This window comes from Sphingomonadaceae bacterium OTU29LAMAA1, from assembly GCA_024072375.1.
Taxonomy (GTDB): domain Bacteria; phylum Pseudomonadota; class Alphaproteobacteria; order Sphingomonadales; family Sphingomonadaceae; genus Sphingomonas.
Map to the genome: position 1 here is coordinate 564,039 of CP099617.1, position 57,671 is coordinate 621,709.

Genomic DNA, 57,671 nt, shown 5'->3' on the forward strand with positions numbered 1-57,671 from the left:
CCTGTGTCACCGCCATGCCGGGTGTGAGGCCGAGCGACGCCGCGGCAGGACAGGCGGACGTGATCACGTGCCGCTGCCCGGTCTGCTCCGCAAGGATCAGCGGCACTACGTTCTCGATCGGTGCCGGGATGTGTGCTGCTATGCGCGCACCAGTAATAGCTGGCGACTGCTTGAACGGATGCTCTGCTGCTTCCGAACGCCGGCCGAGTTCCCGCATGGTCGGCTGCTGGTGTAGCGGTAGCCCCGCTGCCTGCTCCTCGATCGCAGCGCGTGCGCCGTTGTCTTGCGCCCAGCGCGCGCCAGGACGCCAACCGCCGCCCCGCGGCACCGAGCAGGCGCCTGGGTCGTCATCGACCGGAAGCTGTGGTGCCCGCTGCGGTTCAGGCAGCGCGCGCGGTCGCTCTAACCGGCGCAATCGCTCGATGGCGAGGTGCGGCAGGTAGAGCGAGGCGACCCGTGTCATCACACGCCTCCAGTTCCAGGGTGAAAGGGGGTCCGCCGCGTTGACGCGCGAGCTCGACGGTCCAGCGCGCCCGGCCGACACCCGGTGCGGGCAGCCGATCGGACGGCGCGCAGGCGATGCGCCACCGCGTCATCGCAGCGGAGAGTTCATTGAGCGGGCTGACGCCCGCCTTGCGCCAGCGGCGCGCCAGCAGGGCAGGGGTGCCGCCGCTCATCGCGGCAAGTTGCAGACGGCGGGTTGCGACCATGTCGGCGCGCTTCACCTCGCCGACCACTGCGGCGAGCCCACCATGACGTAGCCCGTCCTCCATGACCGCGAGGACGTCTTTGTCGTCCTTGGCCTCGACGAAAAGCAGCGTGGCGGGATCGAGACCCGCCTGCTCCAGTCCCGGCGCATAGAGGTCGAAGCGGGTAAGGGCCCACAGCACACGGTGGCCGCTGCCCGCTGCTGCCCGGGCAGCGATGCCGACGGAGAAGAGCGTGGCTGCGGCATCATCGGTCAGTGTCGGCGTCGCAGCGGAGACCTCGTGTAGTCCGCCAAGCACCAAACCACCCTCTGCGAGTCGATCGTCCAGAGCATCGATCCCGAACGGGAGGACGGCCGTCTCACCCCCACGCACCTCGCCCATGCTCTCGCGAAGGAGGGCCAGGGCATCGTGGCGCTGGAGGTTAGTGGACATGGTTGCTGCGACTCATCTGTTCGCTATATGTTCCAGAATTGTTGACGAACGGTCAAGGCGTTGTGGAGCGGAGTCGATGAACCGAAACGGGATCGAAGCCGCCAACGACACGGGGCAGGCGATGTCAGCGAGCGCCGAGTACGACCACGTCGGACGGCGGCTTCGTTCGCTCGAACACTGCGCGCTTCACAAGCGGACGCTGCGGCTGACCTGCCCGCGATGCAGTCACGTGCGGGTGCTCGACGCGGTATGCCTTTGGTGGATGTTCACGCGACGAGGCTGGGACGGAAACCTTCCCGCGGCTTCATCCCGTCTGTGTTGCACCGTATGCAAGGCTCAGGGCACCACTATCCGCCCGCGCATCATAGTCGGTCGGGAAGCGCCGACGGGCGAGCCGCTGCCGTACCCTGACGAGGCGACATGGAAGAGGCTTGTCTCCCGCTATCGCTCGTGATCGAAGACGGGGATGTGCAATCTCTACAATCTCAAGGTCGACCCGCGCGGCTACTTCGATGCGCTCGCCGCGGTTGACGATGCCGCCAATGTACTTGCTGTCGAGAAGGATTATGCCGCACCCGGCAAGCCCGGGTACGTCGTACGATACGAGGACGACCAGCGGGTGCTCAGCACCATGCGCTGGGGGTTCCCGACACGGAAGCCCCGCAAGCGACCGGCGCGTGAGGGCGAACTGCCGTTCCTCTACGACTGGTGGACCAACGCGCGGAACATGCAGAGCAACATGTGGAAGCCGTGGCTGCTGCGTGCCGAGCATCGCTGCCTGGTGCCGTTCACCCGCTTTTCCGAACCCAAGGCGGTCGCGGACAGGCAGGGACCGGGCGACACCAACTGGTGGTTCACTGTCGAGGATCAGTCGGTGCCGTGCTTCGCGGGGCTTTGGAAGGTCGATGCTGATCACGACCGGGTCTACGCCTTCTGCACCACCGAGCCCAATCCGCTGGTCGCGCCAAAGCACCCGAAGGCGATGCCGGTGATCTTGCTGGCGGAGGATCAGGAACGCTGGCTGACAGCGCCGGTCGAAGAGGCGGTGACGCTGCTCACCACCTACCCGTCACAGCTGATGAGCGTCGCCTGATCATGGCATCCAACCGCTACTACGATGGCCCGCCGAGCGACCATTACGACGGCACCCGCTTCTTCAATCCGGGCCAGGAGAGCACGGATAGGGGCCTCCGCGCCATGCTGCGCTGGAAGCTCGCGGGAGCGGCCGCCAAATGGCCGAAGTCGGTGGCGGTCGTGTCGGCCAAGCCGGAGGCTCGGGTCGATGAGCTCTGCATCACCATGATCGGCCATGCCTCGCTGCTGATCCAGGCCGCGGGCATGAACATCCTTACCGATCCAGTCTGGTCGGAGCGGGCAAGCCCCTTCCGGCGCGTTGGACCGAAGCGGGTGACCGCGCCAGGCATTGCGTTCGACGACCTGCCGCCGATTGACGTCGTGTTGCTGAGCCACGGACACTATGACCATCTCGATGTCGATACGCTGCGGCGACTGCACGCTGTCCACGACCCGCTCATGGCGATGCCACATGGTAATGACGCCATCGTTCGTGCTGCGGTGCCGGCGGCACGTTGCGTCACGGGTGACTGGTGGGATCGGCTGCCGCTTGGATCGGAGATCGCGACGACGCTGACACCGGCCTATCATTGGTCGAACCGCTGGCCGAGCGATACGCGGATGATGCTGTGGAGCGGTCACTATCTGGACACGCGCGCGGGTTCGATCTGGTTCGTCGGCGACACCGGCTATGGTGACGGGCAGATCTTCGCCGACGTGCGGAGCCGCCTGGGAGCGCCCGGCGTCGCGTTGATCCCGATCGGCGCCTATGAGCCGCGCTGGTTCATGGCCGCGCAGCACGTCGATCCAGCAGAGGCGGTACGCATCTTCACCGACGTCGACGCGACGAGGGCGCTCGGTATCCATTGGGGCACGTTTCAGCTGACTGATGAGGCGCTCAGTGCGCCGGCGGAAGGGCTGGCGAAGGCATTGCTGGCGGCTGGTATCGCACCTGACCGCTTCGTCGCCGCGGAAGCGGGCGGCGTCTACAGCTTCGGCTAGAGCATCTCGAGCGGCATGCGACCTCTCGCACGCGGGTACAGTCCGTCGAGCCGCGCGAGTGTGTCCGGAGCGAGTGTAAGATCGGCAGCGGCACGATTGTCGTGGACGTGCGCGCTGCGGCCAGCTTTGGGAATGGCGATGACATTGTCCTGCGCGAGCAGCCATGCCAGCGCGACCTGCGCCGGTGTTGCGCCGAGATCGGCGGCAAGCGAACTTAGCTCTGCATCCGCGACGAGACGTCCTTGTTCGACCGGGCTGTACGCCATCACCGGGATGGTGTGCGTGGCGAGCCACGGCAGCAGGTCGTGCTCGGGTCCGCGTCGCGTCAAATTGTAGAGGATCTGGTCGGTCGCGCATGCCCTGCCGCCTGCGGCGATCAGCTCCTCCATATCGTCCGTGTCGAGGTTGCTGACGCCCCATCGCAGGATCTTGCCCGCATCGACCAGCCGTTCCATCGCCTCGACGGTCTCGGTGAGCGGAACGCCACCGCGCCAGTGTAGTAGGTAGAGATCTAGCCGGTCCGTACCCATGCGACGCAGGCTCGCCTCGCATGCCTGCGGCAGGCGCGTGCGTGAGGCATTCTGCGGATAGGCCTTGCTGACGAGGAACACGCTTTCCCGTCGCCCAGTGATCGCCTCACCGACGAGACGCTCGGACTCACCGTCGACATACATTTCTGCCGTGTCGATCAGCGTCATGCCAAGGTCGATCCCGGTGCGCAGCGCCGCGATCTCATCAGCGTGGCGATCGGCGTCCTCCGCCATCATCCATGTGCCTTGGCCGAGCGCGGGAACGGTCGTGCCGTCGGGTAGAGCGATCGTTTTCATGCTGCTGCAACGCGCAGCCTGAAGTTTGGGTCGCCGAACACGTGCTTGTGCTGCGGCGAACGCTACGAGATGATGCGTTGCTGGAGACCGCCATGACTGACGAAACGCCGCCCGACAGCAAGCTGACCCGCTCCAAGCAGCGTTGGGCAAGCGAGCACAAGTTCATTACCGGGGAGGCTAATCGAAGCGCGCATGAGCGCCTGCCGCCAGGACAGCATCTGGTGCGTGACTGGCCGGTGCTCGATCTCGGCCGCCAGCCCGATGTCGCGCCGGAACGCTGGGAACTGAAGATCGGTGGCCTCGTCGACAATCCGGTGACGCTCGACTGGACGGCGTTCATGGCGCTGCCGCAAACGCGGACGCGTTCGGACATGCACTGCGTGACGACCTGGTCGCGCTACGACAACGACTGGAAGGGGGTGGCGACACACGATCTGCTCGACCTCGTTCAACCCAAGGGCGAAGCGGCGTACGTCCTGCTCCATGGCTATGACGGCTACACGACAAACGTGCCGTTCGCAGACTTCGCGGCGGAGGCGGCGATGATCGTTCAGGCCTGGGACGGCAAGCCGCTGACACGTGCGCACGGAGGCCCGGCACGCGCACTGATCCCGCACCTCTACCTCTGGAAGAGCGCCAAATGGCTCAAGGGGATCGACTTTCTCGCCGCCGATCAGGCTGGTTTCTGGGAGGTCAACGGCTACCACATGCGCGGCGACCCTTGGGCGGAGGAGCGATACTCTTAGGCACTTCAGAGAACGTCGTCATCATGACGCACCGACCGGTGCGCCCTCATTACTGGGTAAACTTCGTGAGACGGCCTCCCAGTTCCGACAGACTCCGCAGTGTGATAGACCAGCGAGTCTGGGTCATGGCCGCGATGCTGTGCTCCCATCCGTGGCGGACCTCACCGGTGAGATGGTAGATGCCGCACGGAGACAAAGGCCATTCGAACCGTTCAAAACGATCGCCGATGCGACGGCGGAAGCGCAGCGTGGCCGGTGCGCCCAGCGAGATACCAACAACATGCTCGAAATGCGGCCGGTCGCGATGCCAGCCTATTCCTGCGCCGGTATCGTACCGGGTCAGCAGTGCCTGTATGAGTGTGCCGGGCTCCAGCGCTGCAAACGCCTCCGCTCGATCGCGGAACGGTGTCAGCCATTCAGGTAACGGCGTGGTGGTCGCCAGTGCGCCCCGATCAAAGTCGTAGTGCATGCCGTAGCTATGGGTCAGCCGCTTGCCCAGCCACCCCTGAAAGCGGAACGGCGCCAGATCCAACTCATCGATATGGCCGATGAGCATCCGCTCCTCGTCCGCCGAGACAAAGCCGTCAGCACCGTGCAGGCCCGAGATGGTAGGGCACCCAAACAGGTCACGCATGCTAGATTGCATAGCAGGACTCTATCGCACCCACGAAGCAGTCTCTGCCCGCCTCGTTGAGCTGTTAAGTATGCCATCCATGTTCGTCGGATCTGCCGCCTGGCGCCAGGAGATCTAGCGGCCATGGGCAAGCCATGCACGGCGTAGTTGTACCGCCAGCTTCGTCTCCCGCACTCGCTGTCTGACCTACTCCATGCACGCAATGAGATTATCGACAGACAGAGAGCCAAAGGCCGAGAAGCTGTCGGCGACGGCATAAGGCAGCAGCAGGGTACGGCCGCTGAGAAGCCCTCCGCAGCTGTAGACAACATTTGGCACGTACCCGTCCCGCTCATGCGGACTGGGAGCGAGCACCGGTCGCGGCGTCCGCGCCAGGAGCTTGGAGGGATCCTGCTTGTCGAGGAGGCAGGCGCCGATGCAGTAGTTGCGGACCGTCCCGACACCGTGGGTAAGAACCAGCCAGCCTTCGTTGATTTCGAGCGGTGAGCCGCAGTTGCCCATCTGCACGAACTCCCACGGGTATCGCGGTTCGACCAGCTTGGAACCGCTGTCCCAGTGAAGGAGGTCATCTGAGACGTTCAGCCAAATGTTCTTGTTGTCTTGGCGGCCGAGGGTCACGTAGCGGCCGTCGATCCGGCGTGGGAAGAGCGCCATACCCTTTGCGCTGGCGACCTCACCGGAAAGAGCCCGCATCTCGAACGACTTGAAGTCTCTCGTCGAGAGCAGTTCGGACCGAGCTTCGGCGCCACTAAATGCAGTGTAGGTGCCGTGATAGGTGACCTGTCCGTCATCTTCGATAAAGCGCACAAGGCGCATGTCTTCGATGCCCTGACGCTGGCTTGGGAGGGTCGGGAAGAGCACGGTCTCCGATATGCTTCTCGATCCGCCGCAGTCGAGATGGACCGCGCCATCGTCATCGTCGCGAGGCACGATGATCGGCGGCACCGACGTCGAGCCCGGATCGTCGATCGTGAGATCGCCACCCAGCGTCCAGACGCCCGTGCGGAAGGTAACCGAAGACACGTGGCCTTCACCGACACCGCGGAGAGAGAGGACGAGCCGCACGGCTCCGTCGGCAAGTCCCGACTGGTCGGGGTGCAGAACGGCGCTGGGGTTGAAGAGTGCTGCAGCCTCGTAGGCGTATTCCTGGCTGAAGTAGGCGCCGATGAGGCGCTGCTGCTCAGGTAAAAGGCTTGGCGCAGAAGGAATGCGGTCGGCCAGTTCGCCGAAGCGACGCATAAGCGTCGCATCCACGTCGCGGTGGTTCTCATCGAGAGATGCCGTGACCCCGGTGAGTTGGCGCTGAAGCTCCTCTTCATCAAGACTCACGATTAACTCGACGGTCTCGTCCGTCCGCGTTCGACCGCCGTCAAACCCGTTGGGGTAACCTGGCTCAAACGGTCGCACGACGGTGCGCGAGGGGTTGGGTTTGAGAAACGACGTCGTAGAAATCAACCTGAGCGCGCTCTGTCATTCGTCATCCTTGTTGCGCCGTGGAGACCGGCTTCGCTTCTTGGACGGCTGCTCGGCCGCAAGCCGTATCCAAGTCGGCGCATGATCGCTGGTCTTCTCCCAGCCACGCACGTGTCTGTCCACCTGCGCGTCTATCAGCCGTTCGGCGAGCGAGGGACTGAGCAGCAGATGATCGATGCGGAGACCCGCGTCCCGCCCATAGGCGTTGCGGAAATAGTCCCAGAAGGTGTAGATTGTATCCTCCGGGTGGAGCGTGCGGAGCGAGTCCGTCCATCCCTGGTCGACGAGCCGCGCATAGAGCGCCCGGACCTCGGGTGCGAAAAGAGCATCTTTGGTCCAGCGTTCCGGTTTGTAGACGTCGGCATCTGTCGGCATGACGTTGAAGTCGCCGGCGAGCACCACCGGTAGGCTGCTCTCCAGCAGTGTCGCCGCGTGCGCGATGAGCGTCTCGAACTAGGCGAGCTTGTAGTCGAACTTCGGACCGGGGCGCGGATTGCCGTTCGGCAGATAAAGGCCGGCGATGATTACGCCGTTCACAGCGGCCTCAATGTAGCGGCTCTGCGTCGGATCGGGGTCGTCCGGCAGGCCGCGCCGCGTCTCGTGGATCTCTCCGACACGGCTGAGGATGGCGACGCCGTTCCAGCTTTTTTGTCCGTGCCAGATCGCGCCATAGCCAAGGTCGCGAATGGCGGTCGCCGGAAACTTCTCCCGCGGCGCCTTCAGCTCCTGCAGGCATACGATTTCCGGCTGCTCCTCCTCCAGCCAGCGCAGCAGCACGGGCAGGCGACCGTTGACGCCGTTTACGTTGTAAGTGGCGATCTTCATGGGCGCTCCCGCTCATCCCTGGCCAGCCTGTCAGCTTTTCGGCATTGGCTGCCTGCCGGACTGTAGCGAGGCCAATAGAATCAAACAGGCGTAAGCTCAATCCGGTAGCGGTCAAGTAAGCTCAAAAATTCGAGGAGCGACCAGGCGCTCATTATCGCCTCCGTTCTGCTATGAACAACGTCAGAAAGCGCTCCAGATTAGAACTTAAAGCTCACCCCGGCGGTAAGGCGCCGGTCGGTTAGCCCTTGAAAGCACAACACCGCTCCATCGTTCACGCAGTAAAGTTTCTGATCGGATCGCGTTAGGTTGATGCCCTCTATGCCGATGTTGATGTTCTCACTGATGTCGTAGTTGATGCTGCCGTTCAGCTGGCCGCGCGCGCCTGCGATAATCGGCAAATTCCAGCGGAACGCCTGATCGCTCGCGCTCATCGCGTAGCTTGATCGCCACGTGTAGCGCAGACGGGCGTTCAGCCCGTACTTATCGTAGAACAAGGTGGCGTTGTAGGAAACCTTGGACAGGTTGGTGAGCGGCACAAGGTTAAGCAGTGACCCGCGCGCAAATCCGAGGCCGATGTCTGTCCGCCGGCCGACATCAAGTGCGCCGGCGTTGTACGACTTCGCGCCGCCCACACGCTGATGGGTGAAGTTGCCAATGAACCCGAAACCGGAAGCAAATCCCAGCGCGCTCTCATAGGCGGAAAGATCGTGCTGGAAGGCGATCTCGATACCCGTTTGCGTGGTCGAGCCGGGAACGTTGAAGGTGGACGACAATCCTTGGCAGATGCCGTTGCCAGCCGGCGTTGCGTAAAGATTCCGATCCGGCAGCGGGTTGTAGATGCCTCCGCCAGGACAGGTCGGATCTATCGAATATTGAGGGTTGCCGACGGCGCTGGTTCCGATTTGCGGTGCGGTCTGCACCGTGTCGGCAAACAGGTTGGTCCGGCTCTTGTGGAACACGCCAACGCTGAACAGACTGGACGGCGTGAAGTAGTATTCGCCGGAGAGATCGTATGACCACACGACCTCGGGCACCAGGTTCGGGTTACCACCCGACACCACGCCCGTCGCGGCATTGCCGTAAGAATAGGATGTCGATAGCGCATCGAAATCCGGGCGGCGGATATCGCGGGCGAAGCCCGTGCGGACGAGCACATTGCGCGCAGGCTCGAGTACCATGCTGACGCGGGGCAGAAGGAAATCGTAGCTGCTGCTCTTCACGACAGTGGTTACACCGCCACCATTGACCACGTTGTTGCCGGTCGAGGTCAGCTTCGTCTTGAGCCAACGTAGGCCGGCGTTACCGCGTGCATGGATGCCGAAGATGTCGGTCTCGCCGTTCATCTGGAAATAGGCCGCGTTGGTGGTCTCGCGGATCCGAAAAAAGCCGGAGGCCGACTCCGTCGGTGCGGAGAGGCGAGCGACCGCCGGATATTGCGGATTGGCGGCGTTGCTCGCCGTGATCGCGCCATTCAACGTGCTGAGCACCGCTGCCGGGTCATCGAAGGCTTTACCGCCATCGATGATGAGAAAGTCCGGGAAGTAGAGCGTCCGGCCGTCGGCCGCGTTGAAATTGCTTGGCGCAGCGACGAGCAGGTCCACGAAGCGGTCGCCACTCGGCCGGTTGAACGTATTACTGGCGAACCCCGCGCCGGTTGCGTTGCTGTTGAGGGTGATGTTGTTGACGACGTCTCCGTTGATCGCGGTATTCTGGTTCCAACGATAGCCGAAGTCGAACGAGTAGAAGATCGGGACGAAGTCGGACGTGTCGTACGTGAAGTCGAGACGTGCGGCCTTTTCCTTGTTGTCAGCCCGATTGGCGCTCTGCTGGACCTGATACAGACGGTAGTTGGCGGGATTGAGCAATTGCGCCGTCGTCGGCGCCAGCGGGTTGGAAGTGTCGATACCCGACTGCAGCCGCCCGCCGGTCAGGTCGAAGCGCACGGGTGTGCTGTTCCCGAGCGATCCGCGGCCGAACACAGGCTGGACCCCATTCGGGTTGATGAAGTCGAGCGTCGTGGAGAAGTTGGGATTGGTCGTCTTCGCGGTGGACAAGGCCGCTTCCGCCCGCGCCTTCAGCCTGCCGACCTCCCATTCCGCGCCGGCATCAAAGACCCGATTGTGCGTCAGCCGCGATCCCGTATCGCTCGACAGGCGCAGATTGGGAACGAGCGTCGATTTCGCGGCGCCGACCGCCCCGATCGTTCCGCCGAGCGTCGTCTGGATCGTCCCGAGGTCGATGGTTCCCGTCGGCGTCTTCAGCGACCCAAGGTCGACCGTTCCGAAGGAACTGTGGTTGGCGGCGTCGGCGGCGCCCGAGACGCCGGATACCTGCACCCGGTTGCCGGCCTGCGCCCGCTGCTGGTTGTTGAGCGTGACGTCCCCATAAAGGCGCAGGTTGCTTGCCGGCTTCCATTCCAGCGTGCCGGTCGCCGTCTTCGTCTCGTAGTTGAAGCGGTTCACTTCCTGCTGAAGGAATTGCACCTGCAGGTAGTTGAAGCCCTGGTTGGCGTTGCTGCCCGGAAGGTTCGGCGCCGTCGAAGCGAGGCGGACGTTGTCGCGGTCGATGCGCGGTGCAAAGTTCGCTACGTCGGTGCGGCTGTAGCTGCCGCTGACCACAACGCCGATTTCGCCGATGCCGGTGCTCCAGCTGTTGCCGAGAGTCGCGGAGATGCGTGGCAGAGTGGTGCGCGCTAGGTCGCTGCGTTCATATTGGACGCGGGCCGCGATCAGCGGCTTAGTAAGGCTGAGCGGACGCAGCGTGCGTAGATTGATCGTGCCGCCAACCGATCCCTCGATCGTCTTGGCCTCCGAAACCTTGGTCACCTCGACCGAAGCGATAATCGATGCCGGTATGTCTTCGAAGCTGATGCCGGACCGGCCAGCGCCCGACCCCACCGTGGAGACGCCGTTAATCTCGGTCCTGTTCGCATCAGTACCGCGGATCTGTACCGCAGTGCCGACCCCCGCCTGACGCGTGATCTGGACGCCCGATACGTTCTCCAGCACCTCGGCAAGGTTCTGGTCGGGTAGCTTTCCGATGTCCTGAGCCTGGATCACCTCCACCAAGTTGTCGGAACGACGCTTTTCGCCGAGCGCGCTCTGCAGAGAGGCGCGGATGCCGGTGACTACGATGTCTGCGTCCGTGTCGGGGTTGCCCCCCGCAACCGTCTCCTGCGGTTCCGTAGAGGACTCCTGCGCGACCGCAGGACTTGCGATCGCCACCCACGCCGTGCCTGCCAGCAATGCAGCGGTCGCACTGATCCTGCTACGAAAAGCCATATCGGCCACGTCCCTCTCCCATTTATTTTTGTTGCTTGGTTTTGCTTTGGGTTGACCAGTGTGTCAAGCCAAACCAGAAGACCAGTTGTTCAGTCAGGTTAGCGTCGAACGCCATCGTTGCGTGCCTGAGGAACAAGCATATTGGTTGACATAATGGTATGCGCAGCCGCATTACAACCGAACGGAACGGGCATTTCGCGGTGAATGCGGAAGCGGTTTCTGGAGGGATATACGTGCGTCCATCGATCATGCTGCTCGCAACGGCCGCGCTGGTGCAGGCAGGTCCCGCGTCCGCCCGGCGAACGCTGGTGCATAATCTGGCCGAGTTGATGGCAGCGACCGCGAAGCCTGCGCCGGGCGACTCGATAATCCTCGCCGACGGCGAGTGGCGCGATGCCGACATCGTGCTGCGCGGCGCGGCCGAAGCGACTGCGCCGATCACTCTCACCGCCGAACATCCGGGCAAGGCGATCCTCGTTGGCGCGTCACGCATCCGCATGGCGGGCCGCTATCTGGTCGTGTCCAATCTGGTGTTTCGTGACGGTCACGCACCGGGCGATGCGGTGATCGCGTTTCGCACCGACACGAAGCATTGGGCCGACCATAGCCGGGTGACGGGCGTGGTGATTGACCGCTTCAACAATCCCGACCGGCGTGCCGAAGACCATTGGGTGTCCATCTACGGCAGTGACAACCGCATCGATAATTCGCATTTCGAGGGCAAGGCGAACGCCGGCGCGATGATGATCGTAGTGCGGCAGAAGGGCATGCCGCTCGATAATCGCGCGCGGATAGACCATAATTATTTCGGCCCTCGTCCGCCGCTCGGCTCCAACGGCGGCGAAACCATCCGCATCGGGACGAGCGAGGAATCGGGCAGCGATTCTCACACGATCGTCGAGGACAATGTCTTCGAGCATTGCGATGGTGAGGTGGAGATCGTCTCGGTCAAATCGGGCGGCAACAGCGTGCGGCGCAACCTGTTCCGGCAATCCCAAGGCTCGGTGGTCCTGCGCCACGGCAACGGCAACATAGTCGAGGACAACGTCTTCCTAGGAGGCGGGCAGCCGCACACCGGTGGCATCCGCGTGATCAACGAACGCCAGGTGATCAGGAACAACTATCTGGAAGGGATGGGCGGAGTCGACTTCACGAGCGCGCTCGCGGTGATGAACGGCGTCCCCAATTCGCCGGTCAACCGCTACATGCCAGTCCGCCAGGCGTTGATCGAGCGGAACAGCTTTCTCGCGGTGACGCAGGTCACGATCGGCGCAGGAGCCGGTGGCGAACGGTCTCAGCCGCCGCAGGACACCCGGATCATCGGCAACCTTATCACGTCCGCCAAGGACGCGACCAACGTCCTGCGCTTCGATGCGGATGCAAGCGGCGTCACCTTCGCCGGGAACGTACTGGCTGGATCAGGTGCCGCTCGCGACGGTATCGAAATGCGGGAGGTTCCGCTCCGCCGGGCGAAGAACGGCTTGCTCTACCCGGTTGACCCGACACTGGCGGCCTTGGGTGTGTCCCGTACGTTGACGCCGACACGGCGCGAGGATGTGGGCGTTCGCTGGTATGGCACGCGGGCGGCGATCGCCCGAGCATCGGGCAAGATCGTGCGGATCGATCCGGGTAAGGCGATCAGTAGCCTGCCCCGGGCCGCAGTCATCGAACTGGCCCGCGGCACGTATGACGTCGCAGCGCCGCTGATCGTCGTCAGCCCGATGACGATCCGGTCGGTGCCGACGGGCGCTGCGACGCTGCGGATGCGTTCATCGACGCTGTTCCAGCTAGAGGACGGGGGATCGCTGACACTCGAAGGCGTGCGGATCGATGGACACGCGGCGGCGGGCGATGGTGTGGCGGTCATCCGCACGAGTGCACGCCCGACCCTCGGGAATTATCGGCTGCGGCTCGCCGGAGTCTCGGTGGTGGGCGTCGCCGGCGACGTGATCGCGACCACGCCCGGCACGCTCGCCGGGGCGATCACCGTAACCGACGGCCGCTATTCCGATGTGAAGGGCGCGGTGCTCGCGCTGGCGGCAGAGAAGGGCAAGCAGGGTTGGTATCCCGCCGAACAGGTTACGATAGCCGGCACGGACTTCGACCGGGTCGGCATGGTCGTCGACCTGCTTCGCGGCGGGACCGACGAGAGCACATTCGGTCCGCGCTTCAGCCTGACTGGCGCGACGATCCGCAACAGCGGGCCGGTGCGCCTGTCGGGGGTGCAGGAGGTGGCGATCACCGGCAACCACTTCGTCGACAGCGCAGGGGTGACGGTGGAGCACACCGTCGGCAGCCCGCATACGCGGATCTCCGGAAACCGGCTCCGCAACACGCCTGTGCCGCAGGTGCGCGAGACGAACTACACGGGGGCGCCGCGCGCGATCCTCAGCGACAATCGGGAAGGTTTGTGATGCGGATGCTGTCCATACTGCTCGGCGCCACCTTGCTCGCCGTACCAGTTCCGCTGCTGGGCAGGCCCCAGCAGCCGATAGGCGGCGCAGTGACGCCGGCGCTGTTCGATGGCGCGGGTTTGCAGGCGATGGCTGCCGACGCCGCACGCTATCCGCTGTTCGCCGCCGAACTGAAGCGGACGCGCGCCACTGTCGACAAGGCGATCCGCGCGGGTGTGAACGTCCCCGTTCCAAAAGATCCCGGCGGCGGCTTCACGCACGAACAGCACAAGCGCAACTATGTGGCGCTGTACGGTGCGGGGATGCTCTACCGGATCACCGGAGAGCGACAGTATCTCGATTTCGCACGGGCGCTGCTGCTGGACTACGCCAAGCTGTACCCGGCACTGGGGCCACATCCCGCCAAGGCGAACGAGTCCGCCGGGCGTCTGTTCTGGCAGAGCCTGAACGACAGCGTCTGGCTGGTCTATGGCATCCAGGGGTATGACGCGATCCGCGAGGCGCTGACCCCGACCGATCGCGCGACGATCGATGCGAACGTGTTTCATAAGATGGCGGATTTCCTGTCCGTGGGGAATGCGGCGAGCTTCAACCGCATCCATAACCACGCGACCTGGGCAGCGGCCGGCGTCGGCATGACAGGCTATGTGTTGCGCGACCCCGAACTGGTCGCCCGCGCGCTGAAGGGTACCGACAAGACCGGCAGATCAGGGTTCTTGGCGCAGGTCGACCAGCTGTTCTCTCCGGACGGCTATTATACCGAGGGACCCTATTACCAGCGGTACGCGCTGCAGCCCTTCGTCGTCTTCGCCGAGGCGATCGCTCGGAACGAGCCGAAGCTGGAGATCTGGCAACGCCGTGACGGCGTACTGTTGAAGGCGATACGCTCCACCATCCAGCTCACGTATGACGGCTATTTCTTCCCGCTCAACGATGCCATGCGCGACAAGAGCCTGCGCACCGCCGAACTCTACGACGCGGTGGCGATCGGGTACGGCGTGACGCGGGACCCCAGCTTTCTGTCGATCGCTCGCGAACAGGAGCGGGTGACGCTGTCACCCGGCGGGCTGGCGGTGGCGCGTGACGTGGCGGCGGGCAAGGCGACCCCGTTCGCCTTCACCTCGCAGCTGTTCCGTGACGGACCGAACGGCGACCAGGGCGCGCTTGCCGTCCTGAGATCGGGGGCGCAGGCGGATGCGCAGGTGCTGGTCGCCAAGAACAGCGCGATGGGCATGGGACACGGCCACTTCGATAAGCTGAACTGGATCCTCTACGACGGCGGACAGCCGATCGTCACCGATTATGGCGCCGCTCGCTTCCTCAACATCGAGAGCAAGGACGGTGGCCGCTACCTGCCGGAAAACGAAAGCTGGGCGAAGCATACGGTCGCACACAACACGCTGGTGGTGAACGAGACATCTGATTTCGGTGGCAAGTGGCGCGTCGGCGAAGAGCATGCACCGCGGCAGTTGTTCTTCTCCGGCGAGGGACCGATCCGGGCGAGCACAGCCGAAATGGTAGGGGCGTGGCCTGGCGTCACCTTTCGCCGTACATTGTTGCAATTGCCGTTCGGCAAAGGCAGCCCGCTCGTCGTCGATCTGTTGCGCGTCACCGGTGACAAGCCCGCGACCTATGACCTGCCGCTGCACTATAGCGGCCACATCACCGATGTCGGCTTTCCGCTCCGTGCGAACGTCGCGGCGCGGCCCGTTCTCGGCACCGCGAACGGATATCAGCACATCTGGGTGGACGGCACCGGCGCACCGACGGGTGATACGGGGACACTCACTTGGATCAACGGCGAACGCTTCTACACCTATCGCATGGTGGCGCCGCCCGGCACGCAGGTGATCCTGGGCGAGAGTGGCGCCAATGATCCGCGCTTCAATCTGCGCCGCGAGCCGCTGCTGCTCGAGCGGGTGACGGGTCAGAAGGACGCGACCTTCGTCAACCTGCTCGAACCGCACGGCGCCTACGACCCGTCTGCCGAGACGACGGTGGCGAGCGCCAGCCAGATCCGGTCATTACGTCATCTGCGCAGCCGCGACGCCGACATCGTCGTCATCACGCCCGTAACGGGAGCGGCGATCGTGCTTGGCATCGCCGACGACGTGACGGCGGGCAAGCCGCACAGTGCAACATTGGACGGGCGCAGCCTGACGTGGACAGGGCATCTCGCTCGGCTCGATGGGGCGGAGAGCAAGTGATGGACGGCACGCCCAAACGGACGGTCGGCGGTCTGCGCTGGTTCGTCGTCGGCCTCATCGGTCTGGCGACCGTCATCAACTACATCGATCGCAACGCGCTCGCCGTGATGTGGCCGGCAGTGTCGAAAGACATCGGCGCGGACAAGTCGGATTATGCGCTGCTCGTAACGGTCTTCATGATCGCCTATGCGCTCGGTCAGTCGCTGTTCGGTCGTATCCTCGACGTGATCGGCACGCGGTTGGGGTTCGTGGTGTCGATCGCGATCTGGTCGTTGTCCATCGCCGGGCACGCGGCTGTGCGCTCGCTTGGCATGCTGAGCCTGTTGCGTGTCACGCTCGGCCTGAGCGAAGCAGGCAATTGGCCGGGCGCGGTGAAGGCCAACGCCACCTGGTTTCCGGCGCCCGAGCGGGCGCTCGCGCAGGGCATCTTCAACTCGGGCGCGGCGATCGGGGCGATCATATCGGCGCCCCTGGTGGCGCTGCTCTACGAGGCGCTGGGATGGCGCGCGACGTTCCTGCTGGTCGGCGTGCTCGGCTTCCTCTGGCTGGTGCCGTGGCTGCTCGTCTATCGCGGCGATCCGGATTCCCATCCCTGGCTGAGCGCTGCCGAACGCGCACATATCGCGGGCGAGACTGCGGAGGGAGCGCCTCGGCATGAGACCGGCTACGCGCCCGGAATGGCGCAGCTGCTGCGCCATAAGGAAAGCTGGGCGATCCTCGTCAGCCGCTTCTTCCTTGATCCGGTCTGGTGGCTGTTCGTGTCCTGGCTGCCGATCTACCTCTCCGAAACCTTCGGGTTCGACGTGAAGCAGATTGGACTGTTCGCCTGGGTTCCGTTTGTCGGGGCGATGCTGGGCAGTCTGTCGGGTGGCTGGGTATCGGGCCTGCTGATCGGCCGCGGCTGGAGCGCGTTGCGGGCGCGGCAGGTGATCGTCACCATCGGCGGCGCGATCATGCTGCCTTCGCTGCTGATGACCGCGACCGCGTCCGATCCGTTGACCGCGGTGCTGCTGATTGCGGTCATCCTGTTCGGCTTTCAGGTCGCGATCAACAACATCCAGACCCTGCCCTCGGACTATTTCGCCGGCGGCGCGGTCGGATCGCTGGCTGGAATCGGCGGCACCGCCGCGGTTGCGGGAACCTTGGTCACCACCTGGCTGGTGCCTGCGATGACCACGCACGGCTACGCGCCGATCTTCATCCTCGCCGCGGTGATCGTGCCGCTCGGCGTCGCTGCCATCTGGCTGCTCGGCGGGCGCAGCGCGCCGGTCGCGCCGCCACAACCATCTTCCACTAAAGGGGCATAACATGCGTTTCGAGAACAAGGTCGCCATCGTCACTGGCGGCGGACGCGACATCGGCAAGTCGATTTCCGAGCGGCTTGCGCGAGAAGGCGCAAACGTCATCATCAACTATCGTAGCGACGAGGCCGCGGCACAGGCGACGGCAGACGCCATCACGGCGGCAGGCGGCACGGCGCTGCTTCACCGTGCCGACGTCACCAACGCTGACGAGGTGGCTGCGATGGTCGCGGTGACGGTGGAACGATTCGGGCAGCGTATCGACTTTCTCGTCAACTGCGCCGGCGGCATGGTCGCTCGCAAGACGCTCGCCGATATGGACGCGGACTTCTTCGACCATGTCATGGCGCTGAACTTCCGCTCCGCGTTCCTCGTCACCAAAGCGGTGCTGCCGCATCTGGGGCAGGGCAGCGCCATCGTGAACCTGTCCTCGCTCGCCGCACGCGACGGCGGCGGACCGGGTGCCACCGTCTATGCAGCGGCAAAGGGCGCGCTGACGACGCTGACCCGAGGCTGGGCAAAGGAATTCGGACCGCAAGGCATCCGCGTCAATGCTCTGTGTCCTGGCCTGATCGGCACCAGCTTCCACGACACCTTCTCCAAGCCCGAAGGCCGCGCCGCGACTGCCGGCAATACGCCGCTGCGCCGTGAAGGTCATCCGGACGAGGTGGCCGCGACGGTCGCGTACCTGCTGTCGGACGACGCTGCGTTCCTTACCGGCGTGAACCTCGACATCAACGGCGGCCTGTTCTTCTCGTAAGGAGTTATCCCATGCTGGACTTCATCGCTGCGCTCGCCCTCGCGAGCGCACCCGTCCTCGTGCAGGACTCGCCCGCGCATCCGCGGGCCGTCGGTGAAGTCCCAAAGCAGCGCACCGACGCGCCGCCGATCAAGGCGATCAAGCTCATCCTGGTGGGCGACAGCACGATGGCGCCCGGCAGCGGCTGGGCGTCGCTGTTCTGTGCCGAGCACGTGAAATCCACAGTCGCGTGCCTCAACATGGGGCGCGGCGGTCGGTCGACCCGCAGCTACCGCCAGGAAGGGTCGTGGGGGATCGTCCAGAACGAGATCAAGGTGACCGGCTACGGTGCAACCTATGTCCTGATCCAGTTCGGGCATAACGACCAATCCTCCGGACCGGAACGCTGGACGGATATGACGACCGAGTTTCCGGCGAATCTCACCCGCTACGTCGCCGAAGTCCGCGCGGCGGGTGCCGTCCCGGTGCTGCTGACCCCGCTCGCCCGGCGCGAATTCAAAGGCGGTAAGATCGATAATACGCTGGAGCCGTGGTCCGCACAGGTGCGGCGGGTCGCCGCTGCCACCAAGACGGCGCTGGTCGACCTCAATGCGGAAAGCGCGCGGCTGATCCAGCGGCTCGGTGCCGCCGAGGCGACCAAACTGGCGCAGGCCGAACCGCTTCCGGAAGAGCTCGCTGCGGCGAAAGCCGGTAACACGCTGAAGCCGCGACCAGCCGAACAGGCGCGGCTGCCCGACCTGCCGACCTCCCCTGACGGTCCGCGCGGCCAGAATGTCCGTAAATTCGACTATACGCATGTTGGCGATGCCGGAGCGCGAGTGTTCGCCAAGCAGGTTGCCGATGGTCTGGCACGCGCGCTGCCAGCGCTGAGGGGGCAGCTGGTCCCCTGATCAAACCAATCACTATACCAATTGGAATGCGTATCCGTCTTGACAGGATAGGTCGTCCGGAACAGTAAAGCGGCATAATAAACTAGGGGAGGAAGGCCATGAGCCTGCACAGCATCGATCATCGTCCGTCCGTCCTGCGCCTGCTTGCCGGTGGAGTCGCTTTATGGTGTCTCACGCTTGCGCAGGGTGCTGCGGCTCAGACCGCCGATCCGGCGGCACGTCCTGCGCCCGCCACGCCCGCGCCGGGTCAGCCTTCGACTCCGATCACGCCGGACAATCCGACCAGCAGCGGTCCGACCAGCGAAGTCCCGCAGAGCAGTGCTGCCGAGCCGGTCGACCAGACGTCGTCGGTGCAGGCCGCGGCAACGCCAGCCGTAGACGACGACATCGTCGTGACGGGTATCCGCCAGACGATCGAAACTTCGCTGGCGGTGAAGCGGCAGGAGAACGCCATCGTCGACGCCCTGTCCTCGCAGGATATCGGGGATCTGCCAGCGCTATCGATCGGCGAGGCGATCCAGACCATCACCGGTGCGACCAGTCATCAGGAGAAGGGCGGCGCGACGGAGATCTCGCTACGCGGTCTGGGCTCGTTCCTGGCAGCCACTACCTTCAACGGTCGCGAAGCCTCGAACGGTTCCGGCGACCGTGCCGTGAACTTCAATCAGTTCCCGTCCGAACTGATCAACGACATCAAGATCTACAAGTCGCAGCAGGCCAGCCTGATCGAGGGCGGCGTCGCGGGCACGATCGAGCTCGGCACCCTGCGTCCGCTCGATTACAAGAAGCGTTCGATCCAGGTAGAGGTGAAGGCCAACTTCAATCCCTATCAGGACAGGATCCGCGGGCAGGGCGCCTGGGGCTGGCGCGGTACCGCCAGCTATGTCGATCAGTTCGACCTCGGCAGCCTGGGGGACGTCGGCATCGCGCTCGGTTTCCAGCGCAATCAGGTCAACAACCCCGAGGAAACCTTCGCAGGAAGCAGTACGTACTACGCCTGCAACCCGGCGATCGTCACCAACGGCAATTGTACCGAGGTCACGCGCCAGCAGGGTGCGGCCGGCACGCCGTTCGTGCTGGTCCCCGGCTCCGTGACGTTCCGGCAGATCACCGAAGAGGACAAGCGCGACGCGTTCATCGGCTCCGTACAGTGGAAGCCGAGCAGCCGCGTCGATATCAACCTCGATCTCCAATATTCGAAGCGCAACTACACCGAGGATCGTCACGACCTGACACTGGCTGAAACGCGTTATGCACTGCGCAACCTCCAGTATGACGACCAGCATCGGCTGCTGTACGCGACCGGGGTCAGCTCGATCGATGCGATCGGCAACGTGCTCAATCGCAGCGAGGAATACCTCGGCGGTGGTGCTGCGATCAGCTGGAAGGCGACGGATCGGCTGACGATCAGCTCCGACGTGTCCTATTCGCAGACCAAGCGTTCGACGCTCCAGCGCAACACGCGCCTGCGCACCGATCCGTTCGATATCAACAACGTGCGCACCGCGATCAACAACCAGCGCATTCCCTACACCTACGATGCGCGCGACAGCTATGCGGTGGGCATCACGCTCGATCCGCGCTTCAACGCGAACGACTGGTCGCTGTTCAGCGACGACGCGCGCCTCCGCCGCGACGACGAATACAAGGAAGACAAGATCTTCGCCGCGCGAGTCGATGCAGGCTACGAGCTCGACGGGTTCCTGAAGAGGATCGATGCCGGCGGTCGCTACTCGCACCGCCGCTACCGGAACATCAACAGCCTGGTGGAAATCACGCAGGACAGCCAGGCAGTCGATCGGCGCGTCAATCAGGCCTGCCGCCAAGCCTTTCCACAAACGGATTACTTGAAGGACGCGCCCAATCGCTCGATCACCAGCTGGGCGACGTTCGACACGTTGTGTCAATTCCGCGAATACCTCGGCACCGAGGATCCCGGCGCCCCGGCTGACACTCGCTCGGTCGACAATGCCGACGTCACCGAGAAGGTTTGGGCGGGCTACGTCATGGGGTCGTACGAGAGCGATCTCGGCAACCTGCCGGTGCGCGGCAACTTCGGCGTGCGCGTCGTGCAGACCGACCTCACGTCGGTGGGCCTCAGGTCGGCGCTGAACGTCGTCAACAATCCCGACGGCACGATCCGGCTGGTCGCCGCCCCTGGTGCGTTCGAGACGCAGACGCTGGGCAACCGCTACTTCCGCGCGCTGCCGAGCGTGAACGCCAATTTCGAACTGTCTAGCGATGTCGTCGCGCGCGTTGCCGCCTATCGCGGCATGTCACGCCCCGCCCCGAGTGACCTTGCCGCGGGACGGACGATAACGCTGGAGGACGGCACCGCCTTCGCCAATGTCGCCGACGCGATCGGGCAGATCGTCGCCGACGGTTCTCCGCAGCTCAAGCCCATCATGTCGTGGAACGGTGACCTCGCTCTGGAATGGTATCCGAACAAGGACACGATCGTCGCCGGAACGATCTACTATAAGAGCTTCGGCGGCGGCTTCGTGCCGGTGCTGCTCAACGAACAGTTCACGATCGGCGGGCAGGACGTGACGGTGCCGGTCACGGCGCGACAGAATAGCGACGAGAAGAGCCGCATCTATGGCCTCGAGATGACGCTATCCAACCGCTTCTCGTGGTTGCCCGCACCGTTCGATGGCTTGGGCGCCAAGGTTGGCTACAATTACGCCAACTCGAACTTTCGCAATTACGACATACGGCTGGGAGACGTCGTCGATCCCGCAACCGGCGGCGTGACTCCAGGGATCATCCCGCCAGCGAACCTGTCCGGATCGTCGAAGCATACCGCGTCGGGGCAGCTCTACTATCAGTATAAGGGTCTGTCTCTGGAGGCGATCTATACCTATCGTTCGGCCTATTATCAGGATTTCGTCGGTGGCAACACGCAACTGCGGTTCGTCCGTCCGTCGGAGATCGTCAATCTGCGGGCGTCGTACAACATCAATCGTAACGTCTCGCTCCGGTTCGAGGCGCTGAACGTGCTCAACAACCCGAAGATCACCGACATGCCGGTTTACGGCAGCAGCCGGCAGTATCACTTCTATGGATCGAAATACTTCGTCGGTGCGCGCGTGCGTTTCTGATCAGGCTGGTCCTCGCACCGCTTGTGCGTCGTGCCGACCGGGTGGTAGGACAATCAACACGCAGATCGAGGGGATTGTTAGGCCAATGGCGGATCGTCGTCTTTTCCAGGATGTAGCGGACCAGATCGTCGCGCTGATCGAAGAGGGTGCGTTTCCGCCCGGCTCGCGCCTGCCCGGCGAGCGCGAACTGTCCGATCGGTTCGGCGTCAGCCGAGTGACGATTCGCGAGGCGGAGATCGCGTTGCAGGCGACCGGCAGGATTCGGATCAAGACCGGGTCCGGCGTCTATGTCGCAGACCCTGCCGACATGGCGCCGCCGTCGCGTCTGCCCGACGTTAGCGCTTTCGAGCTGACCGAAGCGCGCTCGTTGTTCGAATCTGAGGCCGCGGCATTGGCGGCGCCTATCATCTCGGCGGGCGATCTGGCGGCGCTCCGCGATCTGCTCGACCAGATGGCGCAAGACAGCCTCCCAGATGACGAAGTCACCGCCATAGATCGCCTGTTTCACCTGACGATCGCCGGGGCATCGGGCAACAAGGCGATTATTCACGTTATCGAAAACCTGTGGCGGCTGCGGACCGAACTGCCCGAGGTGCGCCGCACCCATGCGTCGGTATGCCATAGCGACGGCGCGGCGCGGCAGATGGAGCATGCCGCAATCGTGGAGGCGCTGGAACAGCACAATCCGCAGGCGGCGCGTGTGGCGATGCGCCAGCATTTCAGCCGCTTGTTGGGGGCGATGCTAGACGCGACCGAGCAGCGCGAAATTGAGGAGCTTCAACGTCGCACCGCTGAGAGTCGCGCCCGTTTTTTGATGAGTGCGCAACTCGGCTGATGGGGCGAGCGCCGCCTCGCCATCGCGCAATAGAGTAAGATGTAAGGGGTGTATGGGCAAGGTTCTGGCGTTCGGCGAAATCATGCTCCGGCTATCTTCTCCCGGCCGGGAGCAGCTTCTGCAAACCCCACGCTTCGATGTCTGGGTCGCGGGCGCGGAAGCCAATGTCTCCACGCAACTCGCCCGGCTGGGCCACGATGTCGCTATCGCCACGCGCGTTCCGGACAACGACCTTGGCCAGGCGGCGATCACCACTCTGCGTGGACACGGTGTCGATACCCGCAACATCCAGCGGGCAGGCGATAGGATGGGCCTGTATTTCGTTGCCTCTGGCGCCGGCCTGCGGGCGACCGAAGTCGTCTACGACCGTGCGCACTCCGCCTTCGCCGAGGCACCGTTGGATGCTTGGGACTGGGATGCTCTGTTGGTTGATGTCGATCGACTGCATCTGTCCGGTATCACGCCTGCTTTGGGTCCCGTACCGGCGCAAAGTGCGCTAGCTGCGGTCGAGGCCGCCGCCGCACGTGGCATTGCCATTTCGTTCGACGGCAACTGGCGTGGCAAGCTTTGGGAGCGGTGGGATAGCGATCCGCGCGAAATCCTTTCCGCTATCGTCGCCCATGCGGATCTGGTTTTCGGTAATCATCAGGACGTGGCACTGCTGCTCGGTCGCACCTTCACCAGCAGTGGCGAGACGCGTCGTCGTGAGGCCGCTGCCGCCGCGTTCGATAAATTTCCTAAGCTCCAGATGCTGGCTTCGACCTCGCGCCATGTAGAGCATGTTGATCTTAACCGCCTTTCCGCCCGGGTCGAAACGAGATTTGCGGTTGCGCAAACCGAAGTGGTGGAGATAGCCGGCATCGTTGATCGGATCGGTGGTGGCGACGCTTTTGCTGCGGGCGTGCTCCACGCGTTGCGCGCGGAGCAAAATATCGACGCCGTTGCTTGTGCCGGTCTTGCCGTAGCCGTTCTGAAGCATTCTCTTCCCGGTGACGCGGCACTTTTCAACCAAGCAGATATAGATGGCTTTTTGACCGGTGGGTTAGACGTACGCCGATAGTTCGTCGGTCCAGAGTGATGATGATCGACGCGGGCTCTGTCAGACCAAATGCACCGATCGTTAGGGGAGGATGCATAGGTGCGGCGAATGCCTCGCCCGCGTAAACCCACCAGCCCTTTTCGCTACTTCAACTCGTCGCCTGAGGTGATCCGACTGGTGGTGCTGATGTACGTTCGCTTCCCACTTTCGTTGCGGAACGTGGAGGATCTGCTGTTCGAGCGCGGCATCGACATTTGCCACGAGACGGTGCGGATGTGGTGGAACAGGTTCGGTCCGATGTTCGCAGGCGACATCCGTCGTCAGCGAGTCAACCGTATGGGAGGCTTCCGCCACTGGCGCTGGCACATGGACGAGGTGTACGTGAAGCTGAATGGCGAGATGGTGTACCTGTGGCGTGCTGTCGATCACGAGGGCGAGATACTTGAAAGCTACATCACCAAGACGCGCGACAAGGACGCAGCGCTCACCTTCATGAAGAAGGCGCTCAAGCGCCATGGCTCGCCTGACAAGATCACCACCGATGGGCTTCGCTCGTACCGCGCAGCGATGAAAGACCTGGGCAACGCCAACAAGCAGGAGGTGGGGCGCTGGGCGAACAACCGGGTGGAGAACAGCCACCTGCCGTTCCGACGACGAGAACGTGCGATGCAACGTTTCCGCCGGATGAAGACGCTACAAAAGTTCGCTTCCGTCCACGCCAACGTCCACAACCATTTCAGCCTCGAACGCCATCTCGTCGATCGACAGACCTACAAGGAACGCCGCTCATCCGCACTGGCCGAGTGGCGGATCCTTGCGAGCTAGGCCGCGCAACTCAAAGACCGAGGTGCATCGTGTGGAGAGCGGTTCGCATTAGACTGACAGCACCTTCCTGTGGCATGAAGTGAATACCTCGGCCTGTCTCGGACTTTCGCGAAAGGCGTTGATCGAGTTCAGAGAGATCGGACATGTCGCATCCCTCCTAGGTAGACCAGCGTCATTGGGAGGCTGGCCCTGGCGGCGAAATTGTCGTGTCGTTGCCCACTACGGACTTGTAGGTGCCGGTCTAAGGTGCTTTGCAAAGAAGTCACATGCCATTTTCCTCTCCCATGAGATTCCCATCCTCGGCCGTTCCTGTGGGTTTCGGCCAGGCGGTGGCGGAGCGGCGGGCGCAGATGGGCTGGTCGCAGGCGCGGTTGGCCCGTGAGACGGGACTGAGCCGCGAGACGATCGCACGCCTTGAGACGGGTCGCCGGACGCCGACGGCCGACAGCGTCTTCAGACTCCAGTCCGCGATGGACATGGAACCTGGCGAACTGGTGCCCGCGTGGCCGGAATGGAACCCGATCGGCCTCCCGACCTATGGCGCCCGGACCCGTCAGCGCAGGCGAGAGTTGAGACTTTCCCTGACCACCGTCGCCGCTGCCGCCGGGATCAGCGTGGCGACGCTCTCGCGCTTTGAACGTGAGCAGGGTCACCTGCACACCACGCTTCAGGAAGCTCACGCGCCTACGGGCGCGAAGGCTCATTTGGTGGAGCGCGGGCTTGCCCTTGCGCTGCACTTCGCAGACGCCGGATGCTATAGGAGGTACTGCCTCAGTGCCTTGGGACGATCGGGCGCGGGTCCGGTGCTTTAGGCGGGTTCCCAGTCGACCGTCGGACCGACGAGGCGTCCTTTCCCGGCAAGGACTTGGAAGAAGGAGGAGATCGATCCGGTGCCATCCTCGGAGACGTTAGGCATCGGGCAACGGTCAGCCTATAAAGACGAACGACATGTCCGCGCCTGAAGCTCTTCCGTCACCGTACCTCGCTGAGGACCCGCCAACCTCAAGCGGTCGGACCCTTCTCGCCACGGCGTTTGCTCATTACTGCGCATTGATGTGGGGGTATTCGCCGGAGGAGGTGGCACGGGCATTGTCCGACGAGATCGATGGTTCGTTGCGTGAGAGCAGGGAGATCAGGCTTGCGGCCCGGCTGATCGGAAGGGTCGTAGCTGATGGCAGCCTGCGGACCTTCGCGCGGCCGATCGGCGGGGGTGAGCCGATCTCGCTCAAGCCTTCCGTGTGGGAGCTCGACGACTTCACCGACCGTTTCGCGAGCAGCGCGATGGCTGTTTCGAAGCCCTTCGATCGGAGTGCCGAAACCACCCACTGGATCTTCGTCGAAACGGCTGACTTCGACGTCATGATCGACGCTGCGACGGCAGATCTACCCCGCAACGGGAGTAGGCGGATCCCGGTATCTGAAGCATCGATCAAGGGGGAGGAGCCATCCTCGGGACCGGACCGCCTGATCCGGTTGCCAGAGGTCATGCATCTCACCGGCATGTCGCGCAGTACGGTCTACGCACGGATGGGGCAGGGCCGCTTCCCTAATACGGTTTCCATGGTGGGCATCGCGGCATGGCGGGAGAGCGATGTCCGGGAGTGGCTGAACGGCCCGAGGTGATGTGATGATCCGCCGAGGGGCGGGGGCCTCCGGCGGACGAGATTCGCTAGGCCTTTCCTCGACGAGGACCATCCAGCAGCGTCGAAGCCGGATCCGCGTCCAGTAGAATGAGGTCAGCCCATTCGCAGGCGATCTCCCGGCGTCGGTCCATGTACGCGTGCCTGTTGTAGCGGAATTCGGTCTCGGACATTCCCGAGGGGCGATGGGCAAGCATCATGTCGATGATCAGCCGATCGATGACCAGCCGGTCGGCTCCGTGATAGAGACGTTCCACTCGTCCATTCATGATCGTGCTGAAGCTCGACCGCCATCCGTGCGGAACGTGTCGCCCCTTCCAGCCCTGTCGATTGTAGAGATAGCCGAGCGCGTTCTCGCTCTGCGGCTGTCGGGCGTCTCGGCCGCCGGGAAAGACGAGTGCCAGCTGCCCGCTTATCGAGCGCACGGCACGCAGTACCTCCACGGCCTGCGGCGCAAGGGGAACGGTATGCTCGAACGCGTCGTCCTCCCGCAGCGCGAGTTCCTGCTTCATCTTGTCGGCGGGCACGCACCAAAGCGCCCCCGAGACGTCACTGGAGGCATCGGACCAGTCGACCCCTTCGATCTCGCGCCACCTCATGTTGCGGACCATCCCCGGCCGTTGCGCCGTGAGGGCTAGAAACCGGGATGACAGCCGATTGACGGGCGAGGCGCCCGCTCGGTCGATGTCTCGGATCAGCGCCTTGATCTGCTCCACCTGCACCAAGGCCGGCCAGCGTCGCTTTGGCGGGACCTCGAGCAGGGCGTCCTTGACGTTCACGGCCGGGTTGGAGTTCGGAGATCCGGCACCGGCTGCAAACCTGAAGATCCGTTCGGCACGCTGACGCAGCCGATGGGCCGTCTCGATCGCGCCCCGCTTCTCGACCGGGCGGAGGGCGGCCAACATGAGACCTTCGTCGATTTGGCTCACCGGATACCCGCCGATCACCGGAAAGAGATCGCGCTCCATCGACGTGATCACATCGCTGGTGTGGACATCCCTCCACCTCGACTTCTGCGCCTCGTGCCATTCCCGGGCGAACTTCTCGAAGGTGTCCTCGTGTCCCGTCTTGCGCACTTGGGCGGCCCGTCGGCGTTCGAGCGCGGGATCTCGACCGATCCGCAACGCCGCCTTCGCCTCTTCGCGCATTTCGCGAGCCGTCCGCAGGCTGACGTCGGGATAGCTCCCGAGGATGAGTCGGCGCTCCTTGCCGCCGAACCGGTACTTCAGGCGCCACGACTTGTGGCCTTTGGTCGTCACGTAGAGGCTGAGACCACCTCCGTCCGCGACCTTGTAGTCCTTGTCCCGGGGCGCCGCGTTTCGCGCCTTCACGTCCGTTAGCATCGATGCCCCCACGGACCGTGCGCGGATGCCCCCATCATGCCCCCAGGACATGTCGGATGGATTAGGATGTTCTCGGACGTCATTGGACGGTCAGCTATATGCTGAGAGGCGTTTCTAAAACCCTGCCGGATAAGCCCGGACGCTCTCGGATAGCCGCTTGGCGGAGAGAGTGGGATTCGAACCCACGGTAGGCTTCCACCTACGGCGGTTTTCAAGACCGCTGCCTTAAACCACTCGGCCATCTCTCCGTGGTCGGCTCCGAATAGTCGCACCGCGGCTGCCCGTGCAAGCCCCGCGACGATAAGAGGTTCACGCCGCGGCCGCCCTGTGGCACCAACGATGGCATGTGGGGGCAACGACTGACACGCGGGCTGAAGGCCGGCATTCTCGCGACGACACTGACACTGGCGTCCGCCGGTCCGGCCGCGGCGCAGGACGAATCGGGTTTTCAGGCCTATCTTGCGACCCTGCGTCAGCAGGCGCAGGCAGAAGGCGTAACGCAGCGGACGATCGACGCGGTGTTCCCGACGCTGACGCTCAGCGAACGCACGATTCAGCTCGATCGCGCACAGCCCGGCAATCCCGGCAGCACCGCGACACCCCCTTTCGCGCCGTACAAGGCGAGCCATGTCGACGCCGCACGGATCGGCCGCGGACGCGCGACCTATCAGGCGCAGCGCGCACGTCTGTCGCGGGTCGAGCGGGAAACCGGCGTGCCCGAATCGATCATGGTCGCTATCTGGGGGCATGAGACCAACTACGGCGCCTACACTGGCAATTTCGATCTGCTCCGCAGCCTCGCCAGTCTTGCCTACGAGGGCCGCCGTCGCAGCCTGTTTGCCGGTGAATTTATCGCCGGCCTCAAGATCCTCGATCGCGGCATCCCGCGCGAACGTCTGGTCGGCAGTTGGGCGGGGGCGACCGGTAACCCTCAATTTTTGCCCTCGGTTTACCTCCGGCTGGCGCGCGATGGCGACGGCGACGGCCGCGCCGACATCTGGACCAGCCCGGCCGATACGCTGGCATCGATCGGCAATTACTTCGCCAACGCCGGCTGGCGACCGGGTCAGCCGTGGGGCATCGCGGTCAGCGTTCCCGCCGGCCTGAACCGTTCGGCCGTGACCAACCGGCTCGTGTCGCCCCGCTGCCCGCGCGTGTTCGAGCGGCACAGCCGCTGGCGGACGATGGCGGAATGGCGGAGCATGGGGCTGGTGCCACAGGGCAGGGGATGGCCCTCCGACACCGTGCAAGCGACGCTGATCGAACCTGACGGCCCAGGCGCCACCGCTTATCTGCTGACCAGCAATTACCGCGTCATCCTCGATTACAATTGCTCCAATTTCTATGCGCTGTCGGTCGGTTTGCTCGCGGATGCCGTAGAGGGCTGACGCAGCGACGGACTGCCGCTATGCCGTCATCCATTCCCGTTCCAAGTCCCGGAAAGTCAAAGACGCCGTCATGAAAACGCTGATCGCCGCTCCGCTTGCCATCGTCGCGCTTGCGATGCCTTCCGTTGCCGCGGCTCCGCAGTTTCAGGGCACCGCCCCGATCGCGTACATGGTGGACCTGTCCTCGGGCGCGGTGCTGTACCAGCGCGATGCCGATCGCCGGATGCCGCCGGCATCCATGGCGAAGATGATGACCGTCTATGTCGCGTTCGACATGATCAGGAAGGGCGAACTGAAGCTCGACCAGAATTTCACCGTCCGGCCCGAGACGTGGCAGCGATGGCACGGCCCGCAGGCCGGATCGACGATGTTCCTGTCGACCGGTGAGAACGTGAGCGTCGAAAACCTGCTGAAGGGCATCGTCACGCTGTCGGGCAACGACGCCTGCGTCGTGCTGGCGGAAGGAATTTCGGGGACCGAACAGACCTTTACCGACCGGATGAACCAGCAGGCAAAGAAGCTGGGGCTGACCAACAGCCACTTCGGCACATCGAACGGCTGGCCCGACAATGGCGTCACTTACGTCACCGCGCGCGATCTGGCGCATCTGGCGACCGCGACGATCAAGGACTTCCCGGATCTTTACAAGCGCTTCTACTCGCTGCGCAGCTTCACCTGGGGCAAGACGCTGGGCGCCGGTGCCGACATCACGCAGGCGAATCGCGATCCGCTGCTGGGCCGCGTCGCCGGTGCCGACGGGCTGAAGACCGGCCATACCGAAGAGGCCGGCTACGGCTTCACCGGATCGGCGGAGCAGAACAACCGCCGCCTCGTCATGGTCGTCGCCGGCCTGACCTCGTCCGGCGGCCGCGCCGAGGAATCGGTGCGCTTCATGGATTGGGGCTTTCGCGCATGGCAGGCGAAGCCGGTCGTGGCGCAGGGCAAGCAGGTGTCGACCGCCGAGGTGCAGATGGGGAGCTCCGGCAGCGTCGGCCTCGTCGCGCCGAAGCAGTTGACCGTCACGCTTCCTGCCGGTGCGGTGCCCCAGATGAGCGCAAAGGTCGTCTACGAAGGTCCGATCCGCGCTCCGATCAAGGCGGGTCAGCATATCGCCGATCTGGTCGTGAAATCGCCAGAGATGCCCGAACAGCGCCTGCCGCTCGTCGCCGCCGAGGATGTCGGTGAAGCCGGCTTTTTCGGGCGCGCATGGGCCGGGCTGACCTCGCTCTTCGGGTGATGCCAGCGGACAAGTCCGACTTGTTCTTGCACGCTGTCCCATGACCGAATTGTTTGGTCAGGCCGATGCGCAGGCAGCCTTCATCGCCGCCCTGCGCAGCGGCGCATTGCATCACGCCTGGTTGCTCGTCGGCCCGCAGGGCGTCGGCAAAGCGAGCTTCGCGCATACCGCCGCCCTGCGCATGCTTGCCGAGGCGAGCGCCACCGGCGTCACCGCACCCGCTCTCGTCGTACCGGATAGCCACCCCACGCGGTCGCTGATCGACGCCGGATCGCACCCCGACCTGCGCATTCTCCAGCGTCTGCCCAAAGACGCTGAAAAGCCGGATCAGGACCTCGCCCGCAGCATCACGATCGCGCAGGTCCGCTCGCTGCAGCCGATGTTCGCAACGACCCCGTCGATGGGCGCGCGCCGCGTCGTCATCATCGACGCGGCCGACGATCTTGAGCGTAACGGCGCCAACGCGCTGCTCAAAAATCTGGAGGAGCCGCCCGTCGGCACGATCTTCCTGCTTGTCAGTCATGCACCGGGCCGGCTGCTGCCGACGATCCGCTCGCGCTGCCGCGTCTTGCGCTTCGCCACGCTCGACGAGGGCGACATGGCGAGGGCCTTGCGCGGTGCGCTGCCGGATGCCGACGACCATGAGCTCGCAGCGCTCATCCGGACCGGGGAGGGCGCACCCGGGCGTGCGATCCGTTACGCCGGGCTCGACATCGACGGACTCGACAGCGCCATCACCGGCATCGCGAGCGACGGAGACCCGATAAACGCCCGCCGCGCAGCACTGGCCAAGGCGCTCGCGGGGAAGGGCAATGCCGCGCGCTACGAAGCCTTCCTCGACCGCGTGCCTGCGATGATCGCGCGAGAGGCGCGCACCCGTTCCGGCCCACGGCTGAAGGCAGCGCTGGATGCGCAGGTCGCCGCGCGCGATCTCGCCGGTGCGGCGCTGGGCCTGTCGCTCGATGCGCAGGCGACGGTGTTCGAGATGGCGGCGATCGTCGCGACGCTGCGCTGACCCCGCTTCACCTCGCGGGATCGATCGACTAGGACGCGGCCATGGCCGATCCTTATTACATCACGACCGCGATCCACTACCCGAACGGGCGCCCGCATATCGGCCACGCCTATGAGATGATCGCCGCCGACGCGATCGCGCGTTTTCAGCGGCAGGCGGGCCGCGACGTACGCTTCCAGACCGGCACCGACGAGCACGGGCTGAAGATGGCACAGACGGCTCGTGCCCGCGGGATCGATGTCCGCGAATTCGCCGACGAAATGTCCGCCCATTTCAGTGGAATGGCCGACACACTCAACATCTCGTATGATCGTTTCATCCGCACCGTGGAGCCGGCGCATTACGCCGCCAGTCAAGCCATATGGCAGGCGATGCGCGACAAGGGCGACCTGTATCTCGATCGGTACGAGGGCTGGTATTCGGTTCGCGACGAAGCCTTTTACGACGAAAAGGAACTGGTCGACGGGGAAGGGGGGCAGCGCCTTTCGCCGCAGGGAACGCCGGTGGAATGGACCGCGGAGGAAACGTGGTTCTTCCGCCTGTCGAAATACCAGCAGCCGCTCCTCGATCTATACGCCGCCAACCCCGACTTCATCCGACCCGAGACGCGCCGGAACGAGGTGATGCGCTTCGTCGAGGGAGGACTGTCCGACCTGTCGGTCTCGCGCACCAGTTTCGATTGGGGTGTTCCGGTGCCGGACAGCCCCGGCCATGTCATGTACGTCTGGGTCGACGCGCTCACCAATTACCTCACCGGCGCGGGCTATCCCGACGATGCGGAAGCGATGGCGCGTTTCTGGCCGGCTGATCTGCACCTGATCGGCAAGGACATTACCCGGTTCCACACGGTCTACTGGCCGGCGTTCCTGATGTCGGCGAACCTGCCGCTGCCGAAGCAGGTGTTCGCACACGGTTTCGTGCTCCATCGCGGCGAGAAGATGTCGAAGTCGGTCGGCAATGTCGTCAGCCCTGACGAATTGACCGACGCATTCGGCGTCGACGCGGTACGCTATTTCCTGCTCCGCGACGTCAGCTTCGGACAGGACGGCAGCTATTCGGCCGAGGCGATCGTGACGCGCGTCAACGCCGAACTCGCCAACAGCTTCGGCAATCTGGCACAGCGGACCCTGTCGTTCATCGCCAAAAATCTGGGCGGGGCATTTCCGGAGGGCGGCAGGTCCGACCCCGCCGACGCCATGCTGATCGAGGAGATCGTCGTCGCCTGCGCCGGCTTCAAATCGGCGTTCGGAGACCTGATGCTCAATCAGGGGATCGAGGCCTGGATGCGCGGCGTCTTCGCCTGCAACCAGTATATCGATGCGCAGGCGCCATGGGCGTTGCGCAAGACCGATCCCGACCGGATGAACGCAGTGCTGAACACGCTTGTTCGCGCAATCCGTATGCTGGCGATTGCGATTATCCCGGTGGTGCCGGATTCGGCGGCCAAGGTTCTCGACCAGATCGGTGCACAAGAACGCGATCACGCCGCGATCGACGATGACGACTGGTATGCCCGTCAGGCAGCATCCGGTTTCGTCATCGCTCCGCCGTCGCCCGTGTTCCCGCGGCTCGACATGCCGGCGGTGGTGGAGGCGTGATGTTCGCCGACAGCCACTGCCACCTGAACTACAAGGGTGTGTTCGAACAGCAGGCCGACGTGCTTGCGCGCGCACGAGCCCGTGGGGTGGGGGCCATGCTCAACATCTCGACCCGCGAGAGCGAATGGGACGCGGTGGTGGCCACGGCGGAGCGTGAACCCGACGTCTGGGCCTCGATCGGTATTCACCCGCACGAGGCGGACCAGCACCAGGATGTCGACAAGGCCAAGCTCGTCGAACGGGCCGCGCACCCGCGGGTCGTCGGGATCGGCGAGTCCGGCCTCGATTATTATTACGATCATTCGGACCGGGCGCGCCAGCAGGCAAGTTTCCGTACCCATATCGCTGCCTGCCGCGAAACCGGACTACCGCTGATCGTTCACACGCGCGATGCGGAAGACGATACGTTGGCGATCCTGCGCGATGAAATGGAGAAGGGGGCCTACAAAGGGGTAATCCATTGCTTCACTGCCAGTGGTGTCTTCGCCGATGCCGCCCTTGCGCTGGGGTTCTACATCTCCATCTCGGGCATCGTAACGTTCAGGAACGCACGTGATCTGCAGGATACCGCGGCGCGATTGCCGATCGATCGCCTGTTGATCGAAACGGATGCGCCATTCCTTGCGCCGGTGCCAAACCGCGGCAAACAGGGGGAACCGGCTTTCGTCGCCGACACCGCTGCCTTCCTCGCCGATCTACGGGGCGAGTCGATCGAGCAACTCGCTGCAAAGACCAGGGATAACTTCTTTACCTTGTTCGACAAAGCGTCCAAGACCGCGGCGCGAGATACGGCACGGTGAAGGTCCGCATTCTCGGCTCCGGCACATCGTCCGGCGTGCCGCGGATCGGCAATGACTGGGGCGTCTGTGACCCCGCGGAGCCGCGCAACCGTCGGACGCGCGCATCGTTGCTGGTCGAGCATGACGGCACGCGCATCCTGATCGATACCGGCCCTGACATGCGCGAACAGTTGCTGGCCGCTGACGTGGCCGCGGTCGACGCGATCATCTGGACCCACGATCACGCAGATCACTGTCACGGCATCGACGACGTCCGCCAGATTTTCCACGCCCTTGGCCGTCCGGTCCCCGGCTTCGCGAGGCGGGCGACGCTCGACGCGCTGAAGGAGCGGTTCACCTACGTCTTTGCCGGTCGGCAGGGGTATCCGCCGACTGTGGATGCGGCATGTCTACCCGACCGGCTGGTCATCGGCGGGATCACGATCGACGTCGTCGATCAGCCGCACGGACGCATAACCTCGGCTGGTCTGCGGTTTTCGGTGGCGGGTGCCGCCGTCGGTTATGCGACCGATTTTCATGCGCTGACCCCGGCGATGCGCGACCTGTATACCGGGCTGGACGTCTGGATCGTCGATGCATTGCGCTATGCGCCCCACCCGACCCACCCTGACGTGCCGACCGTCCTCGACTGGATCGCGCAGCTGCGTCCCGGCCGGTCAGCGTTCATACACATGGATCACAGTATGGATTATGCGACGCTGGTGGCGGATCTGCCGCCGGGCGTCGAACCAGGCTACGATGGACTGGAATTCACGCCATGATCCCTGATGTGGGCGGCCATGCGCTGCTCTATCTGTTGCTGCTTCTGCTGCCGGTCTCGGCGCTGATCGCTCGCCGTGTCCCGATTCTCCGGGTGCTGTTCTCGCTGGCGAGCTGGGCGGTCATCGCCGGCTTGCTGTTGCTGGTCGTAAGCCAACGCGAACAGTTCGATCCGTACATCCAGCGTGTCGCCCGGCTGTTGAAGCTGGAGGACCAGAACGTCGTCGGCAAGGAAACACGCATCCGCATGGCGCCGGACGGACATTTCTGGGCGCGCGTGACGCTGGATGGCGTTTCCAGGCGGATGCTGGTGGATAGCGGGGCGACGGTGACGGCGCTATCGACCCGAACCGCGCAGGCTGCGGCGCTCGACGTTCGCAAGAGCTTGATCCCGATGGTGCTCAACACCGCCAACGGTCAGATCAATGCCCAGACCGCCACCGTGCGGGAGTTGCGGCTGGGTGATATCGCCGCACGGGATCTTGGCGTCGTGGTGTCACCGGCATTCGGCGATACCGATGTGCTCGGCATGAATTTTCTGTCGAAGCTGAAGTCGTGGCGGGTCGAGGGCAACACGCTGATCCTCGAACCGCATCACCACCAAGACTTTACATAATGGATATTATCGATCTGGCCAACGGGCCGGCTGGAGGGGGGCTTTCATGATCGAACGTCTGGTCGCCATCATGGCTCGACTGCGCGATCCGCAGCGCGGTTGCGAATGGGACGTGGCGCAAACCTGGGCGACGATCGCTCCCTATACGATCGAGGAAGCCTATGAAGTGGCCGACGCGATCATGCGCAACGACGCCGACGACGTGAAGGATGAACTGGGCGATCTGCTGCTTCAGGTCGTTTTCCACAGCCGTATTGCCGAAGAAGCTGGCGCGTTTACGTTTGCCGATGTCGTCGGGTCGATCAGCGACAAGATGGAACGCCGGCATCCGCACATCTTCGGCGCCGTGACGGCCAGTCCCGGCTGGGAGGAACTGAAGGCTGCCGAGCGGGCCGGAAAGGACGATACGAGTGCTCTGGCCGGTGTCGCTGCCGGCCTGCCTGCGCTGATGCGCGCAGTCAAATTGCAGAAACGTGCCGCGCGCGTCGGGTTTGACTGGCCCGACACGGATGGTCCCCGAGCGAAGGTACACGAGGAGATTGATGAGGTCGTCGCAGCATCCGCAGACGAGATCCATGAAGAGGTCGGCGATCTTCTCTTTGCCGTGGTAAACTGGGCCCGCCATCTGGGCATCGATCCCGAAGCCGCGTTACGTGCCGGCAACGCCAAGTTTGAACGTCGCTTCCGCGCGATGGAAGAAGCCGCCGGCGATGCCTTTCCGGCGATGGCGCTCGATGAACAGGAAGCGCTTTGGCAGCAGGTGAAGCGGGGCTGACCCGCTGGTTCACCGCTGCTGAAAGCGTTCATAGTCCCGTTCGGCGAGACGCACTTCATACTGCGTCTCAAGTCCCTCGCTGATCTGGCCGAGGACTTCGCCATGTGCATGCAGCCATGCCGCGCCCGCTCCGTCGCCGGCTTCCAGCGTGATCCAGTAGCGGCGATGTGCAGCGGTCAACTTCGCGGCAACCTGTTCGATCAGGGCGCCCACCCCTTCCCCGCTCAACGCCGACAACGCCACCACGTCGTCCCGCCGATCGGCTTCGGCAAGCATGACGTCATGGCGTTCGGTATCGAGCAGGTCGAGCTTGTTCCACGCCTCGAACCGCGGTGTCATCTCCGACACACCGATTTCCGACAGCACCGCTTCAACGTCCGATCGCTGCGCTTCGGTATCGGGATGTGCGATATCGCGGACATGAATGAGCAGGTCTGCGGACACCACTTCTTCCAGCGTCGCCTTGAATGCAGCGACCAGTTGTGTCGGCAGGTCGGATACGAAGCCAACCGTGTCGGACAGGATCGCCTTGTCGATGCCGGGCAGTGAAATCTGGCGCAGTGTCGGATCAAGCGTCGCGAAAAGCAGGTTTTCCGCCATCACGTCCGCGCCCGTCAGCCGGTTAAATAGCGTCGATTTGCCTGCATTGGTGTAGCCGACCAGCGCGATCACCGGCCATGGTGCGCGCTGCCGCCGCTCGCGATGCAATCCGCGCGTGCGGCTGACCTGCTCCAGTTCGCGACGCAGGCGCGCCATACGATCCCTGATCAGTCTGCGGTCGGCCTCGATCTGTGTTTCGCCTGGGCCGCCAAGGAAGCCGAAGCCGCCCCGCTGGCGTTCGAGGTGGGTCCAGCTGCGTACCAGCCGTCCGCCCTGATAATCCAGATGCGCCAACTCGACCTGCAATCGCCCTTCGGCGGTCGCCGCGCGTTCGCCGAAGATTTCGAGGATCAGACCCGTGCGATCGATCACCTTGGCTTCGAGGGCGGTTTCCAGATTGCGCTGCTGCACCGGCGTCAGGCTGGCGTCGAACACGACGAGATCCGCTTCGTCCTGCCGCACCTGCACCGCGAGTTGCTCCACCTGTCCGCTGCCGATCAGGGTCGCCGGCTTGGGCGCACGCACCCGCACCGCGACCTTGTCCGTCACGACCAGCCCGATCGCTGCGGCAAGGCCAGCCGTTTCGTCGAGCCGGGCATCGGCATCACGATGCGCATCGCCCTGATCCGGCAGGACGATCAGCACTCGCCCGCCCCGGGCAAACTCGTCACGATCGCGGTTGAAACCCGTGCTCATCGCTTATTCTTCCGTCTCGCCCTCGTCGGCGAGGTTCAACGCACGGGCAGGCTGAATGGTCGATACGGCGTGCTTGTATACGAGCTGCGCCATGCCTTCGCGCTGTAGCAGCATGCAGAACAGGTCGAAGCCGGCGATATGACCCTGCAGCATGACCCCGTTGATCAGGAACATCGTTACCGAGTCCTCGGATTTACGCACGGCGTTCAAAAAGATTTCCTGCAGCAACGGCTGCTTGCGCTGCGCTTCACCGACCGAATCGACGATAGCGGCGACATCCATCGGGCCCGATGGCATGATCGTCGAAATGGCGTGCTTGTAGATCAGCTGCGACTGGCCGTCGCGGCGCAATAGCACCGAGAAATTGTCGAACCAGGTGACGATGCCCTGCAGCTTGACGCCCTTCACCAGGAACATGGTGACCGGGGTCTTGGAGCGGCGGAGAGCGTTGAGGAACAGGTCCTGGAGAGACCCTTGCTTGTCGGCCATGATGAGCCTTTCGTATTATTGGCGAGCCGTTAGCCCGCTAGTGCGCCGTTTCCCGGCGTCGGATGCCGACCGGATCGGTCGGCGATGCACATCTATGAACGATGGGTGCAAACGTCCAGCGCTCAATCCTCGCGCATGTCGGTGATGCCCAGCAACTTCAGTTTCCGATGCAGTGCCGATCGCTCCATGCCGATAAAGCTCGCGGTGCGGCTGATGTTGCCGGAAAAGCGCCGGATCTGGACGCGGAGATATTCGCGTTCGAACGTCTCGCGGGCCTCGCGCAGCGGCGCCCCCATGATCGCCCCGCCCCCGCCGCTGCCGATATCGCCTTGATCGCCCAGCACTTCGGCCGGCAACAGATCGAGGTCGATCCGGCCGATCCGGTCGCCCGGGGCGAGAATGATGGTCCGCTCGACGACGTTGCGCAGCTGACGGACGTTCCCCGGCCAGTCGTAGGATTGCAGCGCGACCATCGCGTCGGCGGCGATCTCCGGCGTGGGTACGCGCCGTTCGGCAGCGTAATGCGCCATGAAATGCTCGACCAGCGCCGGGATATCCTCGCGCCGTTCCGACAGCGCCGGGATAAGCACGGGCACGACGTTGAGGCGGTAGTACAGGTCTTCGCGAAAACGCCCCTCCGTGATCTCATGCGCCAGGTCCCGCGATGTCGCGGATACGACGCGGACGTCGACCTTGACGATACGGGTGCCGCCGATCCGGCTGAAGCTCTGGTCGGTGAGCACGCGCAATATCCGCGCCTGTGTCGCCACCGGCATATCAGCGATCTCGTCGAGGAACAGCGTACCACCGTGCGCCTGTTCGAGCAGGCCGGGGCGGACGAGGTCTCCCCCCTCCTCCACACCGAACAATTCCTCCTCGACGCGTTCGGGCGTCATCCGCGCCGCGCTGACGATGACGAACGGCGCCTGCGCGCGGTTGCTCCAGCCATGCAGCAGCCGCGCGGCAACCTCCTTCCCGACACCGGCCGGGCCCATGATCAGGACACGGCTGCCGGTAGCGGCAACACGTTTCAACGTCGCGCGCACGCCGTTGATCGCCCCGGAGCTTCCGGTGAGATCACTCTCGCGACCGGCCGAAACGCGCAGGCTCGCCACTTCGCGGCGTAGCCGTTCCGTCTCCGTCGCCCGTTCGACGAGCAACAGCAGGCGCTCCGCCTCGAACGGCTTTTCGATGAAATCGGACGCACCCCGGCGGATCGCCGCCACCGCCGTGTCGAGGTTGCCGTGGCCGGATATGACCAGCACCGGCAGCGAAGGATCGCGGCGCTTGATCTCGTCGAGCAATTCGAGTCCGTCGAGCCGCGATCCCTGCAGCCAGACGTCGAGCAGCACCAGCGACGGCCGCCGCGTCGCGATCGCCTCCAGCGTCGCATCGCTATCCGCGGCGGTGCGCGTCTCGTAGCCTTCGTCTTCGAGGACGCCGGCGACGAGTTCGCGGATGTCGTGTTCGTCGTCGACGACGAGGATGTCGAGCGCCATGGTCTAATTCCGATTGCGTGTGAGTGCGGCGAGTTGGCCGTCTTTGGTAGGTTCGAGCGCATCTGCGCCCTGATCGAGGGCGGCCAGCGCCGCCGCATCGAAGGTGATGCGGACGATCGTGCCACCGCCCTCGCGATCGGCGAAGGTCATGGTACCATGATGCTCCTCGACGATCTTCTTGACGATCGCGAGGCCAAGTCCGGTCCCCCTCGCGCGCGTGGTCATATAGGGTTCGACGATCCGGTCGCGTTCCGGCGGCAGGCCGATCCCCGTGTCCGCCACCTCTACGGTGACGACGTCGCCGTCGGCGCCGACCGCGATGAGGACGGATCCACCATCGTCGCCTTTGCTCTCAATGGCTTCCACAGCGTTCTTGACGATGTTTGTGAAGGCCTGCCCCAGCTGCCTGCGGTCGCAGACGAGCGATGGCGCGGGGCTGCCGTGATCGAGTTCGAAGTGAATGGCGGGATGCGCAACCTCGTGCAGGAACATGGCCTGACGCGCGATGTCGACCAGCGATTCCTCGCGGAACACCGGCTTCGGCATGCGGGCGAACGACGAGAATTCATCGACCATCCGGCGAAGGTCGCCGACCTGTCGCACGATGGTGTCCGTCAGGCGTGCAAAGGTCGTATCCTCGGCATCGATCTTGCTGCCGTAGCGGCGCTGGAGGCGTTCGGCGGCAAGCTGGATCGGAGTCAGCGGGTTCTTGATCTCATGCGCGATCCGGCGTGCCACGTCGGACCATGCGGCGCGGCGCTGGTCGAGCAATTGCTGGGTGATGTCGTCGAAGGTGAGGATGGGGCCGGAGTCGGTTCGCGCGATACGTACCGCCAACGTCTTGGTCTCGCCGTTGCGAATGACCTGAACGATCGCCTCGCGCTCCCGCCCCTCGACGAGCGCAGACAGTTCGGGCGACACGCTGGCAAGCGGCCGTCCGACGAGGCCATCGGCACCCATCCCGATCAATTCCGTGGCCGATCGATTGGCGATCCGAATGGTGCCGTCGTCCGCCGTCGCCAACACGCCGGCGGACACGCCGGCCATCACCGCCTCGATCAGCGCCCGGCGGCTGTCGAGCTGATCGTTGGCGGTGACCAGTGCGTTGTTCTGCTCCTGTAGCCGACCGGTCATCTGGTTGAAGGCGTTGGCCAGCGTTCCGACCTCATCCTTGCGGCGCGGGTCGGCGACGCGCGCGGTGAGGTCGCCGGTCGCGACCTTGCGCGCCGCGCCAACCAGTTCCGCCACGGGGCGCACGAGACGGTCGGCGACCGCAAGCGCGGCCCAGACGGCGATCCCGACGATCAGCAGCGAAACCAGAAGCAGCGCGGCGTTGAATTTAAGCTGCAACGCGCGCGATCGGCTTTGCAGCGTCTGGTAATCCCGCACGATCGCATCGCCACGGCGAATCTGGCTGGCGAGTTGTGGATCGAAGATCCGGGCCGAATACAGATAGGCGCCCTTGCCGTAGTCGATCGGCACGACGGCGCCGATCCGGTCGTCGCTGCGCACGATAACGAACGGCTGGCCGTCATCCAGCGCCTTCTCGATCGCGGGCGTAACGAGGTTCTGGAGCGGCCGATCATAGGGGTTGAGCACGATCAGGGGATCGGTCTCGCCCCGGCGAATGATCATGCCTTCGGACTGTTCGCGGCGATAGGTCTGCACCAGCAGGAGTTGCTGAAAGAACGGACTGTCGACCGCGTGGGTCTTCAACTCCGCGGACAGGTCGCCACTCATCGCCTGCACCTGCGCAACGACCCGATCCACCTCGCGCTGGTAATTTTGGCCCACGAGCGTGCGCGCATTCTCGAGCATGCCACTCGCCCGGTCGGACGACCAGAATTCGACGCCGATCTGGAACAGGAGCGACGCGAAGATGGTGACGAGCAGCGCCGGAACCGCCGCGATGATCGAGAAGATGGCGACCAGCCGAACGTGCAGCACGCCCTCACCACCGACGAGAGACGCGGCTGCCCGCTTACGGGCGATCCGGCGGCCCAGCAGCATCAGCAAGGCGATGCCCGGCACCAGATTGGCGACCAGCAACAATGCTATCGTCGGCGGAGATAGTGGCGTCTGCGGCGTGCTGCTGCCGGCAATGATGAAATAAGTCGCAGTCGCGATCGCGATGGCCAGCGCCAGCACCAGCCCTTCGACGGCGGGCGTGATGCGCAACCGGCGAACCGGCGTCTCGTCCATCAGATCGGGCGTAAGGGCCGCGTCCATCCCGGCCTCCGTACAACGTGGATTGTTGCACGGAAACCACATAATTCAGTTTGGCGATGGTTTGTGGTGACAGTCAGCCGGATCGTGACGGCACCACGTGCCGATGACGGCATGACGGCGAATGACGGCCTATTCCTCCCCGCGAGCGCTGATCCCCAGCGTATCGAGGCGTTTGCGTAACGTATTGCGATTGAGCCCCAGCGCCCGCGCGGCGCGAAGCTGGTTGCCGGCATGTCGCGCCAGCATGGTTTCGATCAACGGCCGTTCCACCTCGCCGATGACGCGATCGTACAACGTCCCGTCGTCCAGCGCGTCGGGTCGTTCGCGGGCGATGCGTTCGACAAGGTAGCGCACAGCCTCGGCGATGCCCGGATCGGCAGCCTCGGCGAGTGTGCCGGGAGCGCCGAGCAGGTCGCGAATCGTCGGCGCATCGATCAGTTCGTCGCGGGCGAGGACCGCGAGCCGGCGCATGAGGTTCTCCAGTTCGCGGACATTGCCGGGCCAGTCGTGTGCCGTCAGGGCTGCCTGCGCCTGTTCGCCGAGCTGCCGGCGGGGAAGCCCCTGCGCTGCCGCGTTTTCCAGGAAATGGCGGGCGAGCAGCGGAATGTCCTGCCGCCTGTCCCGGAGCGCTGGCAGGGTGACCGGCACGACGTTGAGGCGGTAGAACAGATCCTCGCGAAACTGGCCGGAGGCGACCTGCTGGGTCAGGTCCCGGTTTGTGGCGGCGACGACGCGAACGTCCGCGCGCATCGTGCGTGCGCCGCCGACGGTGGTGAACTCGCCCGATTGCAGGACCCGGAGCAAGCGCGTCTGCGCCTCCATCGGCATGTCGCCGATCTCGTCGAGGAACAACGTCCCGCCCGCCGCCTGTTCGAAACGGCCGGCGTTGCGGACCGCGGCTCCCGTAAAGGCACCGCGTTCGTGGCCGAACAGCTCTGCCTCGATCAGCTCGCGCGGGATCGCCGCCATATTGATGGCGACGAACGGGGCCGCGCGGCGCGCGCCGAGATCGTGGATCGCACGGGCGACCAGTTCCTTGCCCGTCCCCGATTCGCCGGAGATCAGCACGGTGAGATCGTTGGATAATACGCGGGCGATGATGCGGTAGACGTCCTGCATTGCCGGCGATCGCCCGATCAGCGGCAACGTGGGGTCCTCTCCCGCCTCCGGCTGCGGCATCACGGCGCCCCGCGCCAGGGCACCGGTAACGGCACGGGTCAGATCGTCGAGGTCGAAGGGCTTCGGCAGATATTCATAGGCGCCGACTTCCGCTGCGCGCACTGCCGTGGTCAGCGTGTTCTGTGCCGACAGGATGATGATCGGCAGTTGCGGCAGACGCTGGCCGATTTCCTTGACCCGTTCGATGCCGTCACCATCGGGCAGGATGACGTCCGTCACCAGTACGTCAGGCACGCGCGTCGCCAGAATGCGGTCGAGCTGCGCGAGCGTTTCGGCGGTCTGCACTTCGTGGCCGGCACGACGCAGAGCCTGCGCGACGACGGTGCGGATCGCGGCGTCGTCGTCGACGACCAGGATGCGCGTCATGACGCCGCCCTCGGCAGCAGCAGGCGGAGCGTCGTCATCTCTGGGCTTCCTTCGCGCGCATACTGAACGATGCCGCCCATATCTCGCATCAGCTTGTCGACCAGCGCGAGGCCGAGCCCCTGCCCCTCCGGACGTCCGGAGACGAATGGATCGAACAGGTTGTCGGCGATATCGGCGGGCGCGCCCGGGCCGTTGTCGAGCACGCAGATCTCGATCGGCAGAGGCACCCTCGGCCTGCCGGCCGCCGCCGCGACGGACATGCCATGGCGGTAGGCGGTGGTGATGACGATCCGGGGTTTGCGTTCCAGACGAGACGCTTCGTGGGCGTTCTTCAACAGGTTTATGAGAATTTGCAACAACGCGTCGCGATTGATCGCCGCGGAGGGGAGCGACGGGTCGAACCGCTCGTCGATCACGACGCCGCGCGCGAAGCCGGCGAGCGCGAGCCGGCGGGCGTGGCCGATCAGCGGATAGATGTTTTCCGCCGCGATCTCCAGCGGGCGGGTGTCGCTGAAATCCTGCATCCGGTCGATCAGCGCCGCGATCCGGTCGACCTCGGTGACGATCAGCGTCGTCAGTTCGCCCGCACCGAGCAACTGCGCAGCGCCGCGGATGCCAGACAGCGGGTTCTTGATTTCGTGCGCCAGCATCGCCGCCGCGCCGCTCGCCGCGCGCGCGCTCGCCCCACGTGCGCTCGGGCCAAGCCCGCGGGTACTGGCAGCGGGATGCAATGTGATCGCCCGCCACCCGGCATGATCGGCGACTGCCGCCTCGACGAAATCCACCCTGATGCGGGGGCCGTGAGGGGTCGCGATCTCGGTATCGTAAAAGGCCATCCCCTGCCCTTCGCGTCGGTCCCCGGCGGCGGGCGGCGGCAGGATCGCCGCGATGGGCTGGCCGCGCATCACGCGTTCGGACAGGTTGAGCAACTGTTCTGCGAGCGCATTGGCGTGCGCTATCCGGTCGTCGGGATCGACGATCAAGACGGCCACGGGGAGCGCGGCGAACAGCTCGGCAAACCCCGGACGACCGGCCATGATGCCGTCAGGCAGCCTGCTGGACGGGTGGCTGGTCGCGGAACGGTGCGTAGAAGTCGGCGAGCATGCGCTTGACCGTCTTCGCGTCGGGCTGCTGGTTCACGGCGTTGCGGAATTCCGCGGAGCCGTTGAGGCCCTTGGTGTACCAGCCGATGTGCTTGCGCGCCATGTTGACGCCGGTGATGTCGCCATAATGATCGAGCATCGCGTCGTAATGTTCGATGATGACGCGATATTGTTCGTCGAGCGATGGATCGGGCCGGCGGGTGCCGTTCTCCAGATACTCCATCACCTGACCCAGCACCCATGGCCGCCCATAGGCACCGCGGCCTATCATGATGCCGTCCGCTCCCGATTGGTCGAGAGCCGCGATCGCATCGTCGATCGTGCAGATATCGCCGTTCGCGATCACCGGGATCGTCACCGCGTCCTTCACGGTGCGGATGAAGCGCCAGTCGGCCGACCCCTTGTACATCTGGTTGCGGGTCCGGCCGTGAACCGTGATCAGCCGGACGCCGAGGTCCTGCGCGATGCGGGAGAGTTCCGGGGCATTGAGGCTGTCGAGATCCCAGCCCATCCGCATCTTGAGCGTCACCGGCGCCTTCACCGCCTTGACCACGCTGTCGACCAACTGGGCTGCAAGCTTCAAATCGCGCATCAGTGCCGACCCTGCATCGCCGTTGGTCACCTTCCGCACCGGGCAGCCCATATTGATGTCGATGATCGCCGCACCACGATCCTCGGCAAGCTTTGCCGCTTCCGCCATCTCGTAGGGCGTGCAGCCGACGAGCTGCATCGATACCGGCTCCTCGGATAGGTGCCATGCTGCCTTCTGGATCGATTGCCGCGTTTCGCGGATCGCCGCCTGGCTCGCGATCATCTCGGTGACGTTGAGGCCCGAGCCGTAGCGCCGGACGAGCGTCCGGAACGGCATGTCGGTGACGCCGGTCATCGGCGCCAGCACGACGGGGCTGTCGATCCGCACGGGACCGATCTGGATGGGCGTAAGGTGAGCCATGATCTGCCTGAAAATTGGGCAACATCTACCGTCTCGAGGCCGCTCTGGCAAGGGGGACGTGGGTGCGCTAGGCGACGGCGATGACGGATCGACCACGCACGGTGGCGCTGATCGTCGCGGCGGGCAGCGGCTCGCGCGCGGGCGGCGCGATTCCCAAACAATATGCGAAGGTGGCCGGCAAGCCGCTGATCGCGCACGCCTATGCCGCCTTCGTGGGGCATCCGGCGGTGGACGAGGTCTTGGTGGTGATAGCTGCGGATGCCGGGGATCTGGCGGCAGCGGCGCTGGGGCCGGTACGAACGGTGACCGGCGGCGCATCGCGGCGCACGTCGGTGGCGTTGGGACTCGCCGCGATCGAGGCGGACCGCGTCCTCATCCACGATGCTGCCCGGCCATTCGTACCGGCGGATGCGATCGATCGGGTGCTGTCCGCACTCGATAGCCACGACGGCGCAATGCCGGTTCTCGCGGTGGCGGATACGCTGGTGCGGGACGGCGTGGTCGTACCCCGCGACGGCCTGTCCCGCGTGCAGACGCCGCAGGGTTTCCGCGTCGAGGCGCTGCGTGCCGCCCACCGGGACTGGCCTGCAGGCGAGGATGCGACGGACGACGCGCAGATGGTACGACGACTTGGCGGGAGCATCGCTTTGGTGCAGGGCGACATCATGCTCGATAAGGTCACGCATCCAGAGGATTTTGCCGCGGCGAACGCCAGGGTGGCATGGGAGACGCGGAGTGCGTCCGGCTTCGACGTTCACCGGCTGGAGGCTGGCGAGGAATTGTGGCTCGGCGGCGTGCTGATCCCGCACGACAAGGGATTGTCGGGTCACAGCGACGCCGACGTCGGCCTTCACGCGCTGACCGACGCCTTGCTCGGCACGATTGCAGCGGGCGATATCGGCACGCATTTCCCACCCAGCGATCCACAGTGGAAGGGTGCGGACTCGGCGCAATTCCTGCAACATGCCGCAAAGCTGATCGCCGACAAGGGCGGGCGGATCGATTTCGTTGACCTGACCCTCATCTGCGAAGCCCCCAAGATCGGGCCGCACCGGGCAGCGATGCAGGCGCGGATCGCAACGCTGCTCGGGCTCGGCGAGGATCGGGTGAGCATCAAGGCGACCACCACCGAACGACTGGGCTTCACCGGCCGGGGCGAAGGCATCGCGGCACAGGCTATGGCAACCGTGAGCCTGCCGCGATGAAGGCGGCTCTCGCCATCGTCGCGCTCCTGTCCGCCTCGCAGGCCGAGGCGCAGACACGCTGCATCACCACGCCCGAGGCGGAGGCGATGGCGCTCGTCGCCTTGCCCGACATCATCCAGCAAACCGGGATCGTCTGTTCCAGCCGCCTGCCCGCCAACAGTCTGGTGCGGCGGACGGACAGCGACTTCCTCGATCGATATCGACAGGCGGCGGATCGCGCCTGGCCGAACGCCCGTGCGGCGATCGTCAAGCTGTCCGATCCGATGATCGATTCGCTGCTGCAATCCGAATTCGCGCGGCCGCTGCTGACGGCGGCGTTGGCACCCGTGCTGGTCGGCCGGATCAACCCCGCCGATTGCGGTACGATCGACCGGTTCGTGACGCAGCTTGCCCCCCTGCCCCCGGCCAACACCGCGGGGGTGATCGTCACCACATTGCGTTATTTCAAGGCGGAGAAGGCGAAGGGGAAGGCGATCAACGTTCCCGACTTGCCGCTCTGCACGGAGGCCGGGCGATGACGGACACGTTGCTGCCTGCGGAGCTGCTCGCCGCCGCGGAACGCGTGGTGGAGGCGAACCGCGCAGCGGGCCGGACGATCGCGCTCGCCGAAAGCTGCACCGGCGGACTCGTCGCCGCGGCGATCACCGAAATCCCCGGGTCATCGGATGTGTTCGGTGCCGGCTTCGTCACCTATTCGAACGAAGCCAAGATGAAGCTGCTGAAGGTCAATTCCGACGTGCTGGAAACGTTCGGCGCGGTGTCGATCGCGGTGGCGTGGAGCATGGCGCAGGGTGCGCTCGCCAACAGCGGCGCCGACGTCGCCGTGGCGATTACGGGTATCGCCGGGCCGGGTGGCGGATCGGAGAAGAAGCCGGTCGGCACCGTCGTATTCGCGCGCGCGGAAAAGGGTGGCGATCCAAGCGACGTTCACGCCGATCGCAAGATGTTCGGCGATCTGGGTCGCGGCGGCATCCGCCTTCAGGCGGCGCTGGTCGCGCTGGAATTGCTGCTGCCGTAAAGCACCTTCGCGCGATCCTCGAACGCGCCGATCATCCGGCGCAGCGCGACCCCGAACACCTGCCCCGCCAGCATTTCGAACATCCGGTTCTTGAACTGGAAATCGACCGTGAAATCGACCGCGCAGCCGCCCTCCTCGGCACGGAAGCGCCAGTCGTTGTGCAGGTATTTCAGCGGTCCATCTATATATTCGACGTGGATGTGCTCGGGCCGCGTCTTCTCCACCTTCGACGTGAAGGTTTCGCGCAGCCCCTTGAACCCGACGATCATGTCCGCAAGCGTCGCGGTGTCGCTATCCTGCCGGACGCGCATCGCGCTGACCCAGGGCAGAAACTCCGGATAGCGCTTCACGTCGGCCACCATGTCGAACATCTGCTCCGGCGTGTAGGGCAGATGGCGTGTCTCGCTGTGCTTAGGCACGTGCAGCCAACTTCGCCTCGCGGTTCACGCGCATCTTCGCGAAATCGTCCCCGGCATGATAGCTCGACCGCGTCAACGGCGATGATGCGACCAGCAGGAACCCCTTGGCGCGCGCGATCGCGGCATAGCTGTCGAACGCCTTGGGCGTAACGAATTCCTCGACCCTGGCATGCCGCGGCGTCGGCTGAAGATACTGACCCATCGTCAGGAAATCGATGTCGGCCGAGCGCATGTCGTCCATTACCTGATGCACCTCGAGCCGCTGTTCGCCGAGCCCGAGCATCACGCCGGATTTGGTGAAGATCGACGGGTCGAGCTTCTTGACGCTCTCCAGCAGCCGGATCGATGCGTAGTAGCGTGCGCCGGGCCGGATCGTCGGATACAGCCGCGGCACGGTTTCGAGATTGTGGTTGTAGACGTCCGGCCGCGCCGCGACGATCGCCTCGACCGCGGCCTCGTGCTTGTTGCGGAAATCCGGCGTCAGGATTTCGATCGTCGTCCGCGGATTGGACCGGCGGATCGCCTCGATCACCTTCACAAACTGCTTTGCCCCGCCATCCGGCAGATCGTCGCGATCGACCGAGGTGACGACGATATGCTCCAGCCCCATCTGTGCCGCGGCGTCGGCGACGTTGTTCGGCTCCATCGGGTCGACCGCGCGCGGCATGCCGGTCTTGACGTTGCAGAAAGCGCAGGCGCGGGTGCAGGTGTCGCCCAGGATCATGACGGTCGCATGCTTCTTGGACCAGCATTCGCCGATGTTCGGACAGGCCGCTTCTTCGCAGACGGTCGTCAGGCTCTTCGACCGCATCAGCTCGCGCGTCGCGGCGAAGCCGGCGCTGGTCGGCGCTTTCACGCGGATCCAGTCGGGCTTGCGCAGACGGGGTTCGGACCCGGAAAGCGGGACTTTGGCGAGCGGCGTCATCTCGTTCATGACCGCGAGATAGCGATCAACCCGGTCCCGAACAACCTTTGTGGCGCAGCGCGATCACATGGCCGTTTTGCGCCATTGTAAAGCTTTGTGGCTGGGTGGCCGAGCCGTGGGACAACCGGCATTTTAGCGCGTTATAGCCGAAGACAGGACATATTACGGAGGCAGAATGACCGACTTCAGCGACATGATCGAGGGCTATGGCCGGTTTCGCGAGCAGGCTTGGGTAGAACAGCGCGAACGCTGGGAAGAGCTTGGACGGGGCCAGAGCCCCAAGGTCATGGTGATCGCCTGTTCCGACAGCCGCGTCGATCCCATGCAGATCTTCGATGTCGCGCCGGGCGAGATCTTCGCGGTACGCAACGTCGCCAATCTGGTGCCGCCATTCGAAACGACGCAGGGCTATCACGGTGTGTCGGCGGCGATCGAATTCGCGGTGACACAGCTGGAGGTGCCGGAGGTCGTGGTGATGGGTCACGGATCGTGCGGCGGCTGTGCAGCGGCACTGTCCGGCGGCTTCAAGGACGCCGAACCCGGTCATGGCGGCTTTATCTCCGACTGGGTCGGACTGCTCGACGACGCGAGCGAGCGCGTGAAGGCGAAGTTCGGCGACGGCCCGGATGCGAAGCGCGAGATGGAGCATGAGGCGGTACGCGTCAGCCTTGCCAACCTGCGCACCTTCCCGTTCATCACGGAGCGGGAGGCTGCGGGCAAGCTGAAGCTGCGCGGCGCCTATTTCGCGATTGCGGACGGCGTACTGCACGTCATGGACGACGACGGGGTGTTCGCACCCGCACGCTGATGTGTCGACGGGGCGATGTCAGATACGGCGTCGCCCCCGATCTTCAGATCGACATGGCGTAGATGACGTCGTCGCACAGCATATTACCGACCTGATACTGACGCCGTCCCGCGACTGTGAAGCCGCGCCGTTCGTAGAACCGCCTCGCATGCGTATTCCTCCCGAGAACGCCGAGCAGCAGCCGCGTCTTGCCGAGCGCGCGCGCGTCATCGATCGCCTGCGTCATCAACCGGGTGCCGAGGCCTGTGCCTTGCGCGATCGTGAGCGTGTAGATGCGGCGGAGTTCGATATCGTCCCTGCCCGTCGCGATCGGGAAATCGGGCATGGTCATCAGCGTGTAGCCGACCGGCGCGCCGCCGTCGGGATGCTCGGCGATCGTGACGATGCTGTCAGGGGCATCGCTCCAGGCGGCGAATTTCCCGGCCGAGCTGTTCCTCATGACGTGCGCGACGATGTCCGCGCCGTCCAATATGCCGGCGAAGGTGCCGAGGAAACTCGCACCCGCGACCAGCGCGACCGCGGGCGCATCCTCGCTGGACGCACGCCGCAGCCGCCACCGCGTCATCAGCCGACGATTTCGTTCGGCTGGAAGAAATAGGCGATCTCGATCTCGGCATTCTCGTCCGAATCCGAACCGTGCACGGTGTTCGCCTCGATCGATTCGGCCAGCTCCTTGCGGATCGTGCCGGGCTCGGCGTTCGCCGGGTTGGTCGCGCCCATGATCTCGCGATTACGCTGCATCGCGTTCTCGCCTTCCAGCACCTGCACGACGACCGGACCGGAGATCATGAACGTGACGAGGTCGTTGAAGAACGGACGCTCGCGGTGCACGTCGTAGAAGCCCTCGGCCTGCTCACGGGTCATCTGGATGCGCTTGGAGGCGACGACGCGCAGGCCGGCTTCCTCGAGCATCTTGGTGACCGCACCGGTCAGGTTGCGGCGGGTGGCATCGGGTTTGATGATCGAAAAGGTACGGTTCGCGGCCATGATGGTCACGGGCTCCTGTGGTTTTGTTGCAATTCTCGAAGTGGCGCCGCCCTAGTCGGGGGTGGTCCGGTTTGCAACCGGTTCGGATGGTGGCGGCCCGCGGCGCACCGTCCGCCCCCGCCGTCATCCCGGCGAACGGAGGGATCAATGGGAAGCAATCAGGCAGCGATGACGCTCAACCTCGCAACCTGTGCATCCATGGGGTCCCGGCGTTCGCCGGGATGACGGGTCAGGCGCGCGAGGTCACGCCGCCTGTTCCCAGCGGCCGGCGTCGTTCTGCTTCCAGTAACGCCGCTCGACACCCTCGCGTCCGTTCAAATCGCGCCACGCCTTGCGAGCCGGCTGGATGTGAGCGTCCTCGAAGAAATGAAATGCCCGGTCGAAATCGAGCGCGTCATCCCGCCATTCGCCATCGACGAGGGCGATATGGCGAGCCGCATTCGCCGCGTTCACGTCGGCCGCGATCAGGATCGGCTGCAGCGTGTCGTCGCCCATGCCGATCTGGCCATGCGGCAGGAAGCTGTCGGCGCGATACGTCCACAGCAGCCGGTCGAGGTCCGCGCGCTGGTCGTCTCGGGCGCTGACGATCAGCAGGCGGGCGCCCGATTCCACGACCTTCGCCGCGATCTGCGGCAGGGCGCGGTCGAGCGGGGTGGCGGTGAGATGATAGAAATCGACCTGCATCGCCAGATCCTATCCCACACGCGCCACCCGCTCCAGTGTTCGCTCAGCGTTCGAAATTGTCGGCGATCACCCGGTCGAGCAGCTTGACGCCATAGCCCGTCGCGCCCTTGTCATAGGTCGTGCCGGGCTTGTCGCTCCACACCATGCCGGCGATGTCGAGGTGGGCCCATTGCACCCCGCTGTCGACGTAACGCTGGATGAACTGCGCCGCGGTGATCGATCCTGCGCCGCGCGGCCCGACGTTCTTCATGTCGGCGATCGGCGAATCGATCAGCTTGTCGTATGTGTCCGACAGCGGGAAGCGCCACAGCTTGTCGCCGGTCGCGATGCCGGCGGCCAGCAGCTTGTCCGCCAGCGCATCGTCGTTCGCGAACAATCCGCCATATTCGTTGCCGAGGCTGACGATCATCGCACCCGTCAGCGTGGCGAGATCGATGATCGTCTTCGGCCGGAACGTCTTCTGCGTCCACGTGATGGCATCGGCCAGCACCAGTCGCCCCTCGGCATCGGTATTGAGGATCTCGATGGTCTGGCCCGACATCGACGTCACCACGTCACCGGGCCGCTGCGCGTTCGCGTCCGGCATGTTCTCGACCAGACCCATTACACCGACGACGTTGATCTTCGCCTTGCGCGCGGCGAGTGCCTTCATCGTGCCGGCGACGGCACCCGCGCCGCCCATATCCCACTTCATGTCTTCCATGCCGGCACCCGGCTTCAGCGAGATGCCGCCGCTGTCGAAGGTGACGCCCTTGCCGACCAGCGCCAGCGAGGGGTCGCCTTCCCCTGCGCCGTTCCACTTCAACGCAAGGATGCGGGCCTCGCGCACCGAACCCTGGCTGACGCCGAGCAGCGCGCCCATGCCGTGCTCCGCCATCTCCGCCTCGTCGACGACGATGATCTCGAGCCCAAGTCCCTCGACGTCCTTGCGGACCTGCTCGACGAAGCTTTCAGGATACAGGATGTTCGGCGGCGCAGCGACCAGGTTACGGGTGAGTTCGAGCCCCTTCGTCAGAGCATCCTGTGCCGCCCATGCGGCGTCCGTACCGTCCGGCGCACCCGCGACCGTGAGCGTGGCGAGTGTCGGCTTCTGCTTGTCCTTCAGCCGCGTGCGATAATGATCGTAGCGCCAAGCACGCTGCGCGGCGGCGCCGGCGAAGCGCGCGGCAGCCTTGGCCGTGGGCGCGGCTGCGGACAGGTCGACCGTCACGTCGGTCGCGCCGGAGGTCAGCAGCTTCGCGACGAGCGCACCGCCCGCCTTTTCCCAGTCCGCCTCGCCACCCGCGCCGACGCCCAGCAACAGCACGCGACGGGTCGCATCGCCCTCCGCCAGGAACAGGTCGACGATCGCGCCTGCCTCGCCCTCGAAGCGCGCCGCCGCCGCCGCCGCGCTGGCGATGACCTGATGCCCGTCGCCGAGGCCCGGCCAACCGGCGCGTCCGGCGATATCCTTTTCCACCGGCAGCGCGAGGATCGCGGGGGCGGCAGCGACGGTGGGGGAAAACGCGATCTGCATGAAAGGCAACTTCCTGGCACTGAAAACAGGCGCTTGATCTAGGGTCGGCGAGCGGGAAGCACAACGATTGCAGCGATGCCCCGGTGATGCGATAGGCACGGGCGAGGCGTCGTTCAGGGCGGCGCCGGTCACGCCAAAGGGTGTCCGGATCATCGTGTTGCGTTTCGACCTTCTCGCCGGTTGTGCCCTAGCCGCGGCTCTCGCCACCGCTCCGGCGGCGGCGACCGCCACGCCGGCGATCGCGCCATCGCCGCAGGATCTGCAGGACCGCGGCGTCGCGCCGCCTCCGGCCAGCGATCCGGCGATCACCGCACCCGCCGCTGACGACCAGGTGCAGTTCAGCGCGGGCAGCCTCGAATACGACACCAACTCCGACGTCGTCACGGCCCTGACCGAGGTCCGGATGTTCCGGCAGGGCGATCGCCTGCGCGCGGACCGGGTCGTGTGGAACCGCAAGACCGGCAAGGTCGTCGCCACCGGCAACATCGCGATCACCAATCCGCAGGGCGACATCGCCTATGGCGATTCGATCGAGCTGACCGATTCGCTGAAGGACGGTATGGTCGACAATATGCTCGTCGTCCTCGAACAGGGCGGCCGCATGGCGGCGGCACGGGGTACGCGGCTGCCCGACGGAACGATGCAGCTCGACAAGGCCGCCTACACGCCCTGCGCGGTCACCACGTCCGAGGGATGTCCGAAGGAGCCGTCGTGGAAGATCACGGCGATCCGCATCACATACCGGCCGGATCGCGAGCGCGTGTTCTTCGGCGGTGGTCGCTTCCACCTGTTCGGCCTGCCCGCCCTGCCGCTGCCAGCCTTCTCGATGCCGGTCGGTGGCGGATCGGAAAGCGGGTTCCTGACGCCCGATTTTCAGCTCGATCGCGTCAACGGGCTCGAGTTCGTCACCCCCTATTATTTCCGTCTCGCCCCCAACAAGGGGCTGATACTGACGCCGCACGTCTTCACCGAAGTCCTGCCGATGATGCAGGCGCAATATGATGCGCTGGGGACGCATGGCGCCTTCCGCGTCACGGCCTATGCGACCGAAAGCCGCCGCAGCGACGATCTCAACACCAGCACGCCGACCGATACGAAACGGGCGTTCCGCGGCTATCTGGATGGCGTCGCCCGGTATCAGCTGTCGCCGTACTGGAGCATTGCGGGGTCGGCGCGGCTGACCACCGATCGCACGTTCCTGCGCCGGTATGACATATCGCGCGACGACCGGCTGCGAACCACGGCATCGCTGGAGCGGATCGACCCGAACACCTATTTTGCGCTGACCGGCTGGTACGTGCAGACGCTGCGGGTCAACGACCCGCAAGGGTCGCAGCCGATCGCCTTGCCCGAGCTGGACTTCCGCAAGCGGATCGACCTCGGTGGCGGCAAGCTGCAATTGCAGGCCAACACGCTGGCGATCACCCGGACGCAAGGGCAGGATACGCAGCGTGCCTTCGTCGCCGGGCAATGGGATCTGCGCAGGCTGACCAACTGGGGTCAGGAGGTGACGCTGACCGCCTACGCCCGCGCCGACGCCTACAACACCAATGATTCGCTGCTGACGAACGTCGTGAGTTATCGCGGCGTCGACGGGTTCCAGACCCGTGCGATCGGCGCGCTGGCGGTCGACGTCAAATGGCCGTTCGTGGGCGAATTCCTCGGCGGGACGCAGCGGCTGACCCCTCGGCTGCAGATCGTCGCATCCCCGAAGGTCGCGAACCTCGACGTGCCGAACGAGGATGCGCGCGCCGTCGATCTGGAGGATTCGAACCTGTTCGCGCTCAATCGCTTCGCCGGCTACGATCGCTTCGAGGACAGCAGCCGCGCCACCTATGGCGCCGAATGGGCCGTCGCGTTGCCGGGCATCACCGTCAATACGGTGATCGGGCAGAGCTATCGCTTGTCGACGCGACCGACGATCCTGCCGGACGGCACCGGCCTGAGCGACCGTTTCTCGGATTACGTCGGCCGCACGACCGTGCGTGTCCGCGATTTCGTGTCGTTCACGCACCGCTATCGCCTCGACAAGGATGGTTTCGCGGTTCGGCGTAACGAGGTCGATGCGACGATCGGATCGCGATCGACCTACGTGCTGGCCGGATACCTGCGGCTCAACCGCAATATCGTGCCCGCGATCGAGGATTTGCAGGACCGCGAGGAAGCACGCGTCGCCGGCCGCGTGCAATTCGCGCGGTTCTGGTCCGTATTCGGGTCCGCCATCGTCGACCTGACCGACCGGCGCGAAGACCCGCAGTCGTTCTCGGACGGCTTCGACCCCATTCGTCATCGGCTTGGCGTGCAATATGAGGACGATTGTCTGCGTCTGGGCGCGACATGGCGACGCGATTATCAGGATACCGGCGACGCCCGCTCCGGCAACAGCTTCCTGTTGACGCTGGCGTTGACCAATCTCGGCCGCTAAGCCGCAGTTCAGCTGGATCGGGGCAAGACCGGGACAAGGAGTTGCGCCGTCGTGCGCAGCCGAGCTTTGGGGTAACGGAACAACGTGACGCACAACAATCGACGGGCCGCGCGGATCGGCCGCACCTTGGGTTGGGTCGCGCTGGCGGCGTTAGGCACCGGCGCGGTCGCGCAGACGGTGCAGGACAGCCAGGTGCCGGAAACGAACCTCAACATCCCGGCCAATCTGCAGATCTTCGGCAAGCTGGATCCCAACGTCCGCAAGCCGACCGCGATCGTCAACGACACGGTCATCACCGGTACCGACGTCGACCAGCGACTGGCGCTCACCGTCTTCAACAACGGTGGCCGCGGCCCCGCGCCCGAACAGGTCGACGAATTCAAGCTGCAGATCCTGCGCCAGCTGATCGATGAAACGCTCCAGATCCAGGAAGCGAAAACGTCCGAGGTCACCGTGACCGCGGCGGAACTCGACCAGAGCGAGGCGGGTCTGGCGAAGCGGTTCAACATGACCCAGCCGCAGTTTCGCGAGGCACTGCGCAAGGCGGGATCGTCCGAACGCTCGTTGCGCCGGGCGATTGAGGGCGAACTGGCGTGGAACCGCTATCTGCGTCGCAAGATCGAACCGTTCGTCAACGTCGGTGACGAAGAGGTCGAGGCGATTCGCAAGCGTATCGAGGCATCGCGCGGCACCGAGGAATACAATCTCCGCGAAATCTATCTGAGCGCGAACGACGGCAACCGTGCCGAGGTGTTCGCCAAGGCCAAGCAGATCATCGCCGAAATCCAGAAGGCGCAGCAGCCGTTCGAGCTGTTCGCACGCAACTATTCCGAAGCGTCGACCAAGGGCGTCGGTGGCGATCTGGGCTGGATTCGCCTCGTGACGCTGCCGCAGTCGCTGGCCGATGCGACGCAGCAGATGCAGGTCGGTCAGGTCGCAGGGCCGGTCGAGACGCCGGGCGGCTTCTCGATCCTGTACCTCACCGACAAGCGCACGATCGGCGCGGCGGACCCGCGCGACGCCAAGCTGAGCCTGAAGCAGCTGACCGTCTCGTTCCCGGCCGGCACGACGCAGGCGCAGGCCCAGTCGCGCGCCGCTGTTTTCGCCAAGACGGTGCAGTCGATCCAGGGTTGCGGCACGGTCGAAAAGGTCGCGGCGACGATCAACGCCGAGGTGGTCGACAACGATTCGATCCGTATTCGCGACCTGCCCGCGCCGTTGCAGGACATCATGGTCAAGCTTCAGGTCGGGCAGGCGACGCCCCCGTTCGGTTCACCCGCCGAAGGTGTTCGCGCCCTCGTTCTATGCGGTCGCGACGATCCGCAGCAGTCCGTCGTACCGGGTGCAGCGCAGATTCAGGGACAGCTCGAACAGCAACGCGTAAACCTGCGTGCGCAAAGCAAGCTGCGCGATCTGCGACGCGATGCGGTGATCGAGTATCGCTGACATGATGAAGTCCGCTCCCTCTGCGGCCCCCCTCGCCATCGCGATGGGCGATCCCGCCGGGGTCGGGCCGGAGATCATCGGGAAAAGCTGGGCGGTGCGTTCGCTGCGTAGCCTGCCTCCGTTCGCCGCGATCGGCGATCCGGCGGCGATCGCGCGTGTGTGGAGCGGTCCGGTGGAGGCGATCGACACGATCGATGATGCACCGGCGGTATTCGATCGGGCGCTGCCGGTGCTGGCCGTCGCCGATGCCGGACCGGTAACGCCGGGCGAGCCGAGCATCGCCGGTGCCCGTGCGGCGTTCGAGGCGCTGGAGCGCTCGATCGCGCTCGTCCGCAATGCCGATGCCCGCGCGCTGGTGACCGGCCCCGTGTCGAAGGCGCAGCTTTACGGCATCGGCTTCAATCATCCCGGCCAGACCGAATTCGTTGCCGAACGCTGCGGCGTCGCCGGCGACGATGCGGTGATGATGCTCGCCGGGCCTTCGCTGCGGGTCGTGCCGATCACGGTTCATGTGCCGCTGGCGCAGGTGACCTCGCTGCTGTCGGTGGATCTGATTGTCGCAAAGGGTCGGGCGGCTGCGGCCGGGCTGACCCGCGACTTCGGCATCGCCACACCGCGGCTCGCCTTTGCCGGGATCAACCCGCATGCCGGGGAAGGCGGCGCGATCGGTCGTGAAGAGATTGACCTGCTCACACCCGCGATCGCCCGGCTGCGGGCCGAGGGCATCGACGCCACCGGACCCTTCGCTGCCGATACGCTGTTCCACGCCCGCGCTCGCACCGGCTATGATGTCGTGCTGTGCTGCTATCACGATCAGGCGCTGGTGCCGATCAAGACGCTGCATTTCGACGAAGGCGTCAACGTGACGCTCGGTCTGCCGATCGTGCGGACGTCCCCCGATCATGGCACCGCGTTCGGCATCGCCGGCCGCGATCAGGCGCATCCCGGCGCGATGATCGCCGCCATCGCCATGGCAGGACAGGCGGCGGATCGCCGCGCAGCGGCATGAGCGAGGCACCTGTGGGCGGCAAGCTGCCGCCGCTGCGCGAGGTGATCGCCAAATATGGCCTCAACGCCAGCAAGGCGCTGGGCCAGAACTTCCTGTTCGATGGACAGCTGCTCGCGCGCATCGCTGCGGTGCCCGGCGATCTGCGGGATGCCGAGGTGCTGGAGGTCGGTCCGGGACCGGGCGGCCTGACACGGGCGCTGCTGGCCGCCGGTGCGCGGGTTACCGCGATCGAACGCGACCGCCGCTGCATCCCCGCGCTTGCCGAACTCGGCGAAGCCTGGCCGGGAAAGCTCCGCGTGATCGAGGGGGATGCGCTGGACGTGGATGCGCCGTCGCTGTTTGAAGGGCGGCCGCACATCGTTTCGAACCTGCCCTACAATGTCGGCACCGCCCTGCTCGTCGGCTGGCTCACCGCGGCGTGGCAGCCGTGGTGGCAATCCTGCACCTTGATGTTCCAGAAAGAGGTTGCCGACCGCATCGTCGCTGCCGCGAACGACGACGCCTATGGCCGGCTTGCCGTCCTCAGCCAGTGGCGTTCGTCCGCCCGCATTGCGATGCCGGTCCACCGT

50 protein-coding genes, 1 tRNA gene and 1 pseudogene (2 of these 52 cut by a window edge) are annotated in these 57,671 nt (G+C 64.8%); 30 read left to right on the forward strand and 22 right to left on the reverse strand.

Annotated features, from left to right (window positions below; genetic code table 11):
- Window positions 1–463, reverse strand: partial view of a DNA polymerase Y family protein gene (locus NF699_02955; GenBank protein ID USU05677.1) — the 5' end (the start) only. 1,328 nt of this gene lie to the left of the window's left edge; the window shows 463 of its 1,791 coding nt (coding positions 1–463); the start codon lies at window positions 461–463; its stop codon lies beyond the left edge, outside the window.
- Window positions 381–1,142 carry a protein ImuA gene (locus NF699_02960; GenBank protein ID USU05678.1) on the reverse strand — a complete coding sequence of 254 codons (762 nt, stop codon included), beginning with the start codon at window positions 1,140–1,142 and terminating at the stop codon, window positions 381–383. The genes NF699_02955 and NF699_02960 overlap by 83 nt, the downstream gene beginning before the upstream one ends.
- Window positions 1,143–1,608: 466 nt before the next feature.
- On the opposite strand from NF699_02960, the gene NF699_02965 reads away from it, so the two are divergent.
- Window positions 1,609–2,235 carry an SOS response-associated peptidase family protein gene (locus tag NF699_02965; protein USU05679.1) on the forward strand — a complete coding sequence of 209 codons (627 nt, stop codon included), beginning with the start codon at window positions 1,609–1,611 and terminating at the stop codon, window positions 2,233–2,235.
- A 2-nt stretch (window positions 2,236–2,237) separates the two neighbouring features.
- Window positions 2,238–3,218, forward strand: coding sequence for an MBL fold metallo-hydrolase (locus tag NF699_02970; GenBank protein ID USU05680.1), 981 nt, complete (start codon window positions 2,238–2,240; stop codon window positions 3,216–3,218).
- On the opposite strand, the gene NF699_02975 is transcribed toward NF699_02970, so the two are convergent.
- A complete protein-coding gene (locus tag NF699_02975; GenBank protein USU05681.1) occupies window positions 3,215–4,045 on the reverse strand; it encodes an aldo/keto reductase in 831 nt (276 codons plus the stop codon). The genes NF699_02970 and NF699_02975 overlap by 4 nt on opposite strands.
- 92 nt (window positions 4,046–4,137) lie before the next feature.
- Between NF699_02975 and NF699_02980 the strand changes: the two genes are divergently transcribed.
- On the forward strand, window positions 4,138–4,791 hold the full coding sequence (locus tag NF699_02980; protein USU05682.1) for a sulfite oxidase-like oxidoreductase: 654 nt from the start codon (window positions 4,138–4,140) through the stop codon (window positions 4,789–4,791).
- 49 nt (window positions 4,792–4,840) lie between these two features.
- Here NF699_02980 and NF699_02985 read toward each other — a convergent pair whose 3' ends face one another.
- From NF699_02985 to NF699_03000, 4 genes and pseudogenes are all read right to left on the reverse strand, one after another.
- Window positions 4,841–5,425 (reverse strand): alpha-ketoglutarate-dependent dioxygenase AlkB, encoded by a 585-nt coding sequence (locus NF699_02985; GenBank protein USU05683.1) that lies wholly within the window; start codon window positions 5,423–5,425, stop codon window positions 4,841–4,843.
- A 186-nt stretch (window positions 5,426–5,611) separates the two neighbouring features.
- The gene (locus NF699_02990; GenBank protein ID USU05684.1) at window positions 5,612–6,880 is read right to left on the reverse strand and encodes a glycoside hydrolase family 130 protein; all 1,269 of its coding nucleotides are present in this window, start codon (window positions 6,878–6,880) and stop codon (window positions 5,612–5,614) included.
- Between the two features lie 15 nt (window positions 6,881–6,895).
- Window positions 6,896–7,723, reverse strand: a pseudogene (gene xth, locus NF699_02995) (exodeoxyribonuclease III).
- Between the two features lie 197 nt (window positions 7,724–7,920).
- Entirely contained in the window at window positions 7,921–11,004 is a 3,084-nt protein-coding gene (locus NF699_03000; GenBank protein ID USU06971.1) for a TonB-dependent receptor, read from the reverse strand.
- A 233-nt stretch (window positions 11,005–11,237) separates the two neighbouring features.
- Here NF699_03000 and NF699_03005 point away from each other — a divergent pair, with 233 nt between their 5' ends.
- The 11 genes from NF699_03005 to NF699_03055 all read left to right on the forward strand — a co-directional run bounded on the left by NF699_03005 (window position 11,238) and on the right by NF699_03055 (window position 25,999).
- On the forward strand, window positions 11,238–13,418 hold the full coding sequence (locus tag NF699_03005; protein ID USU05685.1) for a polysaccharide lyase 6 family protein: 2,181 nt from the start codon (window positions 11,238–11,240) through the stop codon (window positions 13,416–13,418).
- Entirely contained in the window at window positions 13,418–15,625 is a 2,208-nt protein-coding gene (locus NF699_03010; protein ID USU05686.1) for a heparinase II/III family protein, read from the forward strand. The genes NF699_03005 and NF699_03010 overlap by 1 nt, the downstream gene beginning before the upstream one ends.
- The gene (locus NF699_03015) at window positions 15,625–16,932 is read left to right on the forward strand and encodes an MFS transporter (protein USU05687.1); all 1,308 of its coding nucleotides are present in this window, start codon (window positions 15,625–15,627) and stop codon (window positions 16,930–16,932) included. Before NF699_03010 ends, NF699_03015 begins: the two co-directional genes overlap by 1 nt.
- A gap of 1 nt (window position 16,933) precedes the next feature.
- Window positions 16,934–17,686, forward strand: coding sequence for a glucose 1-dehydrogenase (locus NF699_03020; GenBank protein ID USU05688.1), 753 nt, complete (start codon window positions 16,934–16,936; stop codon window positions 17,684–17,686).
- 11 nt (window positions 17,687–17,697) lie between these two features.
- On the forward strand, window positions 17,698–18,576 hold the full coding sequence (locus tag NF699_03025; protein ID USU05689.1) for a rhamnogalacturonan acetylesterase: 879 nt from the start codon (window positions 17,698–17,700) through the stop codon (window positions 18,574–18,576).
- A gap of 98 nt (window positions 18,577–18,674) precedes the next feature.
- Window positions 18,675–21,677 (forward strand): TonB-dependent receptor, encoded by a 3,003-nt coding sequence (locus NF699_03030; GenBank protein USU05690.1) that lies wholly within the window; start codon window positions 18,675–18,677, stop codon window positions 21,675–21,677.
- Window positions 21,658–22,512, forward strand: coding sequence for a FadR family transcriptional regulator (locus NF699_03035; GenBank protein ID USU05691.1), 855 nt, complete (start codon window positions 21,658–21,660; stop codon window positions 22,510–22,512). Before NF699_03030 ends, NF699_03035 begins: the two co-directional genes overlap by 20 nt.
- Before the next feature lie 52 nt (window positions 22,513–22,564).
- Entirely contained in the window at window positions 22,565–23,572 is a 1,008-nt protein-coding gene (locus NF699_03040) for a sugar kinase (GenBank protein ID USU05692.1), read from the forward strand.
- A gap of 87 nt (window positions 23,573–23,659) precedes the next feature.
- Window positions 23,660–24,376 carry an IS6 family transposase gene (locus tag NF699_03045; GenBank protein USU05693.1) on the forward strand — a complete coding sequence of 239 codons (717 nt, stop codon included), beginning with the start codon at window positions 23,660–23,662 and terminating at the stop codon, window positions 24,374–24,376.
- 284 nt (window positions 24,377–24,660) lie between these two features.
- Window positions 24,661–25,188, forward strand: coding sequence for a helix-turn-helix domain-containing protein (locus tag NF699_03050; protein ID USU05694.1), 528 nt, complete (start codon window positions 24,661–24,663; stop codon window positions 25,186–25,188).
- A gap of 277 nt (window positions 25,189–25,465) precedes the next feature.
- A complete protein-coding gene (locus tag NF699_03055) occupies window positions 25,466–25,999 on the forward strand; it encodes an AlpA family phage regulatory protein (GenBank protein USU05695.1) in 534 nt (177 codons plus the stop codon).
- Window positions 26,000–26,045: 46 nt separating this feature from the next.
- Here the strand turns inward: NF699_03055 and NF699_03060 are convergent, their stop codons facing one another.
- Window positions 26,046–27,347, reverse strand: a complete 1,302-nt coding sequence (locus NF699_03060) for an integrase arm-type DNA-binding domain-containing protein (protein ID USU05696.1) — start codon at window positions 27,345–27,347, stop codon at window positions 26,046–26,048.
- A 170-nt stretch (window positions 27,348–27,517) separates the two neighbouring features.
- Window positions 27,518–27,607, reverse strand: a tRNA-Ser gene (locus NF699_03065).
- 96 nt (window positions 27,608–27,703) lie between these two features.
- On the opposite strand from NF699_03065, the gene NF699_03070 reads away from it, so the two are divergent.
- The 8 genes from NF699_03070 to mazG all read left to right on the forward strand — a co-directional run bounded on the left by NF699_03070 (window position 27,704) and on the right by mazG (window position 35,547).
- Window positions 27,704–28,747, forward strand: coding sequence for a lytic murein transglycosylase (locus NF699_03070; GenBank protein USU05697.1), 1,044 nt, complete (start codon window positions 27,704–27,706; stop codon window positions 28,745–28,747).
- A 70-nt stretch (window positions 28,748–28,817) separates the two neighbouring features.
- A complete protein-coding gene (locus tag NF699_03075; GenBank protein USU05698.1) occupies window positions 28,818–29,984 on the forward strand; it encodes a D-alanyl-D-alanine carboxypeptidase in 1,167 nt (388 codons plus the stop codon).
- 40 nt (window positions 29,985–30,024) lie between these two features.
- Window positions 30,025–30,999 (forward strand): DNA polymerase III subunit delta', encoded by a 975-nt coding sequence (locus tag NF699_03080; GenBank protein USU05699.1) that lies wholly within the window; start codon window positions 30,025–30,027, stop codon window positions 30,997–30,999.
- A gap of 41 nt (window positions 31,000–31,040) precedes the next feature.
- Window positions 31,041–32,597: a methionine--tRNA ligase gene (metG, locus tag NF699_03085; GenBank protein USU05700.1), complete on the forward strand. Its 1,557-nt coding sequence runs from the start codon at window positions 31,041–31,043 to the stop codon at window positions 32,595–32,597.
- A complete protein-coding gene (locus tag NF699_03090) occupies window positions 32,597–33,397 on the forward strand; it encodes a TatD family hydrolase (GenBank protein USU05701.1) in 801 nt (266 codons plus the stop codon). The genes metG and NF699_03090 overlap by 1 nt, the downstream gene beginning before the upstream one ends.
- Window positions 33,394–34,158, forward strand: a complete 765-nt coding sequence (locus NF699_03095) for an MBL fold metallo-hydrolase (GenBank protein ID USU05702.1) — start codon at window positions 33,394–33,396, stop codon at window positions 34,156–34,158. Before NF699_03090 ends, NF699_03095 begins: the two co-directional genes overlap by 4 nt.
- Window positions 34,155–34,772 carry a TIGR02281 family clan AA aspartic protease gene (locus tag NF699_03100; GenBank protein USU05703.1) on the forward strand — a complete coding sequence of 206 codons (618 nt, stop codon included), beginning with the start codon at window positions 34,155–34,157 and terminating at the stop codon, window positions 34,770–34,772. Before NF699_03095 ends, NF699_03100 begins: the two co-directional genes overlap by 4 nt.
- 46 nt (window positions 34,773–34,818) lie before the next feature.
- Window positions 34,819–35,547: a nucleoside triphosphate pyrophosphohydrolase gene (gene mazG / locus NF699_03105; protein USU05704.1), complete on the forward strand. Its 729-nt coding sequence runs from the start codon at window positions 34,819–34,821 to the stop codon at window positions 35,545–35,547.
- A gap of 9 nt (window positions 35,548–35,556) precedes the next feature.
- Here the strand turns inward: mazG and hflX are convergent, their stop codons facing one another.
- The 7 genes from hflX to dusB form a co-directional block, all read right to left on the reverse strand.
- Entirely contained in the window at window positions 35,557–36,843 is a 1,287-nt protein-coding gene (gene hflX / locus NF699_03110) for a GTPase HflX (protein USU05705.1), read from the reverse strand.
- A gap of 3 nt (window positions 36,844–36,846) precedes the next feature.
- Window positions 36,847–37,332, reverse strand: coding sequence for an RNA chaperone Hfq (gene hfq / locus NF699_03115; GenBank protein ID USU05706.1), 486 nt, complete (start codon window positions 37,330–37,332; stop codon window positions 36,847–36,849).
- Window positions 37,333–37,454: 122 nt separating this feature from the next.
- Window positions 37,455–38,831 carry a sigma-54 dependent transcriptional regulator gene (locus NF699_03120; GenBank protein ID USU05707.1) on the reverse strand — a complete coding sequence of 459 codons (1,377 nt, stop codon included), beginning with the start codon at window positions 38,829–38,831 and terminating at the stop codon, window positions 37,455–37,457.
- 3 nt (window positions 38,832–38,834) lie between these two features.
- Window positions 38,835–41,060, reverse strand: coding sequence for an ATP-binding protein (locus tag NF699_03125; protein USU05708.1), 2,226 nt, complete (start codon window positions 41,058–41,060; stop codon window positions 38,835–38,837).
- A 129-nt stretch (window positions 41,061–41,189) separates the two neighbouring features.
- The gene (gene ntrC / locus NF699_03130) at window positions 41,190–42,605 is read right to left on the reverse strand and encodes a nitrogen regulation protein NR(I) (protein ID USU05709.1); all 1,416 of its coding nucleotides are present in this window, start codon (window positions 42,603–42,605) and stop codon (window positions 41,190–41,192) included.
- Window positions 42,602–43,642 (reverse strand): ATP-binding protein, encoded by a 1,041-nt coding sequence (locus tag NF699_03135; GenBank protein ID USU05710.1) that lies wholly within the window; start codon window positions 43,640–43,642, stop codon window positions 42,602–42,604. The genes ntrC and NF699_03135 overlap by 4 nt, the downstream gene beginning before the upstream one ends.
- A 7-nt stretch (window positions 43,643–43,649) precedes the next feature.
- A complete protein-coding gene (gene dusB, locus NF699_03140; GenBank protein USU05711.1) occupies window positions 43,650–44,660 on the reverse strand; it encodes a tRNA dihydrouridine synthase DusB in 1,011 nt (336 codons plus the stop codon).
- 80 nt (window positions 44,661–44,740) lie between these two features.
- On the opposite strand from dusB, the gene NF699_03145 reads away from it, so the two are divergent.
- From NF699_03145 to NF699_03155, 3 genes are read left to right on the forward strand one after another with little or no spacing between them, the layout of a single operon-like run.
- Complete coding sequence (locus tag NF699_03145; protein USU05712.1) at window positions 44,741–45,865, forward strand: bifunctional 2-C-methyl-D-erythritol 4-phosphate cytidylyltransferase/2-C-methyl-D-erythritol 2,4-cyclodiphosphate synthase; 1,125 nt, start codon at window positions 44,741–44,743, stop codon at window positions 45,863–45,865.
- Window positions 45,862–46,383 carry a hypothetical protein gene (locus NF699_03150; GenBank protein USU05713.1) on the forward strand — a complete coding sequence of 174 codons (522 nt, stop codon included), beginning with the start codon at window positions 45,862–45,864 and terminating at the stop codon, window positions 46,381–46,383. Before NF699_03145 ends, NF699_03150 begins: the two co-directional genes overlap by 4 nt.
- Window positions 46,380–46,883 carry a CinA family protein gene (locus NF699_03155; protein USU05714.1) on the forward strand — a complete coding sequence of 168 codons (504 nt, stop codon included), beginning with the start codon at window positions 46,380–46,382 and terminating at the stop codon, window positions 46,881–46,883. The genes NF699_03150 and NF699_03155 overlap by 4 nt, the downstream gene beginning before the upstream one ends.
- Here NF699_03155 and NF699_03160 read toward each other — a convergent pair.
- Together NF699_03160 and lipA are read right to left on the reverse strand one after the other, a co-directional pair.
- Window positions 46,844–47,302 (reverse strand): type II toxin-antitoxin system RatA family toxin, encoded by a 459-nt coding sequence (locus tag NF699_03160; protein ID USU05715.1) that lies wholly within the window; start codon window positions 47,300–47,302, stop codon window positions 46,844–46,846. The two genes, NF699_03155 and NF699_03160, sit on opposite strands and share 40 nt — an antisense overlap.
- Window positions 47,295–48,236 carry a lipoyl synthase gene (lipA, locus tag NF699_03165; protein USU05716.1) on the reverse strand — a complete coding sequence of 314 codons (942 nt, stop codon included), beginning with the start codon at window positions 48,234–48,236 and terminating at the stop codon, window positions 47,295–47,297. Before lipA ends, NF699_03160 begins: the two co-directional genes overlap by 8 nt.
- 166 nt (window positions 48,237–48,402) lie before the next feature.
- Here lipA and NF699_03170 point away from each other — a divergent pair, with 166 nt between their 5' ends.
- The gene (locus NF699_03170) at window positions 48,403–49,035 is read left to right on the forward strand and encodes a carbonic anhydrase (protein ID USU05717.1); all 633 of its coding nucleotides are present in this window, start codon (window positions 48,403–48,405) and stop codon (window positions 49,033–49,035) included.
- Window positions 49,036–49,078: 43 nt separating this feature from the next.
- Here NF699_03170 and NF699_03175 read toward each other — a convergent pair whose 3' ends face one another.
- The 4 genes from NF699_03175 to NF699_03190 form a co-directional block, all read right to left on the reverse strand.
- Window positions 49,079–49,600: a GNAT family N-acetyltransferase gene (locus tag NF699_03175; protein USU05718.1), complete on the reverse strand. Its 522-nt coding sequence runs from the start codon at window positions 49,598–49,600 to the stop codon at window positions 49,079–49,081.
- The gene (gene ndk, locus NF699_03180) at window positions 49,600–50,022 is read right to left on the reverse strand and encodes a nucleoside-diphosphate kinase (protein ID USU06972.1); all 423 of its coding nucleotides are present in this window, start codon (window positions 50,020–50,022) and stop codon (window positions 49,600–49,602) included. The genes NF699_03175 and ndk overlap by 1 nt, the downstream gene beginning before the upstream one ends.
- A 243-nt stretch (window positions 50,023–50,265) precedes the next feature.
- Window positions 50,266–50,706: a DNA polymerase III subunit chi gene (locus NF699_03185; protein ID USU05719.1), complete on the reverse strand. Its 441-nt coding sequence runs from the start codon at window positions 50,704–50,706 to the stop codon at window positions 50,266–50,268.
- Window positions 50,707–50,749: 43 nt separating this feature from the next.
- Window positions 50,750–52,222 carry a leucyl aminopeptidase gene (locus NF699_03190; protein ID USU05720.1) on the reverse strand — a complete coding sequence of 491 codons (1,473 nt, stop codon included), beginning with the start codon at window positions 52,220–52,222 and terminating at the stop codon, window positions 50,750–50,752.
- A gap of 154 nt (window positions 52,223–52,376) precedes the next feature.
- Between NF699_03190 and lptD the strand changes: the two genes are divergently transcribed.
- From lptD to rsmA, 4 genes are all read left to right on the forward strand, one after another.
- Window positions 52,377–54,647 (forward strand): LPS assembly protein LptD, encoded by a 2,271-nt coding sequence (lptD, locus tag NF699_03195; protein ID USU05721.1) that lies wholly within the window; start codon window positions 52,377–52,379, stop codon window positions 54,645–54,647.
- Window positions 54,648–54,731: 84 nt separating this feature from the next.
- Entirely contained in the window at window positions 54,732–56,093 is a 1,362-nt protein-coding gene (locus tag NF699_03200) for a peptidylprolyl isomerase (GenBank protein ID USU05722.1), read from the forward strand.
- Window positions 56,094–56,097: 4 nt separating this feature from the next.
- Entirely contained in the window at window positions 56,098–57,102 is a 1,005-nt protein-coding gene (pdxA, locus tag NF699_03205; GenBank protein USU05723.1) for a 4-hydroxythreonine-4-phosphate dehydrogenase PdxA, read from the forward strand.
- On the forward strand, window positions 57,099–57,671 hold the 5' portion of the coding sequence (rsmA, locus tag NF699_03210; GenBank protein USU05724.1) for a 16S rRNA (adenine(1518)-N(6)/adenine(1519)-N(6))-dimethyltransferase RsmA. Its footprint extends 273 nt past the window's final position; the window shows 573 of its 846 coding nt (coding positions 1–573); it begins with the start codon at window positions 57,099–57,101; the stop codon falls past the right edge of the window. The genes pdxA and rsmA overlap by 4 nt, the downstream gene beginning before the upstream one ends.

What these genes read in the sequence shown, in the direction of transcription:
- NF699_03170 (USU05717.1), top strand. Translation starts at nt 48,403, where the DNA reads ATGACCGACTTCAGCGACATGATCGAGGGCTATGGCCGGTTTCGCGAG.
- NF699_03000 (USU06971.1), bottom strand. Translation starts at nt 11,004, where the DNA reads ATGGCTTTTCGTAGCAGGATCAGTGCGACCGCTGCATTGCTGGCAGGC.
- NF699_03070 (USU05697.1), top strand. Translation starts at nt 27,704, where the DNA reads ATGTGGGGGCAACGACTGACACGCGGGCTGAAGGCCGGCATTCTCGCG.
- NF699_02985 (USU05683.1), bottom strand. Translation starts at nt 5,425, where the DNA reads ATGCGTGACCTGTTTGGGTGCCCTACCATCTCGGGCCTGCACGGTGCT.
- NF699_03175 (USU05718.1), bottom strand. Translation starts at nt 49,600, where the DNA reads ATGACGCGGTGGCGGCTGCGGCGTGCGTCCAGCGAGGATGCGCCCGCG.
- hfq (USU05706.1), bottom strand. Translation starts at nt 37,332, where the DNA reads ATGGCCGACAAGCAAGGGTCTCTCCAGGACCTGTTCCTCAACGCTCTC.
- NF699_03040 (USU05692.1), top strand. Translation starts at nt 22,565, where the DNA reads ATGGGCAAGGTTCTGGCGTTCGGCGAAATCATGCTCCGGCTATCTTCT.
- NF699_03150 (USU05713.1), top strand. Translation starts at nt 45,862, where the DNA reads ATGAAGGCGGCTCTCGCCATCGTCGCGCTCCTGTCCGCCTCGCAGGCC.
- NF699_03080 (USU05699.1), top strand. Translation starts at nt 30,025, where the DNA reads ATGACCGAATTGTTTGGTCAGGCCGATGCGCAGGCAGCCTTCATCGCC.
- NF699_02975 (USU05681.1), bottom strand. Translation starts at nt 4,045, where the DNA reads ATGAAAACGATCGCTCTACCCGACGGCACGACCGTTCCCGCGCTCGGC.
- NF699_03075 (USU05698.1), top strand. Translation starts at nt 28,818, where the DNA reads ATGAAAACGCTGATCGCCGCTCCGCTTGCCATCGTCGCGCTTGCGATG.
- mazG (USU05704.1), top strand. Translation starts at nt 34,819, where the DNA reads ATGATCGAACGTCTGGTCGCCATCATGGCTCGACTGCGCGATCCGCAG.
- NF699_03020 (USU05688.1), top strand. Translation starts at nt 16,934, where the DNA reads ATGCGTTTCGAGAACAAGGTCGCCATCGTCACTGGCGGCGGACGCGAC.
- NF699_03125 (USU05708.1), bottom strand. Translation starts at nt 41,060, where the DNA reads ATGGACGCGGCCCTTACGCCCGATCTGATGGACGAGACGCCGGTTCGC.
- NF699_02970 (USU05680.1), top strand. Translation starts at nt 2,238, where the DNA reads ATGGCATCCAACCGCTACTACGATGGCCCGCCGAGCGACCATTACGAC.
- NF699_03010 (USU05686.1), top strand. Translation starts at nt 13,418, where the DNA reads ATGCGGATGCTGTCCATACTGCTCGGCGCCACCTTGCTCGCCGTACCA.
- NF699_03190 (USU05720.1), bottom strand. Translation starts at nt 52,222, where the DNA reads ATGCAGATCGCGTTTTCCCCCACCGTCGCTGCCGCCCCCGCGATCCTC.
- NF699_03030 (USU05690.1), top strand. Translation starts at nt 18,675, where the DNA reads ATGAGCCTGCACAGCATCGATCATCGTCCGTCCGTCCTGCGCCTGCTT.
- NF699_02960 (USU05678.1), bottom strand. Translation starts at nt 1,142, where the DNA reads ATGTCCACTAACCTCCAGCGCCACGATGCCCTGGCCCTCCTTCGCGAG.
- NF699_03025 (USU05689.1), top strand. Translation starts at nt 17,698, where the DNA reads ATGCTGGACTTCATCGCTGCGCTCGCCCTCGCGAGCGCACCCGTCCTC.
- hflX (USU05705.1), bottom strand. Translation starts at nt 36,843, where the DNA reads ATGAGCACGGGTTTCAACCGCGATCGTGACGAGTTTGCCCGGGGCGGG.
- NF699_03185 (USU05719.1), bottom strand. Translation starts at nt 50,706, where the DNA reads ATGCAGGTCGATTTCTATCATCTCACCGCCACCCCGCTCGACCGCGCC.
- lipA (USU05716.1), bottom strand. Translation starts at nt 48,236, where the DNA reads ATGAACGAGATGACGCCGCTCGCCAAAGTCCCGCTTTCCGGGTCCGAA.
- ntrC (USU05709.1), bottom strand. Translation starts at nt 42,605, where the DNA reads ATGACGCGCATCCTGGTCGTCGACGACGACGCCGCGATCCGCACCGTC.
- NF699_03015 (USU05687.1), top strand. Translation starts at nt 15,625, where the DNA reads ATGGACGGCACGCCCAAACGGACGGTCGGCGGTCTGCGCTGGTTCGTC.
- ndk (USU06972.1), bottom strand. Translation starts at nt 50,022, where the DNA reads ATGGCCGCGAACCGTACCTTTTCGATCATCAAACCCGATGCCACCCGC.
- NF699_03120 (USU05707.1), bottom strand. Translation starts at nt 38,831, where the DNA reads ATGGCGCTCGACATCCTCGTCGTCGACGACGAACACGACATCCGCGAA.
- NF699_03100 (USU05703.1), top strand. Translation starts at nt 34,155, where the DNA reads ATGATCCCTGATGTGGGCGGCCATGCGCTGCTCTATCTGTTGCTGCTT.
- NF699_03145 (USU05712.1), top strand. Translation starts at nt 44,741, where the DNA reads ATGACGGATCGACCACGCACGGTGGCGCTGATCGTCGCGGCGGGCAGC.
- NF699_03045 (USU05693.1), top strand. Translation starts at nt 23,660, where the DNA reads ATGCCTCGCCCGCGTAAACCCACCAGCCCTTTTCGCTACTTCAACTCG.
- NF699_03090 (USU05701.1), top strand. Translation starts at nt 32,597, where the DNA reads ATGTTCGCCGACAGCCACTGCCACCTGAACTACAAGGGTGTGTTCGAA.
- dusB (USU05711.1), bottom strand. Translation starts at nt 44,660, where the DNA reads ATGGCTCACCTTACGCCCATCCAGATCGGTCCCGTGCGGATCGACAGC.
- NF699_03135 (USU05710.1), bottom strand. Translation starts at nt 43,642, where the DNA reads ATGGCCGGTCGTCCGGGGTTTGCCGAGCTGTTCGCCGCGCTCCCCGTG.
- metG (USU05700.1), top strand. Translation starts at nt 31,041, where the DNA reads ATGGCCGATCCTTATTACATCACGACCGCGATCCACTACCCGAACGGG.
- NF699_03050 (USU05694.1), top strand. Translation starts at nt 24,661, where the DNA reads ATGAGATTCCCATCCTCGGCCGTTCCTGTGGGTTTCGGCCAGGCGGTG.
- pdxA (USU05723.1), top strand. Translation starts at nt 56,098, where the DNA reads ATGAAGTCCGCTCCCTCTGCGGCCCCCCTCGCCATCGCGATGGGCGAT.
- NF699_02965 (USU05679.1), top strand. Translation starts at nt 1,609, where the DNA reads ATGTGCAATCTCTACAATCTCAAGGTCGACCCGCGCGGCTACTTCGAT.
- NF699_03155 (USU05714.1), top strand. Translation starts at nt 46,380, where the DNA reads ATGACGGACACGTTGCTGCCTGCGGAGCTGCTCGCCGCCGCGGAACGC.
- NF699_02980 (USU05682.1), top strand. Translation starts at nt 4,138, where the DNA reads ATGACTGACGAAACGCCGCCCGACAGCAAGCTGACCCGCTCCAAGCAG.